General features: G+C 66.1%; 48 protein-coding genes and 1 rRNA gene (1 of these 49 running past the window's edge). 19 read left to right on the top strand and 30 right to left on the bottom strand.

The annotated features are described in order from the left end of the window. Nucleotides 1–449, top strand: partial view of a transcription termination factor Rho gene (gene rho / locus CPBF1521_RS17525; RefSeq protein WP_166765914.1) — the 3' end only. It extends 1,447 nt beyond the left edge of the window; only the last 449 of its 1,896 coding nucleotides appear in the window; its start codon lies beyond the left edge, outside the window; its stop codon occupies nt 447–449. A 117-nt stretch (nt 450–566) separates the two neighbouring features. On the opposite strand, the gene aceK is transcribed toward rho, so the two are convergent. The 6 genes from aceK to CPBF1521_RS17495 all read right to left on the bottom strand — a co-directional run bounded on the left by aceK (nt 567) and on the right by CPBF1521_RS17495 (nt 8,511). Further along, on the bottom strand, nt 567–2,306 hold the full coding sequence (aceK, locus tag CPBF1521_RS17520) for a bifunctional isocitrate dehydrogenase kinase/phosphatase (RefSeq protein ID WP_115677793.1): 1,740 nt from the start codon (nt 2,304–2,306) through the stop codon (nt 567–569). Between the two features lie 269 nt (nt 2,307–2,575). Then, entirely contained in the window at nt 2,576–4,807 is a 2,232-nt protein-coding gene (locus CPBF1521_RS17515) for an NADP-dependent isocitrate dehydrogenase (RefSeq protein WP_115677792.1), read from the bottom strand. A gap of 387 nt (nt 4,808–5,194) precedes the next feature. After that, nucleotides 5,195–5,752 (bottom strand): hypothetical protein, encoded by a 558-nt coding sequence (locus tag CPBF1521_RS17510; RefSeq protein ID WP_115677791.1) that lies wholly within the window; start codon nt 5,750–5,752, stop codon nt 5,195–5,197. 73 nt (nt 5,753–5,825) lie between these two features. Then, entirely contained in the window at nt 5,826–6,119 is a 294-nt protein-coding gene (locus tag CPBF1521_RS17505; RefSeq protein WP_104584101.1) for a LysM peptidoglycan-binding domain-containing protein, read from the bottom strand. 102 nt (nt 6,120–6,221) lie between these two features. Continuing rightward, a complete protein-coding gene (gene queF / locus CPBF1521_RS17500) occupies nt 6,222–7,037 on the bottom strand; it encodes an NADPH-dependent 7-cyano-7-deazaguanine reductase QueF (protein ID WP_115677790.1) in 816 nt (271 codons plus the stop codon). Between the two features lie 157 nt (nt 7,038–7,194). Further along, complete coding sequence (locus CPBF1521_RS17495; protein WP_104584103.1) at nt 7,195–8,511, bottom strand: M20 family metallopeptidase; 1,317 nt, start codon at nt 8,509–8,511, stop codon at nt 7,195–7,197. A 256-nt stretch (nt 8,512–8,767) separates the two neighbouring features. On the opposite strand from CPBF1521_RS17495, the gene CPBF1521_RS17490 reads away from it, so the two are divergent. The 3 genes from CPBF1521_RS17490 (at nt 8,768) to CPBF1521_RS17480 (ending at nt 16,637) form a co-directional block, all read left to right on the top strand. Then, entirely contained in the window at nt 8,768–10,009 is a 1,242-nt protein-coding gene (locus CPBF1521_RS17490) for an efflux RND transporter periplasmic adaptor subunit (protein WP_104650033.1), read from the top strand. 93 nt (nt 10,010–10,102) lie between these two features. Continuing rightward, entirely contained in the window at nt 10,103–13,351 is a 3,249-nt protein-coding gene (locus CPBF1521_RS17485) for an efflux RND transporter permease subunit (protein WP_115677789.1), read from the top strand. A 145-nt stretch (nt 13,352–13,496) separates the two neighbouring features. Further along, nucleotides 13,497–16,637 (top strand): efflux RND transporter permease subunit, encoded by a 3,141-nt coding sequence (locus CPBF1521_RS17480; RefSeq protein WP_115677788.1) that lies wholly within the window; start codon nt 13,497–13,499, stop codon nt 16,635–16,637. A gap of 782 nt (nt 16,638–17,419) precedes the next feature. Here CPBF1521_RS17480 and hglS read toward each other — a convergent pair. The 10 genes from hglS to CPBF1521_RS17425 all read right to left on the bottom strand — a co-directional run bounded on the left by hglS (nt 17,420) and on the right by CPBF1521_RS17425 (nt 24,960). Then, nucleotides 17,420–18,787, bottom strand: coding sequence for a 2-oxoadipate dioxygenase/decarboxylase HglS (gene hglS, locus CPBF1521_RS17470; RefSeq protein ID WP_115677787.1), 1,368 nt, complete (start codon nt 18,785–18,787; stop codon nt 17,420–17,422). 159 nt (nt 18,788–18,946) lie between these two features. After that, on the bottom strand, nt 18,947–19,564 hold the full coding sequence (locus CPBF1521_RS17465) for a hypothetical protein (RefSeq protein WP_104584108.1): 618 nt from the start codon (nt 19,562–19,564) through the stop codon (nt 18,947–18,949). Nucleotides 19,565–19,593: 29 nt separating this feature from the next. Then, a complete protein-coding gene (locus CPBF1521_RS17460; protein ID WP_104584109.1) occupies nt 19,594–20,169 on the bottom strand; it encodes a hypothetical protein in 576 nt (191 codons plus the stop codon). 258 nt (nt 20,170–20,427) lie between these two features. Continuing rightward, on the bottom strand, nt 20,428–21,186 hold the full coding sequence (locus tag CPBF1521_RS17455; protein ID WP_115677786.1) for an HAD family hydrolase: 759 nt from the start codon (nt 21,184–21,186) through the stop codon (nt 20,428–20,430). 37 nt (nt 21,187–21,223) lie between these two features. Next, nucleotides 21,224–21,631 carry an EF-hand domain-containing protein gene (locus tag CPBF1521_RS17450; protein ID WP_181116620.1) on the bottom strand — a complete coding sequence of 136 codons (408 nt, stop codon included), beginning with the start codon at nt 21,629–21,631 and terminating at the stop codon, nt 21,224–21,226. A gap of 300 nt (nt 21,632–21,931) precedes the next feature. Beyond that, nucleotides 21,932–22,294: an EF-hand domain-containing protein gene (locus tag CPBF1521_RS17445; RefSeq protein ID WP_104584111.1), complete on the bottom strand. Its 363-nt coding sequence runs from the start codon at nt 22,292–22,294 to the stop codon at nt 21,932–21,934. A 224-nt stretch (nt 22,295–22,518) separates the two neighbouring features. After that, complete coding sequence (locus tag CPBF1521_RS17440) at nt 22,519–22,896, bottom strand: hypothetical protein (RefSeq protein ID WP_104584112.1); 378 nt, start codon at nt 22,894–22,896, stop codon at nt 22,519–22,521. Nucleotides 22,897–23,033: 137 nt separating this feature from the next. Then, complete coding sequence (locus CPBF1521_RS17435; protein ID WP_104584113.1) at nt 23,034–23,231, bottom strand: CPXCG motif-containing cysteine-rich protein; 198 nt, start codon at nt 23,229–23,231, stop codon at nt 23,034–23,036. A gap of 77 nt (nt 23,232–23,308) precedes the next feature. Then, entirely contained in the window at nt 23,309–24,055 is a 747-nt protein-coding gene (locus CPBF1521_RS17430; protein ID WP_181901281.1) for a M15 family metallopeptidase, read from the bottom strand. A 98-nt stretch (nt 24,056–24,153) separates the two neighbouring features. Next, nucleotides 24,154–24,960: an N-acetylmuramoyl-L-alanine amidase gene (locus CPBF1521_RS17425; protein WP_115677951.1), complete on the bottom strand. Its 807-nt coding sequence runs from the start codon at nt 24,958–24,960 to the stop codon at nt 24,154–24,156. 311 nt (nt 24,961–25,271) lie between these two features. Between CPBF1521_RS17425 and CPBF1521_RS17420 the strand changes: the two genes are divergently transcribed. The 7 genes from CPBF1521_RS17420 to CPBF1521_RS17385 all read left to right on the top strand — a co-directional run bounded on the left by CPBF1521_RS17420 (nt 25,272) and on the right by CPBF1521_RS17385 (nt 32,890). Beyond that, nucleotides 25,272–26,684: an SH3 domain-containing protein gene (locus tag CPBF1521_RS17420; protein WP_115677785.1), complete on the top strand. Its 1,413-nt coding sequence runs from the start codon at nt 25,272–25,274 to the stop codon at nt 26,682–26,684. Next, complete coding sequence (locus tag CPBF1521_RS17415) at nt 26,681–27,778, top strand: dipeptide epimerase (protein WP_115677784.1); 1,098 nt, start codon at nt 26,681–26,683, stop codon at nt 27,776–27,778. Before CPBF1521_RS17420 ends, CPBF1521_RS17415 begins: the two co-directional genes overlap by 4 nt. Nucleotides 27,779–28,178: 400 nt before the next feature. Beyond that, a complete protein-coding gene (locus tag CPBF1521_RS17405) occupies nt 28,179–28,955 on the top strand; it encodes a L,D-transpeptidase family protein (protein ID WP_115677783.1) in 777 nt (258 codons plus the stop codon). Next, nucleotides 28,952–30,259 (top strand): APC family permease, encoded by a 1,308-nt coding sequence (locus CPBF1521_RS17400; protein ID WP_104650020.1) that lies wholly within the window; start codon nt 28,952–28,954, stop codon nt 30,257–30,259. The genes CPBF1521_RS17405 and CPBF1521_RS17400 overlap by 4 nt, the downstream gene beginning before the upstream one ends. Nucleotides 30,260–30,347: 88 nt before the next feature. Further along, nucleotides 30,348–30,845, top strand: a complete 498-nt coding sequence (locus tag CPBF1521_RS17395) for a hypothetical protein (protein WP_104584121.1) — start codon at nt 30,348–30,350, stop codon at nt 30,843–30,845. A gap of 187 nt (nt 30,846–31,032) precedes the next feature. Continuing rightward, nucleotides 31,033–31,365 carry a hypothetical protein gene (locus CPBF1521_RS17390; RefSeq protein ID WP_115677782.1) on the top strand — a complete coding sequence of 111 codons (333 nt, stop codon included), beginning with the start codon at nt 31,033–31,035 and terminating at the stop codon, nt 31,363–31,365. A 346-nt stretch (nt 31,366–31,711) separates the two neighbouring features. Next, on the top strand, nt 31,712–32,890 hold the full coding sequence (locus CPBF1521_RS17385; protein ID WP_115677781.1) for a PQQ-dependent sugar dehydrogenase: 1,179 nt from the start codon (nt 31,712–31,714) through the stop codon (nt 32,888–32,890). A 280-nt stretch (nt 32,891–33,170) separates the two neighbouring features. On the opposite strand, the gene CPBF1521_RS17380 is transcribed toward CPBF1521_RS17385, so the two are convergent. The 3 genes from CPBF1521_RS17380 to tsaD form a co-directional block, all read right to left on the bottom strand. Then, nucleotides 33,171–35,342, bottom strand: a complete 2,172-nt coding sequence (locus tag CPBF1521_RS17380) for a glycoside hydrolase family 3 N-terminal domain-containing protein (RefSeq protein ID WP_115677780.1) — start codon at nt 35,340–35,342, stop codon at nt 33,171–33,173. A 230-nt stretch (nt 35,343–35,572) separates the two neighbouring features. Beyond that, on the bottom strand, nt 35,573–35,929 hold the full coding sequence (gene folB / locus CPBF1521_RS17375) for a dihydroneopterin aldolase (protein ID WP_024938857.1): 357 nt from the start codon (nt 35,927–35,929) through the stop codon (nt 35,573–35,575). Between the two features lie 103 nt (nt 35,930–36,032). After that, the gene (tsaD, locus tag CPBF1521_RS17370) at nt 36,033–37,091 is read right to left on the bottom strand and encodes a tRNA (adenosine(37)-N6)-threonylcarbamoyltransferase complex transferase subunit TsaD (protein ID WP_115677779.1); all 1,059 of its coding nucleotides are present in this window, start codon (nt 37,089–37,091) and stop codon (nt 36,033–36,035) included. Nucleotides 37,092–37,370: 279 nt separating this feature from the next. On the opposite strand from tsaD, the gene rpsU reads away from it, so the two are divergent. From rpsU to CPBF1521_RS17340, 6 genes are all read left to right on the top strand, one after another. Next, nucleotides 37,371–37,586, top strand: coding sequence for a 30S ribosomal protein S21 (gene rpsU, locus CPBF1521_RS17365; protein WP_002808376.1), 216 nt, complete (start codon nt 37,371–37,373; stop codon nt 37,584–37,586). 250 nt (nt 37,587–37,836) lie between these two features. Beyond that, a complete protein-coding gene (locus CPBF1521_RS17360) occupies nt 37,837–38,283 on the top strand; it encodes a GatB/YqeY domain-containing protein (RefSeq protein ID WP_115677778.1) in 447 nt (148 codons plus the stop codon). Nucleotides 38,284–38,531: 248 nt separating this feature from the next. Further along, on the top strand, nt 38,532–39,482 hold the full coding sequence (locus CPBF1521_RS17355) for a YihY/virulence factor BrkB family protein (RefSeq protein ID WP_104584127.1): 951 nt from the start codon (nt 38,532–38,534) through the stop codon (nt 39,480–39,482). Between the two features lie 111 nt (nt 39,483–39,593). After that, nucleotides 39,594–41,342, top strand: coding sequence for a DNA primase (gene dnaG / locus CPBF1521_RS17350; RefSeq protein WP_104650013.1), 1,749 nt, complete (start codon nt 39,594–39,596; stop codon nt 41,340–41,342). Nucleotides 41,343–41,570: 228 nt separating this feature from the next. Then, the gene (locus CPBF1521_RS17345) at nt 41,571–42,575 is read left to right on the top strand and encodes a bile acid:sodium symporter family protein (protein WP_164739088.1); all 1,005 of its coding nucleotides are present in this window, start codon (nt 41,571–41,573) and stop codon (nt 42,573–42,575) included. A gap of 269 nt (nt 42,576–42,844) precedes the next feature. Beyond that, on the top strand, nt 42,845–44,425 hold the full coding sequence (locus CPBF1521_RS17340; RefSeq protein WP_115677777.1) for a thioredoxin family protein: 1,581 nt from the start codon (nt 42,845–42,847) through the stop codon (nt 44,423–44,425). A gap of 200 nt (nt 44,426–44,625) precedes the next feature. Here CPBF1521_RS17340 and cyoE read toward each other — a convergent pair whose 3' ends face one another. The 4 genes from cyoE to CPBF1521_RS17320 are packed head-to-tail and all read right to left on the bottom strand — an operon-like array spanning nt 44,626 to nt 48,027. After that, nucleotides 44,626–45,522, bottom strand: coding sequence for a heme o synthase (cyoE, locus tag CPBF1521_RS17335; protein WP_115677776.1), 897 nt, complete (start codon nt 45,520–45,522; stop codon nt 44,626–44,628). A gap of 2 nt (nt 45,523–45,524) precedes the next feature. Next, on the bottom strand, nt 45,525–46,688 hold the full coding sequence (locus CPBF1521_RS17330) for a COX15/CtaA family protein (protein WP_104584132.1): 1,164 nt from the start codon (nt 46,686–46,688) through the stop codon (nt 45,525–45,527). A 10-nt stretch (nt 46,689–46,698) separates the two neighbouring features. Next, the gene (locus CPBF1521_RS17325; protein WP_115677775.1) at nt 46,699–47,274 is read right to left on the bottom strand and encodes a hypothetical protein; all 576 of its coding nucleotides are present in this window, start codon (nt 47,272–47,274) and stop codon (nt 46,699–46,701) included. 27 nt (nt 47,275–47,301) lie between these two features. Then, nucleotides 47,302–48,027 carry an SURF1 family protein gene (locus CPBF1521_RS17320; protein ID WP_115677774.1) on the bottom strand — a complete coding sequence of 242 codons (726 nt, stop codon included), beginning with the start codon at nt 48,025–48,027 and terminating at the stop codon, nt 47,302–47,304. A 60-nt stretch (nt 48,028–48,087) separates the two neighbouring features. Here CPBF1521_RS17320 and CPBF1521_RS17315 point away from each other — a divergent pair, with 60 nt between their 5' ends. Beyond that, nucleotides 48,088–48,306: a twin transmembrane helix small protein gene (locus CPBF1521_RS17315; RefSeq protein WP_006449736.1), complete on the top strand. Its 219-nt coding sequence runs from the start codon at nt 48,088–48,090 to the stop codon at nt 48,304–48,306. Between the two features lie 83 nt (nt 48,307–48,389). On the opposite strand, the gene CPBF1521_RS17310 is transcribed toward CPBF1521_RS17315, so the two are convergent. Genes CPBF1521_RS17310 through CPBF1521_RS17285 form a run of 6 tightly spaced genes read right to left on the bottom strand, consistent with a single transcriptional unit; the run spans nt 48,390 to nt 53,130 of the window. Next, a complete protein-coding gene (locus tag CPBF1521_RS17310) occupies nt 48,390–49,265 on the bottom strand; it encodes a cytochrome c oxidase subunit 3 (protein ID WP_104535425.1) in 876 nt (291 codons plus the stop codon). A gap of 39 nt (nt 49,266–49,304) precedes the next feature. Beyond that, a complete protein-coding gene (locus CPBF1521_RS17305) occupies nt 49,305–49,901 on the bottom strand; it encodes a cytochrome c oxidase assembly protein (RefSeq protein WP_104584136.1) in 597 nt (198 codons plus the stop codon). Further along, nucleotides 49,898–50,068: a hypothetical protein gene (locus tag CPBF1521_RS17300; protein ID WP_104584137.1), complete on the bottom strand. Its 171-nt coding sequence runs from the start codon at nt 50,066–50,068 to the stop codon at nt 49,898–49,900. The genes CPBF1521_RS17305 and CPBF1521_RS17300 overlap by 4 nt, the downstream gene beginning before the upstream one ends. Then, nucleotides 50,049–51,653 carry a cytochrome c oxidase subunit I gene (gene ctaD, locus CPBF1521_RS17295; protein ID WP_065032999.1) on the bottom strand — a complete coding sequence of 535 codons (1,605 nt, stop codon included), beginning with the start codon at nt 51,651–51,653 and terminating at the stop codon, nt 50,049–50,051. Before ctaD ends, CPBF1521_RS17300 begins: the two co-directional genes overlap by 20 nt. A 39-nt stretch (nt 51,654–51,692) precedes the next feature. Continuing rightward, complete coding sequence (gene coxB, locus CPBF1521_RS17290; RefSeq protein WP_115677773.1) at nt 51,693–52,637, bottom strand: cytochrome c oxidase subunit II; 945 nt, start codon at nt 52,635–52,637, stop codon at nt 51,693–51,695. 16 nt (nt 52,638–52,653) lie between these two features. Next, entirely contained in the window at nt 52,654–53,130 is a 477-nt protein-coding gene (locus CPBF1521_RS17285; protein ID WP_115677772.1) for a DUF2244 domain-containing protein, read from the bottom strand. Nucleotides 53,131–53,419: 289 nt separating this feature from the next. Between CPBF1521_RS17285 and putA the strand changes: the two genes are divergently transcribed. After that, nucleotides 53,420–56,620, top strand: a complete 3,201-nt coding sequence (gene putA / locus CPBF1521_RS17280) for a bifunctional proline dehydrogenase/L-glutamate gamma-semialdehyde dehydrogenase PutA (RefSeq protein ID WP_115677771.1) — start codon at nt 53,420–53,422, stop codon at nt 56,618–56,620. An 826-nt stretch (nt 56,621–57,446) separates the two neighbouring features. On the opposite strand, the gene rrf is transcribed toward putA, so the two are convergent. Then, nucleotides 57,447–57,561 (bottom strand): 5S ribosomal RNA (gene rrf / locus CPBF1521_RS17275). Nucleotides 57,562–57,671 lie beyond the last annotated feature (110 nt).

The following is a 57,671-nucleotide window of genomic DNA, read 5'->3' as shown; positions in this document are numbered from 1 at the left end:
TGGCACGCGCCTACAACAACGTGGTGCCCAGCTCCGGCAAGGTGCTCACCGGTGGTGTGGACGCCAATGCCCTGCACCGTCCCAAGCGCTTCTTTGGTGCGGCCCGTAACGTCGAAGAAGGCGGCTCCCTGACCATCATCGCCACGGCGCTGGTGGAAACCGGCAGCAAGATGGACGAGGTGATCTACGAAGAGTTCAAGGGCACCGGCAACAGCGAAGTGCACCTGAACCGTCGCATCACCGAAAAGCGCGTGTACCCGGCGATCGACATCAACCGCTCGGGCACGCGTCGCGAAGATCTGCTGATCGAGCCGGAGCTGCTGCAGAAGATCTGGATCCTGCGCAAGCTGCTGCACCCGATGGACGAAATCGCGGCAATGGAATTCCTGCTGGACAAGATGAAGACCACCAAGTCCAACGACGAGTTCTTCAGTTCGATGAAGCGCTGATCCGGTCGGCGTTCTTGATACAAAAAAGCCCCGCACTGCGGGGCTTTTTTGTGGGTACGGGGTTTGTACGGGCAGGCACTTCGCATGGCCCATGCCATGCAGGTCGACATCGGGCGGCTACGCCAGACGACGCGAGTCCGCGTAGGGCGGCGTGTCCGGATAATCATCCTCGCGCAGCCGGGTTTGCAGGTCGCGCCACCATTGCGGGTCGAACAACTCCGGGTGCAGGTGCTTGACCGCTTCCAGCTGCGAGGGCGGCAGGCCCATGAACAGCGCGAAGCGCTCGGGAAACACGTCGCGCGGGCCGACATGGAACCAGGGCTCGGCGGCCATCTGTTCTTCGTAGGTGGTGGCGGTTGGCCAGTCGCGGAAGGTGCATTCGGTGATCAGGCACAGCTCGTCGTAGTCGTAGAACACCGCGCGCTGATGGCGGGTGATGCCGAAGTTCTTCAGCAGCATGTCGCCGGGAAAGATGTTGTTGCGCGCCATGTCCTTGATCGCCTGGCCGTAGTCCAGCGCGGCCGCATGCGCGGCTTCGGGCAGCTGTTCGCGCAGGTAGAGATTGAGCGGGCGCAGGCGGCGCTGCACGTAGCACAGCGCGATCAGCACGTCCTGGCCATCTTCGCTCAGGCTCGTCGCACAGCTGGTTTGCAGCTCGTCCAGCAACGCTGGCGAGAAACGTGATTTGGGAAACCGCAGGAAACGATACGGCTGCGCGTCCAGCAGGCGGCCGATGCGATCGAGCTGGAACACCAGCTCGTACTTGCCCTCCACCTGCGCGCGGCTCATGGTCTTGGGATAGGCGAAGCGGTCGCGAATCAGCTTGAACACCAGCGGATAGCTGGGCAGCGTAAACACCACCATGACCATGCCGGGCGTGCCGTCGGCATGCACCAGCTGCTCGGAGGGATGCGCCTGGAAATGGCTGAAAAACGTGCGATAGCGTTCGGTCTTGCCCTGCTTGGCGCGCCCGAGCATCGTGTACAGCTCGTCGACCGGCTTGTGGGTAAGCAGGCTGCGCAAGAACACCACCGCGTCGCCGACGGTGGCCAGATCGGCCTGGAAGTAACTGCGCGAGTTGCTGAACAATTGCGCGACGTCGCTGCGTTTGGTCAGCACCGCTTCGGCACGCAGGCCGGCGTCGTTGTTGACCAGGGCGATGACGCATGGCGAGAAGCGATGTTCGCCGAACACCCGGCCGACCAGGTAGGCGCGCCGCTCGCGATAGAACACCGTCTCCAGCAGCTCCACGCTGCGCACCGGGTGCTCGCCCCAATGCGCGAGATCGTCGAGCAGGCGCACCGCGATCGCCGCTGCACAGCGGGTGCGATGCGCATACGGAACGTCGAAGGAATAATCGCCGAGCACGCACACCAGCATGTCGGTCAGCCGGCCGGGCGAGACCGCATAGGTGTGCCGCGCAACCGGCACCGTGATCGCATCGGTCGGCTCGATATCCAGCGCGATGAATTCGATCTCCGCATCCACGCCGTGGGTGCCGAAGTAACGCCGGGTCAGGGTGTTGTAGAAGGTCTTGTACAACTCCTGGTCGATCAGCCCGCGCAGCAGCGCGGCGTAATGCACGCGTGCGCGCATCCACAGCGCGCGATCGTGCGCCTGCCCCAGCAGCACCGCACGCAAGCGCAGCATGCATTCGCTGATGTACTGGTCGTACAGCGCGATCCGCGCCACCGCGTCATCACGTGCGCCGCTCCAGTCGCGCGTTTCGAAGCGCTGTTTGGCGCGTGCGGTGATCTCGGCAAACCGGGCGTGGTAGTCCTCGAAGGCCTCGTACACGGCATGGGCGATCGCCAGCGCACGGCGCTCGGACTGCGGCGGTAACGGGAGCTGGCTCATGGCCGCAGTGTACCCAGCGCATGTTGCGGCGTGCAGCCGAGAGCAAGGATCAATCGAACAGGCGCACAGTGGGCCAAATGCCCAGGCCGCTCGCAACGAGGCGCAGGACCCCTCGCAGGCAAGGCATTGCTAGGTCGCGAGACCTGGCACGCAACGACCGCGTTCTCGCGGTTGCACGCAAACGCCGGAAACGGCAAGGCCCGCCTCTCATCGAGGCGGGCCCTGCCTGTCGCATCGCTGCACACACCGCCGACAGGCGGTGCGCCGGATCAGGCCTTCAGCGTGGCCAGCACGTCGTTGAAGGTTTTACTCGGGCGCATCGCCTCGCTGACCTTGGCCAGATCGGGGTGGTAGTAGCCGCCGATCTCGACCGGCTTGCCCTGGGCGCCGTTGAGCTCGGCCACGATGGTGGCTTCGTTCTCGGTCAGGGCCTTGGCCAGCGGTGCGAACTTGGCCTGCAGGGCGGTGTCCTCGGTCTGCGCAGCCAGGGCCTGCGCCCAGTACATCGCCAGATAGAAGTGGCTGCCGCGGTTGTCCAGTTCACCGACCTTGCGCGCTGGCGACTTGTTGTTGTCCAGGAACTGGCCGTTGGCCACGTCCAGCGCCTTGGCCAGCACCGTGGCCGACGGGTTGTCGTAACGGTTGCCCAGATGCTCCAGCGAGGCGGCCAGGGCCAGGAATTCGCCCAGCGAATCCCAGCGCAGGCTGTTCTGTTCGACGAACTGCTGCACGTGCTTGGGCGCCGAGCCACCGGCACCGGTCTCGAACAGGCCGCCACCGGCCATCAGCGGCACGATCGACAGCATCTTGGCGCTGGTGCCCAGCTCCAGGATCGGGAACAGGTCGGTGAGGTAATCGCGCAGCACGTTGCCGGTGACCGAGATGGTGTCCTGGCCCTTGCGGATGCGCTCCAGCGAGAAGGTGGTCGCTTCCACCGGCGGCAGGATGCGGATATCCAGGCCGTTGGTGTCGTGATCCTTCAGATAGGTTTCAACCTTGGCGATGACCTGCGCATCGTGCGCGCGGGCCTTGTCCAGCCAGAACACCGCAGGCGTCTCGCTCAGGCGCGCACGTTCGACGGCCAGCTTGACCCAGTCCTGGATCGGCGCGTCCTTGACCTGGCACATGCGCCACAGGTCGCCGGCTTCCACCGCATGTTCGAAGACAGTAGCGCCGGTGTCGTCGGTGACCTTGACGGTGCCGGCGGCGGCAAGCTGGAAGGTCTTGTCGTGCGAGCCGTATTCCTCGGCCTTCTGCGCCATCAGGCCGACGTTGGGCACCGAGCCCATGGTGGACGGATCGAATGCGCCATGCGCCTTGCAGTCATCGATCACCGCCTGGTAGACATCGGCGTAGCAGCGATCCGGGATCACCGCCTTGGTGTCCTGCAGCTTGCCTTCGGCATTCCACATCTGACCGGAGTCGCGAATCATTGCCGGCATGGATGCATCGACGATCACGTCGCTGGGCACATGCAGGTTGGTGATGCCCTTGTCGGAGTTGACCATCGCCAGGGCCGGACGCTGCGCGTATTCGGCCTGGATATCGGCCTTGATCTGCGCCTGCTGCGCTTCCGGCAGCGTGGCGATACGGGCATACAGATCGCCGATGCCGTTGTTGGGATCGAAGCCGACCGACGCGAGCGCATCGGCATGCTTGCTCAACGTGTCCTTGTAGAACTCGCCGACCACCACGCCGAACAGCACCGGGTCGGAGACCTTCATCATGGTGGCTTTCAGATGCACCGAGAACAGCACATCCTTGGCCTTGGCATCGGCGATCTGCGCGTCGATGAAGCTGGCCAGCGCGTGCTTGCTCAAGACGGCGGCATCGACGATCTCGCCGGCCTTGACCGCGACCTTGTCCTTCAACACGCTGCTGCTGCCGTCCTTACCGACGAACGCGATCTTCAACGCGCCGGCGGCCGCCACGGTGGTGGATTGCTCGCTGCCAAAGAAATCGCCGTCGTCCATATGGGCCACGTGCGACTTCGAATCGCTGCTCCACTTGCCCATGCGGTGCGGATGCTTGCGTGCGTAGTTCTTCACCGACAGCGGCGCGCGGCGATCGGAGTTGCCCTCGCGCAGCACTGGATTGACCGCGCTGCCCTTGACCTTGTCGTAGCGCGCCTTGATGTCCTTTTCGGCATCGTCCTTGGGCGTGTCCGGATACGCCGGCAGCGCATAGCCCTGGCCCTGCAGTTCGGCGATGGCGGCCTTGAGCTGCGGCACCGAGGCGCTGATGTTGGGCAGCTTGATGATGTTGGCTTCCGGCGTGGTGGCCAGCGCGCCCAGCTCACCGAGGTCGTCGGCGATCTTCTGCGCGTCGGTCAGGTGTTCGGGAAACAGCGACAGGATGCGGCCGGCCAGCGAGATATCCCGGGTTTCGACCACGATGCCGGCGGTATCGGTGTAGGCATCGATGATCGGCAGCAGCGACTGCGTGGCCAGATACGGTGCTTCGTCGGTGAGCGTGTAGATGATCTTCGGTGTCTTCGACATAAGGTGCGAGGGCTCGTGTGGTCGGAAGGAGCGCCATGTTCACGGCACCGCATTGGCGTGCGCGACGCAGGTCGCTGATGGCACGCCGATCGGCCTGCGCGTGGAACACGGCAATGGATCAGCATTGCATTGTCGCGTCTGAGCCGCGCCCGGGTAAAGCGACCACAGGCGGATGCTCCGTCCCGCCACCCGTCCAATGCAATGGATGCAGCTGTAACGAACAGGCCATCCATGCAAAAGGGCGCGACCTTGCGATCGCGCCCCGCTGCGTCATGTAGCGAGTCAAGCATGCTGCGCGACATCTCCCGCCTCATCAAACAGCCGCAAGAATTGCCTTGCGGGCCGTCGGCTGCCGGCGATGTGCCAGATGCCTGCCTGTCGGTGCGCTTACTTCACCGTAATGGTCTGCGGCGTACCGGCCGGCTTGCCATCCACCATCGCCTGCACGGTATAGGTGCCAGCCGGCCAGCCATCGGGCTTGCTGAAGCTCAGGTTGGTGGTCTCGGCTCCGCTGGTATTGAGCGTGGCGGTCTGTTCGCCGGCAACCTGGCCATCCTGGTAGGTCATCTTGGCCGACACCGGCACGTTGCTGGCGCTGCCGTCGGTCTTGATCGACACGATGATGGTGCTCTTGGCCCCGATGCTGGCCGACGGTGTCACGCTCTTGTCGGCAGCGGCCTCGGTACCGACCACCACGCTGGAGACCGCGACTGCCGATCCAGCCGTGGCGGCGCTGTCGGTGCTGGCGGCGCCGGTCGCCGTGCTCTGGCCGGCCTGGTCACTTGCCGGCGGTGTTGCGGCCGGGCCCGGCATCGCTTCAGTGGCGGCGCCGGAAGTCGGATCCTTGGACACGCTGTCGTCATCGGCCTTCTTGCTGCAGCCCGACAAGGCAAGCACGCCGGCCAGCGCGATGGCGAGGGTGCTGGAAACGAATTTGGTACGCATGGATCAATCTCCGGAAGATCAAGCTAAAAGTGGGTTTCGAAAAGTGGATTCGAGAAGTGGATGCGCGGAGCGCCTAGGCCTTCGGCGGCAATTGCAGGACCTGGCCAGGAAAGATCTTGTCCGGATCCTTGAGCGTTTCGCGGTTGGCCTCGAAAATACGCGGCCACAGGTTGCCGTCGCCGTAATGGCGCTTGGCAATGCTGGACAGGCTGTCGCCCGCCTGCACAGTGACCGATTCGCCAACCAGTTGCGCGGTGCTCTGCACGCTGGTGCGAACGTTGGAAAAATCCGCCGCAGGCGCAACCTCCGCGGTGCTGTCGACCGAGGAGGTCACGTTGGAGAAATCTGCTTTCTTGTCGACATTCATTGCCGCAATCCCTTTGCATCACGATGCCTGAAGGGTGCGCGGTGCGCTGTTAAGCGTGGATCGCGCCACCGTGAAGCTGGCGCGATCCTGCAATGGCGGCGATTACTGGCGCAGGTCGCGGAAGATCGACAGCGGTGTCGGCACGCTGGGTGAGCTGCGCAAGGGATTGATGTCCAGCCCGCCACGACGGGTGTAACGCGCTTCGACCACCAGCCACTCGGGCGCGCAGCGGAGCAGCACGTCATGGAAGATCCGCTCCACGCATTGCTCATGAAACTCGGCGTGGTCGCGGAAACTCACCAGATAGCGCAGCAGGCCTTCGCGGTCGATCGGCGCGCCGCGGTAGCGCAGCGTGACGCTGGCCCAATCCGGTTGACCGGTGACCGGGCAATTGGATTTGAGCAGGGCCGAGGTCAGCACTTCTTCGGCGACCGGTTGCGCGTGCGCCGACAGATACGCGGCATTGGGCGGGCCATAGTCGTCGATGCTGACGTCCAGCGTGTCGATCGATTCGCCCTCGCCGACCGCATCGATCGGCGGCAGGCCGAATTCCACCGCTACGTCGGCACCGGCGCGCGTGGACAGGTCGGTGGCGATGCGCGTGCGCACCGCTTCAGCGCTATTGAAGCGGGTGGCGTTGAGCGAATTGAGATACAGCTTGAGCGACTTGGATTCGATCAATGACGGCGAATCGCAGGGCACGTGCAAGGTGGCAGTGGCCACGCACGGCTTGCCCTGCGCATCGAGCCAGCTCAGTTCATAGGCATGCCAGCGGTCACGCCCGATGAAGGGCAAGGCCCCGCGCAGGCCGATCGCCTCGCGCCCGGCCGCGCGCGGAATCGGAAACAGCAGCGACGGATCGTAGCCGCTGGGGTAGGCAACCTCACGGCCGAGGGTGGAATCTTCTGGGGTATTCATCGTGCCATTTTAGGCCGGGCGGGCTGGCCGTGAGGTATATGGCAGACGCGGGAGCGCGCTGGCGACAGCAGCAGGCCGCTCCGAGCAGCCCGCCGCCCAATGGATCGCCACCGGTCAACGGGAACCGTGCAACTGCACACGATTCCCGATTCCCGATTCAGCCCGCCTGCCCCTGATGCAGGTAATCCAGCGACACCTGCAACAGCGCCCGCAAGCCCACATCCAGCGACGATTCGTCGAGCAGGAACTGCGGCGAATGGTTGCTGGGCGCGGTGGCCGGGTCGATGCCCTTGGCGGTGGAGCCGACGAAGAAGAACATCGACGGCACCTGCTGGGCGTAGAACGAGAAGTCTTCGGCGCCCATCTGCAACGGCGGCTCGTAGACATTGTCGGCGCCGACCACGGCCTGCAGGCTGGGCAGCATCTTCGCAGTCAGCGCCGGGTCGTTGACGGTGGCCGGATTGCCGGGCTGGTCCGGTACCTGCGCCTGGACGGTGGCACCGTGGGCGGCGGCGGTGTGCTCGGCCACCGTCTTGAGATCGGCGAAGATCTGCTGGCGCATGCCTTCGTCGAAGGTGCGGATGGTGCCGACCATGTCCACGTCGTCGGGGATGATGTTGTAGCGGATGCCGCCCTTGATCGCGCCAAAGCTCAGCACCGCCGGCTGCTTGGACAGGTTGGCGCGGCGGCTGACCACGGTCTGCGCAGCGCCGATCATGTCGGCACTGGCCACGATCGGGTCGATGCCGTTCCACGGCGCCGAGCCATGCGTCTGGCGGCCGATCATCTTGATCGCGAAGCGGTCCGAGGCCGCCATCAGCGGGCCACTGCGCACGGCGATCTTGCCGGCCTGCACGCTGGAGAACACATGCAGGCCGAACACCGCCTGTGGCTTGAAGTCGGCAAACAGGCCTTCCTTGAGCATCAGCGACGCGCCACCCTCCTCGTTGCCCGGCGCGCCTTCCTCGGAGGGCTGGAAGATCAGCATCACGTCGCCCGGCAGCTGCTCGCGCATGCCCACCAGCGCCTCGGCCACCCCGAGCAGGATCGCGGTGTGGGCGTCGTGGCCGCAGGCGTGCATCACCCCGACCTGCTCGCCGCGGTACTCGGCGGTGGCCTTGGAGGCGAACGGCAGGCCGGTCTGCTCCTTGACCGGCAAGGCATCCATGTCGGCGCGCAAGGCGATCTTCGGACCCGGCTTGCCGCCCTTGATGATGGCCACCACGCCGTGATGGGCGATGCCGGTGCGCGGCTTGAGGCCGAGCTTGCGCAGCTGCGCGGCCACGGTGGCGGCGGTGCGCTCCTCGCGGTTGGACAGTTCCGGGTGCTGATGGAAGTCGCGGCGCCACTGCACCAGCTTGGTCTGCAACGGCGCGGCGGCGGCCTGCACCTCGGGCCGGGGCGCAGCCTGGGCGGCGGCCAGGGTGGGCAGGGCCAGCAGCAAGGCGCTGGTCAGCAGGCGGGAGTGGCGCATCGGCAATCCTCTGAAGATGGTTGCTTAATGTAGTGCAGGCGCGTGCCCGGCGGGCGGCAGTGGGGCTCGATTCAGTCCTGCGGTCAACCGCATCGGCCCTGGCGCGTTGCCGCTGCACTGCATCCGTGAACGCTGCGGTCGTTTCGCCCGGCGAGCCGTTACTTCAGTAACGCTCAATTGCCTGACCGCAACGATATGCTGCGCACAGCCGCCCCACGGTCGCACCAGCGCCCGGCCCGCCATCAGGAGTTGTCGCATGTCGCGTTTTTGGAAGATCACACTGCTGGTCGTAGCGGTGCTCGTCGTGGTGTTCGTCGCCATGCGGATGTTCGGCGGGGGCAACCACGGCAAGCGGGCGGACGCGCCGGACGGCAATGGCACCGAGAACAGCGGCCCGGTGCCGGTCACGGTCGTGGCCGCCACCACCCAGGATGTGCCGGTCTACGCCAGCGCGCTGGGCACGGTGACCGCGCTCAATACGGTCACGGTCAGCCCGCAGGTCGGCGGCCAGCTGATGAGCCTCAACTTCAAGGAAGGCCAGGAAGTGAAGAAGGGCGAGCTGCTGGCGCAGATCGACCCGCGCACCCTGCAGGCCAGCTACGACCAGGCACTGGCGGCCAAGCGCCAGAACCAGGCGCTGCTGGCGACCTCGCGGGTGAACTACCAGCGCTCCAACGACCCGGCCTACAAGCAGTACGTCTCGCGCACAGACCTGGATACCCAGCGTAACCAGGTGGCGCAGTACGAGGCGGCGGTGGCGGCCAACGATGCGCAGATGCGCTCGGCGCAGGTGCAGTTGCAGTTCACCCGCGTGACCGCGCCGATCGACGGGATTGCCGGCATCCGCGGCGTGGACGTGGGCAATATCGTCAGCGCCAGCTCCACCATCGTCACCCTGACCCAGATCCGCCCGATCTACGTGTCCTTCAACCTGCCCGAGCGCGAGTTGCAGGCCGTGCGCAGCGGCCAGGCGGCTGCCCCGCTGGACGTGGCGGCGCTGGATCGCGGCGATGCGCACGTGATCAGCGGCGACGGCAAGCTGGAGGTGATCGACAACCGCATCGCCGCCGACAGCGGCACCTTCGGTGCGCGTGCGATCTTCGCCAACACCGACAACGCGTTGTGGCCGGGCCAGTTCGTCAACGTGCGCCTGCAGCTGCGCACCATCTCCGGCGGCACCGTGGTGCCGACCCAGGCCGTGCAGCGCGGCCCGGACGGCGATTACGTCTACGTGGTCGGCAGCGACAACACCGCGCAGATGCGCACCGTGGTGCAGGGCGTGGAAGTGGACGACAGCCATGTGCAGGTCACCAAGGGGCTCAAGCCGGGCGAGCGGGTAGTCACCGAAGGCCAGTTCCGGCTCAAGCCGGGCAGCAAGGTCAGTGCGCTCAAGCCCGGCGAAACCCCGCCGGAGCCGACCGAGGCCGAACTCAAGGCCGCGCAGGACAAGAGCCGTGGCGGCGCCGGTGGCCGACGCGGCGGCGGCGGTCCGCGCTAACTCGCGCGCACCGGCGACGGGACTTCCGTCGCCGGTGCGCATCGGCGCCATGCGCGCCGGCATCGATTGACGTCTTCAGCAAGGACACCCCCCGTGGGCTTTTCGACCATCTTCATCCGCCGTCCCATCGCCACCTCGTTGTTGATGGCGGGCATCCTGCTGCTGGGCATCCTGGGCTACCGGCAATTGCCGGTCTCGGCGCTGCCGGAAATCGATGCACCTAGCCTGGTGGTCACCACCCAGTATCCCGGCGCCAACGCGACCACCATGGCCTCGCTGGTGACCACGCCGCTGGAGCGCCAGTTCGGGCAGATCTCCGGGCTGCAGATGATGACCTCCGATTCGTCGGCAGGCCTGTCCACGATCATCCTGCAGTTCTCGATGGACCGCGACATCGACATCGCCGCGCAGGATGTGCAGGCGGCGATCCGTCAGGCCACCCTGCCCTCGTCATTGCCGTATCAACCGGTCTACAACCGGGTCAATCCGGCCGACGCGGCGATCCTGACCCTCAAGCTCACCTCCGACTCGCTGCCGCTGCGCGAGGTCAACCGCTATGCCGATGCGATCCTGGCCCAGCGCCTGTCGCAGGTGCCGGGCGTGGGGCTGGTGTCGATCGCCGGCAACGTGCGCCCGGCGGTGCGCATCCAGGTCAATCCGGCGCAGCTGTCGAACATGGGCCTGACCATGGAGTCGCTGCGCAGCGCGCTGACCCAGACCAATGTCAGCGCGCCGAAGGGGTCGCTCAACGGCAAGACCCAGTCCTACAGCATCGGCACCAACGACCAGCTCACCGACGCGGCGCAATACCGCGAAACCATCATCAGCTACAGCAACGGCCGCCCGGTGCGGCTGGCCGATGTGGCCAACGTGGTCGACGGCGTGGAGAACGACCAGCTCGCCGCCTGGGCCGACGGCAAGCCGGCGGTGCTGCTGGAAATCCGACGCCAGCCCGGCGCCAACATCGTGCAGACGGTGGAGCAGATCCGCGGCATCCTGCCGCAGCTGCAGTCGGTGCTGCCGGCCGACGTCCACCTGGAGGTGTTCTCCGACCGCACCGAAACCATCCGCGCCTCGGTGCACGAGGTGAAGTTCACCCTGGTGCTGACCATCGCGCTGGTGGTGGGGGTGATCTTCGTGTTCCTGCGCCGGCTGTGGGCCACCATCATCCCCTCGGTGGCGGTGCCGCTGTCGCTGGCCGGCACCTTCGGGGTGATGGCGTTTGCCGGCATGTCGCTGGACAACCTGTCGCTGATGGCGCTGGTGGTGGCGACCGGTTTCGTGGTCGACGATGCGATCGTGATGATCGAGAACATCGTGCGCTACATCGAACAGGGCAGGAGCGGGCGGGAAGCGGCCGAAGAAGGCGCCAGGCAGATCGGTTTCACCGTGCTGTCGCTGACCGTGTCGCTGGTGGCGGTGTTCCTGCCGCTGCTGCTGATGCCGGGCGTGACCGGGCGCCTGTTCCATGAGTTTGCGTGGGTGCTGTCGATTGCGGTGGTGATCTCGATGCTGGTGTCGCTGACGCTGACGCCGATGATGTGCGCCTACCTGCTGAAGCCCGACGCCCTGCCCGAAGGCGAGGACGCGCACGAACGCGCCGCCGCCGCCGGCAAGACCAACCTGTGGACGCGCACCGTGGGCGCCTACGAACGCAGCCTGGACTGGGTGCTGGCGCACCAGCCGCTGACCCTGGCGGTGGCGATCGGCGCAGTGGCGCTGACCGTGGTGTTGTACGTGGCGATCCCCAAGGGCCTGCTGCCCGAGCAGGACACCGGCCTGATCACCGGGGTGGTGCAGGCCGACCAGAACGTGGCGTTCCCGCAGATGGAGCAGCGCACCCAGGCGGTGGCCGCGGCGCTGCAGAAGGACCCGGCGGTGACCGGCGTGGCCGCCTTCATCGGCGCCGGCACCATGAACCCCACCATCAACCAGGGACAGCTGGCGATCGTGCTGAAGACGCGCGGCGACCGCGAGGGCCTGGACGAGGTGCTGCCGCGCCTGCAAAAGGCGGTGGCCGGCATTCCGGGCGTGGCGCTGTTCCTCAAGCCGGTGCAGGACGTCACCCTGGACACCCGCGTGGCCGCCACCGAATACCAGTATTCGATATCGGACGTGGACAGCAGCGAGCTGGCCACCTGGGCCGGGCGCATGACCGAGGCGATGCGCAAGCTGCCCGAGCTGGCCGACGTGGACAACAACCTGGCCAACCAGGGCCGTGCGCTGGAGCTGAGCATCGACCGCGACAAGGCCAGCATGCTCGGCGTACCGATGCAGACCATCGACGACACGCTGTACGACGCCTTCGGCCAACGCCAGATCTCCACCATCTTCACCGAGCTCAATCAGTACCGGGTGGTGCTGGAGGTGGCGCCGGAATTCCGCAGCAGCACCGCGTTGATGAACCAGCTGGCGGTGGCCAGCAACGGCAGCGGCGCGCTGACCGGCACCAATGCGACCAGCTTCGGCCAGCTGACCTCGTCCAATTCGTCCACCGCCACGGGCGTGGGCGCGCAGAACACCGGCATCGTGGTCGGTGCCGGCAGCATCATTCCGCTGGCCGCACTGGCCGAGGCCAAGGTCACCAACACGCCGCTGGTGGTCAGCCACCAGCAGCAGCTGCCGGCGGTCACCATCTCGTTCAATCTGGCACCGGGGCATTCGTTGTCGCAGGCAGTGGCGGCGATCGAGCAGGCGCGCCAGGACCTGAAGATCCCGACCCAGGTGCACGCGCAGTTCGTCGGCAAGGCGGCCGAATTCACCGGCAGCCAGACCGACATCGTCTGGCTGCTGCTGGCCTCGATCGTGGTGATCTACATCGTGCTGGGCGTGCTGTACGAGAGCTACATCCATCCGCTGACGATCATCTCCACGCTGCCGCCGGCCGGCGTCGGCGCGCTGCTGGCACTGATGCTGTGCGGGTTGAGCCTGTCGGTGGACGGCATCGTCGGCATCGTGCTGCTGATCGGCATCGTCAAGAAGAACGCGATCATGATGATCGACTTCGCCATCGACGCACGCCGCGAAGGCGCCAACGCGCACGAGGCGATCCGCCGCGCCTGCCTGCTGCGCTTCCGCCCGATCATGATGACCACCGCCGCGGCGATGCTGGGCGCGCTGCCGTTGGCCCTGGGCACCGGCATCGGCTCGGAACTGCGGCGTCCGCTCGGCATCGCCATCGTCGGTGGCCTGCTGCTGTCGCAGCTGGTGACGCTGTACACCACGCCGGTGATCTACCTGTACATGGAACGTGCCGGCGAGCGGCTGCGCGACTGGCGCGCGCGCCGCGCCGCACGTCATGGCGATGCAGCTGCGGCTCCAAGCCCGGAGCGCCCGGCATGAGGACCGGTAGCGGTATCGCTGACCGATCCGCTGGCCCGCGGCATCGCCCGCCCGCACGCACGCGTGGCAGTCGCTTTGGTTTCGGCTTTGGTTCTGGCCTTTCCCGATTCCCGATTCCCGAATCCCGACTCCCGGCACCACGGCCATGAACATCTCCGCGCCCTTCATCAAGCGCCCGATCGGCACCGCGCTGCTGGCGATCGGTTTGTTCGTGATCGGATTGATGTGCTACCTGCGGCTGGGCGTGGCGGCGTTGCCGAACATCCAGATTCCGGTGATCTTCGTGCACGCCACGCAGTCCGGCGCCGATGCCAGCACCATGGCCTCCACCGTCACCGCGCCCCTGGAACGCCACCTGGGCCAGTTGCCCGGCATCGACCGCATGCGCTCCTCCAGTTCGGAGAGCAGCAGCCTGGTGGTGCTGGTGTTCCAGAGCAATCGCAACATCGATTCGGCCGCGCAGGACGTGCAGACCGCGATCAACTCCTCGCAGTCGGACCTGCCGTCCGGGCTCGGCACGCCGATCTATTCGAAAGCCAATCCGAACGACGACCCGGTCATCGCCATCGCGCTGACCTCGGACACGCAATCGGCCGATGAGCTCTACAACGTTGCCGACTCGCTGCTGGCGCAACGGCTGCGCCAGATCACCGGCATCAGTTCGGTCGACATCGCAGGCGCCTCCACGCCGGCAGTACGCGTGGACGTGGACCTGCGTGCGCTCAATGCGCTGGGCCTGACCCCGGACGACCTGCGCAATGCGGTGCGCGCGGCCAACGTCACTTCGCCGACCGGGTTTCTGTCCGACGGCAACACCACCATGGCGATCGTGGCCAACGATTCGGTGTCCAAGGCCGCCGACTTCGCGCAGCTGGCAATCTCCACCCAGTCCAACGGGCGCATCGTGCGGCTGGGCGATGTGGCCACCGTCTACGACGGCCAGCAGGACGCCTACCAGGCGGCCTGGTTCGACGGCAAGCCGGCGGTGGTGATGTATGCCTTCACCCGCGCCGGCGCCAACATCGTCGAAACCGTGGACCAGGTAAAGGCGCAGATTCCCGAGCTGCGCGCCTACCTGCAGCCCGGCACCACGCTGACGCCCTACTTCGACCGCACCCCGACCATCCGCGCCTCGCTGCACGAGGTGCAGGCCACGCTGATGATCAGCCTGGTGATGGTGATCCTGACCATGGCACTGTTTCTGCGCCGCCTGGCCCCGACGCTGATCGCGGCGGTCACCGTGCCGCTGTCGCTGGCCGGCTCGGCGCTGGTGATGTACGTACTGGGCTTCACCTTGAACAACCTCAGCCTGCTGGCGCTGGTGATCGCCATTGGCTTTGTGGTCGACGATGCGATCGTGGTGATCGAAAACATCATGCGGCATCTGGACGAAGGCATGCCGCGCCTGGATGCCGCATTGGCCGGTGCGCGCGAGATCGGCTTCACCATCGTGTCGATCACTGCCTCGCTGGTGGCGGTGTTCATTCCGATGCTGTTTGCCAGCGGCATGATCGGCGCGTTCTTCCGCGAGTTCACCGTGACCCTGGTGGCGGCGATCGTGGTGTCGATGCTGGTGTCGCTGACCTTGACGCCGGCGTTGTGCAGCCGCTTTCTGTCCGCGCACACCGAACCGGAAAAACCTAGCCGTTTCGGCGCCTGGCTGGACCGCATGCACGAGCGCATGCTCGCGGTGTACACGGTGGCGCTGGATTTCTCGCTGCGGCACGCCTTGCTGCTGTCGCTGACGCCGCTGCTGCTGATCGCCGCCACCGTCTTCCTCGGCGGTGCGGTCAAGAAGGGCTCGTTCCCGGCGCAGGACACCGGCCTGATCTGGGGCCGCGCCAATTCCAGCGCGACGGTGTCGTTTGCCGACATGGTCAGCCGCCAGCGCCACATCACCGACATGTTGATGGCCGACCCGGCGGTGAAGACTGTCGGTGCACGGCTGGGTTCCGGTCGCCAGGGTTCCAGTGCGTCGTTCAACATCGAATTGAAGAAGCGCGACGAAGGCCGCCGCGAGACCACCGCGCAAGTGGTCGCGCGCCTGAGCGCCAAGGCCGACCGTTACCCGGATCTGGATCTGCGTCTGCGCGCGATCCAGGACCTGCCCAGCGACGGCGGTGGCGGCACCAGCCAGGGCGCGCAGTACCGTGTCTCGCTGCAAGGCAACGACCTGGCCCAGCTGCAGGAATGGTTGCCCAAACTGCAGGCCGCGTTGAAGAAGAATCCGCGCCTGCGCGATGTCGGCACCGACGTGGATACCTCGGGCCTGCGCCAGAACATCGTGATCGACCGCGCCAAGGCCGCGCGCCTGGGCATTTCGGTCGGTGCCATCGATGGCGCGCTGTATGGCGCGTTCGGCCAGCGCTCCATTTCCACCATCTATTCGGATCTCAACCAGTACAGCGTGGTGGTCAACGCACTGCCCTCGCAGACGGCAACGCCCAAGGCGCTGGATCAGGTGTTCGTGCCCAATCGCGCCGGCCTGATGGTGCCGATCACCTCCGTCGCCACCCAGGTGCCCGGGCTGGCGCCGCCGCAGATCGTTCACGAGAACCAGTACACTACGATGGATCTGAGCTACAACCTCGCACCGGGCGTGAGCACCGGCGAGGCGGACCTGATCATCAAGTCCACCGTGGAGGGCTTGCGCATGCCCGACGGCATCCGCCTCAGCGGCGACGACAGCTTCAACGTGCAACTCAGCCCCAACTCGATGGGCGTGTTGCTGCTGGCCGCGGTGCTCACCGTCTACATCGTGCTGGGCATGCTGTACGAGAGCCTGATCCACCCGGTGACCATCCTGTCCACGCTGCCGGCCGCCGGCGTCGGCGCGCTGCTGGCGTTGTTCCTCACCAACACGGAGTTGTCGGTGATCTCGATGATCGCGTTGGTGCTGCTGATCGGCATCGTCAAGAAGAACGCGATCATGATGATCGACTTCGCGCTGGTGGCGCAGCGCGTGCACGGCATGGATGCGCGCGCGGCTGCGCGCGAAGCCTCGATCGTGCGCTTCCGCCCGATCATGATGACCACGATGGTGGCGATCCTGGCCGCAGTCCCGCTGGCGGTAGGCCTGGGCGAAGGCTCGGAACTGCGCCGCCCGCTGGGCATCGCGATGATCGGCGGGCTGATCTTCTCGCAGGGCCTGACCCTGCTCAGCACCCCGGCGCTGTACGTGATCTTCTCCTGCCTGAGCGAACGCTGGAAGGCGCGGCGCGCACGCGCGCGTGCACGTCGGGCCGAGCGCGCGGCGGCACGGCGCCCGGCAACCTCGGCGCACTGAGCCTGCTCAAAAGACCGCACCCCGCCAGACGCGTGCGGTCTTTGTTTGGGTAACAGATCGGGCTGCTTTTTTTATTAGCTCACCGCCATATGGATGGCGCAGGCTTTCTGGTTCCCATCGGTACACGACCAACTTGGCAGGTGCGGTGCCCTCGCCGCTTGCGGGACCGTGTGGCGGCATGGATGCCGCCACCGCGCCTACATGGACGTGCTTGCGGCGTGTTCCGCAAGTGGTGAGGACACCTCGCCCTCGACGTGCTCGGCGTTGACTGAACTCAAACGATGCTAAGAGTCGAATTTTTGGATGTCTTGGTGTGATTGGGCAGTACTGATGGATCAGTCCTAGAGTGGCTGATCTGTGGGTTGGCTGCGGGGCCCTTGCCCGCCCACCATCGCAGGACACGCCGCAAGTACGTCCCTGTAGGCTCTTACGCGGCATCCATGCCGCGTAAGGTCCCGCGACGGTGAGCGGGCAAGGACCCATTGAGATGGTCGGTGCGCATGGTGCAAGCAATGCATGACGCGCATTGCTCGGTAACGGCGCGCCCACTCAGCCTCCCAAGACGGGCAGAGCAGACGCGAGGTTTCAACACGTCGACGGCGACCGTCTCGGCGTTCCCAAAGCAGGCGTAGCGATGGCTTTTTTTGACCCGACAACCGACCGACGTCCTGGTGCGTTGCCCTCGACCCACCGAGCTTTTGACCAATGCACCGCGCGATCACGCCACGCGCGACAGGGCCGGCGATCGCAGGCCTGCACACGCACGCGCCGCAGCGGGACCGCTACACCAGCAACGCCTGCAGCGACGCCCGTTCCAGCTGTGCGTACAACGCGCACTCATCGTGTACCTGCGCACCCAGCGCCTGTTCGAAGCTGCGCTTGCTCGAATGGGCGGCGTAGGCGCGTTGCTCGGCGCCGCCGAGATTGGACTGGAAGATGCCGGCCGCACTCACCGGCAGGAAGTCTTCATAGATGATCGGATCGGCGCTGAGCAGACCGAGCGCAATCGCGGTTTCTGCCGGCAGTGCCGCCACTTGCGCGGGGTCGGCACGTCCGGCCTCGGTCAGCGCGTAGCGGAAATAGCCCAGGCCTTCCTGACGCAGCACGGCTTCGTCGTCGGGAAACGCCACGAACGCGGTCTGCAGGCGCGTGGCGTAATCGGCGCCGGTGCTGCCCGCGCCATCGCTGTCGCGGGCCTGCGCCAAAAGCGCGTCGTACAGCGCGCGGCCCTTGGGGGTCAGTGCGAGTCCGCGCTGTTCGATCTCGCCGAAGCGTGCGGTATGCGTGCCGTGCTCGGCCTGCCCACTGTCGCCGACAAAGCGCACCGGCTCCTCCAGGGCCTTGAAGCTGGTCTGGCGCAGCAGGATCGGCACACGCCGACGCGGCGGCCCCTCGATCACCGCCTTGGCATCGATACCGGCGCGCTGCATCTGCGCCTGCGCCGCATCGATATCCAGCGTGCGCGGCGTCAGGTGATTGATATGCGGGCCGTGGAAACTCACCACGTCGGCGATCAGCTTGTGCGCCTGGCTCAACGCGCGGTAGGTCGGCAGCGAGACCGTGGCATCGCCATGCCAGCGGAAGGTTTCCAGCGCTTCGGCCACGAACTGCTGTGCCTGCGCCGCCTCCAGTCCACCGTGACGCTCATGCTGCTCGATCAGCTCCAGCGCGGCGGCAGTGAAGATCTGCCGCTGCTCCAGGATTTGCGCCGCCTGCGCACGCAGTGCGGCGTCTTCGATCAATTCCAGCCGCAGCAAGGAGGTAAACACGCGGAATGGATTGGCCGACAGCGCCGCCTCGTCGATCGGGCGAAACGCGGTGGAATGCACCGGCACGCCCGCTACCGACAAGTCGTAATACCCCACCGGATGCATGCCCATCACCGCAAACAGCCGCCGCAGCGTGGCCAGTTCCTGCGCCGTGCCGACCCGGATGGCGCCATGCCGTTCCAGATCCAGGCGTGCACGCTCGTCATTGCGCTGCAGGCGCGCGGCCAGGGCCGGATCGGCGTTCAGGGTGTCAGCATTGACCTGCGCCACCAGCGCCATCAGGTCGCCGTACAACGGCACCTCGGCGCGATACATGTCCGACATCGCCTGCGCGAACAGGCTGCGGATGTGATCGGGGGAGACAAACACGGTATCGCGCATGGGCTGGTCTTGGCAGTGCCGGCCAACGCCGGCGTTGCCGCATTCTCGCCGACCGCGCCCCACGGCGACCAGCTGCACGGCAGCATCGCGTCCGCGCGTTGCCGCGCAGACAGCCGCGGCCGTAGCACGCCCGACTCCAGCGAAGCGCCTTGCGCCGCGTTACAACCCCGCCTGCGCTGCGGCGTCGGCCGCCTCGCTGGCCTCGCGCGCAGCCTCCAGCCGCTGCGCATGATCGCCGAGCTGGCGACGTAGGATTGCGTCGAGGGTGATCGGCCGTTCCCAGCGGTCGTAGCTGGCGACGATGGCATGCCGCAGCGCGCGCAGATGCGCGTTATCCGGTGCCACCGACAGCCGCGTGATCACACCCTCCCAGCCGTCATGATGGTCGCGCGTGTAGGCGCGCACGCTTTCGCGGCACGACAGCTGCACCGTGTGCGCCCACGCGCAGGCGAAGTAGATGTCGCCGGCATGCCAGCCATGCACCTGCAACAGCGCCTGCACATAGCCGCGCGGGGTCTCGGTATAGCGGGCAACCTCATCGATGAAACTGTCGGGATAGCGCTGCGCATAGCTGCCCATATCGGCAAGATGCTGGTCCACCCACGCATCGCCGGTGCCGGGCATCACCGCCGGCGCAGCCTCCTGCGCCGGGATGCCGGCAGCCGGCGCCGGTACGCCCTGTGCCATTGCCAGCGCCGGAGCCAGAAGGGCAGCCAGCAGTGGCAGCGATCGCAACCGAGGGGAGCGGAAGGCAGGCATGCCCCGATGATGCCGCATGCACGCGCCGGTGTCAGGCCACACGCGTGTCAGCGCAGATCGTAAAAGCCGATGGAATGCACCTCGCGGCAGCCGCTCAGGTCGCAGGAGCCCACGTAACCGGGACCGATGTAACGCTGACGCGCATCGCGGTTGTGCGGGCTGCTGTACGGGTCCGGCCCGTACAGGCCGTTGCCGTAGTAGATCTGCCCATACGGACGGTTGCGCGATGCACCAAACCGTAGCTCACGGCCATAGCCATAACCGCTATAGGCACCGCCATCGCGGGCATCGGAATATCGATCGGCCGAAAACGCGGAAGCGCGATCGCCCGCAGTCGGGCGGGACTGCAATGTCGCGATGCTCTGGCCGTGCGCATCCACATAGCCTTGCTCTCGGTCGAAGCGGACGGTGCGGAAATACACGGTCTCCCCACCCACCTTGCGCGTGCGAAGACGCACATAGTCGCCCGCATCGTCGTAGTACGGCTGCCCGTCGCGAAAGATCACCTCGCTCGGATTGATGATTTCTTCTTCCAGCTCGGCCGCCGCAAGCGGCGTGGCGCCCACAAGCAGCCCCAGCGCAACGGCCAGCACTGCATGATGGATGACGGACAACATGTTCATGGGCAATCCCTCCAAGGTCGGCCACGCACGCCTGGTGGCCGGAACGTCCTGTTGGCGGGCACTGCGATACGCCCGCATGTTGATTCATAGCATCTGCAAACCGGCGCCTCGGTCACGCCCGCCCCCTGGCTCCTGCAGCCGACGTGGAAAATCCAGCCACTACCACGGCGGTGCGACGACCTAAGGCGAGTCGATACGGAGCAGGCATCCCAAGCGGCCGCGGCCGCTCCCCATACCCGCAGACGCGTGCCGCGGTGCTCAGCTTAGCGCGTGCTGCCTGGCCAGTGCATCCAGGCCATGCACTGCCGCCGGCCAGCCGGCGGCGTCGGGCACTTCGCGCATGCGCGGTTCGTCGGCGGCCACCCCGTGCTCCTGCTCGTGCGCCCAGGTGACCGCGTACGGGGTGTAGATCCCCCAGCCACCGATGGCCAGCACCGGCTCCACGTCCGAGCGCAGGGAATTGCCGATCATCACAAAGCGCTGCGCCGGCAGGTCGAACTCGCCCAGCACGCGCGCATAGGTGTGGGGATCCTTTTCGGACACCACCTCCACGCGCGGAAACAGATCGGCCAGACCGGACTGCTCGATCTTCTGCTCCTGATGGAACAGGTCGCCCTTGGTGATCAGCACCACCGCATAGTCGGCGGCGATCGCGCTGACCGCCTCGCGCACGCCGGCAATCACCTCCACCGGGTGCTGCAGCGTGGCCCGGCCGATTTCGACGATGCGCTGGATGTCGCGTGCGTTGATGCGCGCCTGCGTCAGTTCGATCGCTGTCTCGATCATCGACAGCGTCATGCCCTTGGCGCCGTAGCCGAACACCTTGAGATTGCGCCGTTCCACCGCCAGCAGATGCTGCTGCATGCGGCTGTCGCCCAGATCCAGATACGCGGCCAGGATCGCTTCGAAATCCGCCTCGGCAGTGCGGTAATAGTCCTCGCTTTTCCAGAGGGTATCGTCGCCGTCGAAGCCGACCAGTTGGATCGCCTGGCCGTCGCGCTGTGCAAGAGAGCTCATCGCGACAGTTTAGCAGCGCACTGGAGCGCTGCTGCGATCAATCCCCTGCGGCATCGCCCGGGCCGGGCTGGTAGCTGGCAAATTCGTCGCGCGACAGGCGCCCATCGCCATTGCTGTCGAAGCCGGCGAAATTCTCGCGCAGGACGGGGTCGGCGCCTGCTTCGGCCGGGGTCAATGCACCATCGGCATCGCTGTCCAGGCTGCGGAAGGTGCGTGGCGCCAGCGTGCCGGCTTGTGGCACCAGCGCGGCCTCTGCCCCACCCTTGGCAGCCGATGGCGCGGCAGCGTCGGCCGGTAGCAAGGGCGTGGTGGCAGGCGACGGTGGGTCGATCGGCAACGGCGCCATTACCGGTGCTGTCGGTCCTGCGCTGGAAGACCCCGCACGCGGCGGGTTGGCGGGCGGCAACTCTGGCGGCGCCGCCAGGGCCCACAATGGGTTCGACAGGCCGATTAACACGGCAATGCGCGGCAGCATGGGCATGTGCCAAGGAGACGGGCCGGCGAATGTAGCGCGGCGCACGTAAAGAAAACGGGAGCGACCCTGGCAGATCGCTCCCGCGTGTCCATCCTGTTACCTGGTCATGCTGCTATTTGCTCAAGTACATGCTCAAGCCGGGCATCTGACAGCAATGCTGCGGATCGAACCGTTGTTCAAACAACTGCGACTGCGGAAGCTGCCTCCTGATATCGAAAGAACTGTCAGCAAACGAACTCACTGCGTTGCGTACTCCTCCCTCAGTTGCCCTCAGTTGCCTTGCGACCCGCTTGCCGCGGCGCCGCCCTGCTGCTTGACGACAAAGGCCTTGTATTCATCCGGGGTCAGTTTGCCGTTCTTGTCCGAATCGGCGTCATTGAAGATCTGCGCAAGCCCGGCGTTGACCTGGGCCTCTTGCGTACTGATGGCGCCGTCGCTGTCGGTGTCGACACTCGCCCAGGTCTGGCCGCCGCCGGATTGCGCAGGCTGCGCTGCAGTGGTGGCAGAACTTCCCGACTGGGCCGACGTCGCGGCGGCATCCTGCTGCGTACTCTGCGCCATGGCCGGCAGCGCCAGGGCGGCGGCAAGAGCGGCGGTGGCGGCGAGCAGCGAGGTGCGGTTGCGATTCTTCATTGGGTGGTCTCCTTGGCTTGGGAATGCGCGGTGTCGCCGCACATGGCCCCACCTTACCCAGCCCGAATGAACGTAAAACCCGCCGCAATTTCCTGCAAAACATCCTCTTAACCACCCGCCGAATGTTTGCGTCTAGCCGTCTGTTAGACATCGGTGAGCCAAACAGAAGCACCGCATTCAATGCATGGAAATATGCGAACCACGCCGCATTTCAGCGCGTGGTTTTACGTAGTCGGCGCCTCGTCGTCCCAGCTGCCGGAGCTGAACAGTTTCCAACCCACCACGACGCCCGCGATCGCCCCGGCCACTTCCAGCACCACGCGCGATCCCAATTCATTCGGATCGTGGATCCTGGCCAGTGCCAGACGCGCGTAGAGCGGCGACTCCAGCCGCACGATGCTGGTATAGACGAGATTCCAGATGTCGTAGCCGCCGCCGATGGCGACCGCGAGCAGACAGGCAATGCCCAGCGTGTGCCCGTGGCTGAAGTGCAGACGCCGGCCGAGGTGCTCGACCGCTGCGAAGACCAGCACGCCCAGCACCAACGCGATCAGGCCAGCCTCCAGTGAACCGAGCAGACCGAAGTGCAGGGGCAGATTCATCGTGACCATCCAGGCAGCAGGCGCATCAGTCTAGCGGTTGCGGTGGATGGATCCCGGCCAAAGCCGCAGGCGCGAGCGGTGATGCGAACGAGGCTGGGCCGGGTGATCCAGCTGCCCGATCCCGCGACACGCCGTGCTCACGCATCGTCCTGCCCGCGCGCACGCACCTGCGCTTCGCCTTCTTCATCCCATTGCACGCTGACCGAGATCGGCTTGCAGCACACCTGGCAATCTTCGATGTAATGCTGGTCGCCGCCGGTCAGATCCAGCGTCAGGGTGATCCACTCCCCGCAATACGGGCAGGCGATATCGACAAAGCGTTCCGGGTCGGACATGGCAATTCCTTGCAGCGGCTTGGAGTGATGGACAACAGGGATAGTGCGGTGCCGCGTCACCGCCTGCGGCGCGTCATTCAGTTGACCGGCACATCGAACGCGGTCTCCGGCATCGGCTCGGGGCGGAACGTGAAGTGCCACCACTCCATCGGATAATTGGCAAATCCCTCCGCCGCCATCGCATGCAACAACTGCTGGCGGTGGGCACGCTGTACCGGGCTGATGTCGCGCGCATCGGTATGCGCACGCGCATCGAAGAAATCGAACTCGGTGCCCATCTCCACCGGCTGGCATGGGCCGTGCCGGCAGTCCAGCAGCCCCAGGTCCAGCGTTGCGCCGCGGCTATGCCCGGAGGTCTCGGCGATGTAGTCCCCCAGCAGCGCGCGTTTGTCCACGCGCGGGTAGTGCTGCGCCTTGGTCGACTGGTCTTGCAGATCCGCAGCCCAGGCCACGAATGCCTGCACCGCCCGCACCGGCCGGTAGCAATCGAACACCTGCAGTCGATAGCCCTGGGGCTTGAGCGACCGCGCCACCCGCGCCAGGGCCTCCGCGGCCGGACGCAGCAAATAGCAGGTGGGCGCCAGATACCCCGGCACCACGCGCCCGGTGAAGTTGTTGCTGCCCGCATAACGCATGTCCACCGCGATTTCCGGCGCGAGGTCCTGCACATTGACCAGACCGGCTTGTGCGGCGGTCGTTGCTGAAGAGATGTGCACCTGGGCGGCTGTGGCAACGCACGGCACCAACGCAATCGACAGCAGGGCGCAACAGACCTTGCCCCGAAACCGAGAAGATAATGTCCGTGCCGACTTGATGTGCCTCATCGTTTCTCCTTTGCAACCATATGGAAACACTGCGCCGGAAGTATCGCGTCCGTATCGGCTCGCCAAGAAGACGCATGGCGGCTGCGACCACGATGCACCTATGAACCGTCGCTCTCAAGCCGTTCTGCCGCAGCCGGCAGGCCGGGTAGTCGCAGCGGCCCGGTCAACGCATGCAGGATGCGCGCATCCTCGGCATCCAGCGTGCGGGCGTCGCTGCTGCGGTAGTGATGATGAAACGCCTGCAGGGTGGCGGCGGGATCGTCGAGGCTGTAGCCGAGCAAGGCGAGCGCCTGCCAGGGATCGAAACCTGCCGGCGCGGCGGGGGCATCGGCGGCAGGCCAGCGGCCGAAGCCGGCGTCGGCCAGGCGCTTCCACGGAAACAGCGGGCCGGGGTCGTTCTTGCGGGTCGGGGCCACGTCTTCGTGGCCGACGACCTGGGTGCGCGGGATGCGCAGGCGGGTGCACAGGTCGTCCAGCAGCACCAGCAGGCTGTCGATCTGGGCGGGCGCGAACGGCTCGCTGCCGTCGTTGTCCAGCTCGATGCCGATCGAGGCGGAGTTGATGTCGGTGATGGTGCCCCAGCGCCCGGCACCGCCGTGCCAGGCGCGCTGGTCGTCGCTGACCAGTTGATAGCGTGTGCCATCTTCGCCAATCAGATAGTGCGCACTGACCCGACCGCCGCTATTGCGCCCGCGCAGCGTGCCCAGGCTCTGCGGCACCGACTGCTGGTCGGTGAAGTGCAGCACGATCAGGATCGGCCGCCGTGCGTCGTAATTGGGCGAAGGCACCCACCGGGCCAGCGGATTGCGCTGCGGCGTGTGCGCACACGCGCCCAATGACAGCACCACCAGACACAGCGCGGCGCGTAGCCACGACGATGGCGATGGCGTGGAAGCAGATGACATCGGATTCTCCTGGCGAAACGACAAGGGCCTGCGCTGTACCTGCGCCCCGATGGGCCGCGCATGCGAGGCGGCCATTATCTGCTGTGCGGGGCGATGGCGTGCAGCACGCGGCTGCGGCCGGTGGCAGGCAGACTGCACGTGCGCAGAGACCGACAGACCTTACGGCACCGCTGCGCCATGCGACACGCACCGGGGATACTTGCGCATGCGTACACTACAAGCCGGCGTGGTCGGCGCAGGTCCGCGCGCCTGCGGTCGTGATTCCCTGTAAAAAGCCTTGCCAGTCGCTGCACCCCTCAAGAGTCTTCTTCATGCCATTGTCGCGCTGCCTGCTGACGTTGTTGCTGCTGGTCATCGGCCTGCCCTGCGGTGCCGTTGCGGCAAACCCTGCCACCCCAACGCCGCACACCGCGCCATTTGCGGCCAGCGATGCGCAGTTGGCGGCCGACTACTGGATCCAGCGCAGTCGCAACGCGCAGACGCTGCGCATGACGGCCGCGCAGATTGCCGGCCTCAATGCACGCTTGCTGCGCGACGATGGCTCCATGCACGACCTGTCGCAGCTGGCCGAGGTACTACCCGCGGCCGAGGTGCGCGCGCGCATCGAAGCACGGTCGGCCACACCGACGCGTGCGCTCTACGACAGCGATGGGCGCAGCATCGATGCCTCGCGCCTTGCGACGCTGCGCCAGGCCCTGGCACTGGATGCACTGCCCGCACAGGTCACGCCCCGGTTTGCGCTGGTGGTGCAGCGTGCGGCACTGCGCACCTTCCCCACCGCGCAGCGCGTGTTCAGCACCACCGACGACCACGATATCGACCGCTTCCAGGAATCGGCGCTCTACCCCGGCACGCCGGTGGCGGTGCTGCATACCAGCGCCGATGGTGCATGGCACTTCGTGCTGGCGGCCAACTATGCGGCCTGGATTGCTGCCGACCGGATTGCCCTGGGCACGCGTCGCGAGGTGCTGGACTACGCACGCCGCCGCCCACGGCTGGTGGTCGCCGGCGCACGCGTGCAGAGCGCCTACACCCCGGACGTGCCGGCCGTCTCCGCACTGACGCTGGACATGGGCACCAGCGTGCCGCTGCTCGGCGACTGGCCGCCGCAACAGCCGGTCAACGGGCAGCTGCCGCAGGCTGCCTACGTCGTGCAGTTGCCGCTGCGCGGCAGCGACGGGCGTTTGCAGCTGGTGCCGGCGCTGATTCCGCGCGGCGCCGACGTGCGCCTTGGCCCGCTGCCGGCCACGCCTGCGGCATTGCTGCAGCAGGCGTTCAAGTTCCTCGGCGAACGCTATGGCTGGGGCAACGACTACGATGCGCGCGACTGCAGTGGGTTCGTGCTGGACGTGTATCGCAGCCTGGGCATCGCATTGCCACGCAATACCGGCGACCAGGCACGCAGTCCGGCACTGCTCGGCGTTCCGTTCCAGACGCAGGCGCCATTGCCGCAGCGCCTGCAGCAACTTGCACGGCTGCAGGTCGGCGATCTGATCTATATCCCCGGTCATGTGATGCTGGTGATCGGACACGAGCACGGTGCACCATGGGTGATCCATGATGTGGCCGGTGCCCATTACCGCGACGTGGCCGGCGACGTGCAGCGCGCGCGCTTGAACGGTGTGTCGGTGACCCCGCTGCTGCCCCTGCTCGCCAGCGACGGCACGCCGTTCGTCGATCACATCACCCGCATCCAACGCATCGCACCGATTGGCTCCCCATGAAGATCACCGGCTTTCGCCTCGGCATGCTGCGCGTGCCATTGAAGACCCCGTTCAAGACTGCGATACGCACCGTGCAGGCGATCGAGGACGTGGTGGTGCTGCTGCAGACCGATAGCGGCCATATCGGCTATGGCGCCGCGCCGGCCACCGCGCCGATCACCGGCGATACGCACGGCGCCATCATCGCCGCCATCAGCCATTGCATCGGCCCGGCGTTGATCGGCCAGGACGTGGCCGATCTCAACCGGCTATGCGTGCTGGTGCAACACGCGCTGGAGCGCAACACCAGCGCCAAGGCGGCGGTGGAGATCGCGCTCTACGACCTATGGGCGCAGGGCTTCGGCACCCCGCTCTACCAGGCGCTTGGCGGCGGCACGCCGCGCATCACCACCGACATCACCATCAGCGTCGATAGCATCGAGGTGATGGTGGCGCAGGCGCACTCGGCGCTCGCACGCGGCTATCGGTCGCTGAAGATCAAGGTCGGCAAGGACAGCGACTCGGACGTCGAACGGATCATGGCGATGCATGCCGCGGTCGCTGGTCGCGCATCGCTGCGCCTGGATGCCAACCAGGGCTGGACGCCCAAACAGGCGGTGCGCACCATGCGCACGCTGGAACACGCCGGCATCGTGATGGAACTGGTGGAACAGCCGGTCAGGGCCGCGGACATCGACGGGCTGGCGTTTGTCAGCGCACGGATCGACACGCCGGTGATGGCCGACGAAAGCGTGTTCTCGCCGGTCCAGGTGATCGACCTCATCCAGCGCCGCGCCGCCGATATCGTCAACATCAAGCTGATGAAGACCGGCGGGCTATCCAATGCGATCCGCATTGCCGATATCGCGGCCGTGTACGGCGTGCCGTGCATGATCGGCTGCATGATCGAATCCAGCATCAGCGTGGCCGCGGCAGTGCATCTGGCGGTGGCCAAGGCCGACAGCATCACCCTGGCAGATCTGGATGCGCCTGCACTCGGGCAGTTCGATCCCACCGAGGGCGGCGTGCATTTCGACGATGCCCGGATCCATATCGACGACTCCCCAGGCCTGGGCATCCGCCGCATCCGCGTGCTGGAGCTGTTGCCGGGCTAACGCGCCATTGGATATTTCCAAGCCGCGTCGGTCGGTCTGTCGAGCGCGCGGTGCCCTCGCCGCTCGCAGGACACGCCGTGAATCCGTCCGTGGAGGCTCGTTGGCGGCATCCAGGCCGCCACACGGCCCCGCAAACGGCCAGGGCACCGCACCAGAGAGTTCGTCGGTTGCCCTACTGAAACCATGCATACCCGCACTCTCCAATGGTCTCAGCCGCTCCAAGGCCCGCCAAGCACGCACACGAACATCGCGCACGCATGCACTACACAGCTGCGTTGCTGGGTACAGTAGCGATAAGGTGTTGGTCAGCAATGCAGTGTCGAGGCACCGCACTGTCGCCGCCAACAGCCGATCGACTCAACGCAGCTCACCCTGCCAGACCCATTCCCCCGGAGCCTGCATGCGCCTTGCCACCGTGTTTCGATCCGTTGCGCTGCTGGCGCTGGCAAGCTGCAGCAGCCTTGCCGTCGCTGCCGGCCCAATCGACGCCTTGAATCAGGCGCGCGCACTGGTCGTGGTGACCACGCCGGATTGGGACAGCACCCAGGCACGCCTGCAGACATTCGCCCGTGTAGGCGGCCACTGGCAACCGGCCGCACCGGGCTTCGCAGTCGCGCTCGGGCGGCATGGCAGTGCCTGGGGCGATGGCCTGCATCCCAAGCAGACGCAAGGCCCGCAGAAGCGCGAAGGCGACGGCCGCAGCCCGGCCGGTGTATTCGCGATCGGCCCGGCCTTCGGTTACGCCCAACAGATCGACAGCGCCATGCCGTACCAGGCGATGAGCGCCACCCACTACTGCATGGATGTGCCGAGCTCGCCGCTGTACAACCGTATCGTCGACGCCGCGCAGGTCGGGGAGGCCGCAGTGGCCGGGTCGAGCGAACGGATGCGCCTGGACCTGCAACATCCCGGCGATGCGCGCTACAGCGAGGGCTTTGTGATCGCGCACAATCCCGATGCGGTGCCCGGGCACGGCAGCTGCATCTTCGCGCATCTGTGGCGCACGCCGGGCCAGTTCACCGCCGGCTGCACTGCGATGGCGCCGGCCGATATGCAACGCCTGCTGGCCTGGTTGAAGCCCGACGACACACCACTGTTCGTGCTGTTGCCGCGTGCCGAATACGCACGCCTGCAGGCCCAGTGGCAGTTGCCCGAGTTGAAGGAGGTGGGCCGATGAGCAGCGCGGCTCCCGCACCCGACCCCACTGGCCTGGTCCGCGTGGTCAGCCGCTGGCAGATCGTCGGCTTGTCCATCAACGATGTCATCGGCAGCGGCATCTACCTGCTGCCGGCGGCCACCGCTGCGCTGCTCGGGCCGATGAGCCTGTGGGCAGTGCTGCTGGCCGGTCTGGCAGTGGCACTGCTGGTGTTGTGCTACGCGCAGGCGGCGAGCTATTTCGACACCCCGGGCGGCAGTTATCTGTACACGCGTGAGGCGTTCGGCCCGTTTGTCGGCTTTCAGATCGGCTGGATGATCTGGCTCACCCGCATCAGTTCGGCAGCGGCATTGAGCAACGGCCTGGCCGACGCGGTCGCGCGGTTCTGGCCGACCGTGGCAACCGATCACTGGGCGCGCCTGCTGGTGGTCGTCGGTTCTTTGGGTGTGCTCACCGCCATCAACGTGATCGGGGTGAAATCGGCTGCGCGTACCGGCATTGCGCTGGTGATCGGCAAGCTGGTGCCGTTGCTGCTGTTCGTGGCAATTGGCGTGTTCTACGTGGACTGGTCGTGGGCCTTTGCCGGCACCACGCCGGACCTGCGCGACCTGGGCAATCTCGGCGAAGCGGCCTTGCTGCTGCTGTTCGCCTATGCCGGCTTCGAAAACATCCCTGCGGCCGCTGGCGAATACCGCAACCCGCGTCGCGACGTGCCATTTGCGCTGATCACCATGATCGTTACCGTCACCTTGATCTATGCGGCGGTCCAGGTCGTGGCACAAGGCACGCTGCCCAATCTTGCCGCCTCGCCCACGCCCCTGGCCGATGCCGCAAGCCGTTTCGGCGGCGAAGCGCTGGCACTGATCCTCACTGTCGGTGCCACCATTTCCATCCTCGGCACCACCAGCAACACGGTCATGCTCGGGCCGCGCTTTCTGTTCGCGCTGGCGCAAGACGGCTACGGCCCGGCATTTCTGGCACGTGTGCATCCACGTTTCCACACCCCGGCAGCGGCGGTGCTGACCCAGGGCGTGCTGTCGCTGGCGCTGGCGGTGTCGGGCTCGTTCACGCAGCTGGCATTGCTGTCAATGGTCACCCGGCTGTTTGCCTATATCGGCACGGCCGCGGCAGTGATCGTGCTGGCGCGTCGCTACCGGCAACGCACCGACACCTTGCGCCTGCCCGGCGGGCCGGCCATTCCCATCGCCGCGCTGCTGCTGTCGCTGGGCCTGCTCGCCAGCGCCAGCTGGCAGAACCTGGCGGCCGCCGGTGTGGCGCTGCTGGTGGGCTGGGTGATCTACCTGTTCCCGCGCAAGCCTGCATAACCACTTTCGCAGGACGCTCGCGCAACGCTCACGTACGACTAACCGCGCGCGTCCAACGCTGCAGCCCTGACCTGCATGGGAGCTTGCAATGAAACTGCGCCGTGTCTACAGCACGCCCGATATCGAGAGTGCGCAACGCGTCATGCAGGCCGCACGCAGCGCCGGCATCGACAACGATGCGCTGTCATTGATCGCCCGTTCGGATATCGAACTCGAAGGCATTCCCGACGAGCGCAAGGATGCCAAGACGGATTTTCTCCCCGCCGCAGCGCGCGGCGCCGCGACCGGTGGCGCTGCGGGCCTGGTGGCCGGGCTGGTCGCGATCGCCGTGCCTCCGATCGGGCTCACCATTGCCGGGGCAGGTGTCATGGCGCTGGCAGGGGCTCTGGTCGGCACCTGGTCATCTGCGTTGATCGGCGCCACCGTGCCCGACCCGGTACGCCGCCAATTCGAGGACGAAATCCAGGCAGGGCGCGTGCTGGTGATCATCGATGCCGACGAGCCATCGCTGCAGCACGCAGAGGCCAGCCTGAATGCCGCCGGCGCCACGCCGCTGCCATATGAGGCCGCATCGGCTGCGACGTGATGCGTGCGCATGCACTGGCAGCCTCGCATGCGTCGCGTCCGGCATCGACGACGCGGCGCGCCACACAGCGCGGCCGGCAAGCGGTTGCCAGACGCCGACATGTCTTGATGCCCTCCTCACCCGCCCTGGCAACGGATTTAACACCCGCCCGCCTAGGTTAGGGCGCACATTCACCATGGAGACGAGCATGAACGTGCCGTATCAGATTCCAGGCCGTGCGCCGGACGAAGACCGCAGTCAGAATGTATCCAACTATTGGCGCGAACGCTTCACCGAAGAATCGTATTACACCGAAGGGGACCGCTACGAGGATTACGAGGGCGCCTACCTTGCCGGACACGAGGCGCGTATCCGCGAAAACGCGCGCGCCTATGACCAGGTGGAAGCGGAGTTGCACCGCGACTGGGAAGCCAACCGCGGCACCAATGGTCTGAGTTGGAGCAAGGCGCGTCACGCAGTCAAGCGCGCCTGGGAAAATGCGGCAGACTTCGTCGCCGGCGACAACAAGTCCAAGCCCTGAACACAACAACGCCACCGTCGAGGTGGCGTTGTTGTATCACCAGCTCGCGCAGCAGTGGCGACGGATGTGTATTCACTGTTGGCAACACGATGCATCACGCATCGTCAGCCTCACCACATCGGGCGTGTCCTTTCGCACGCGATCGCACCGGACGGGCTGCCCTAGTGCGATGCAGCTACCGAAACTCGCTTCATGGTGAAACAACGATTCGGGATAAGCGCGTTCCGCAGAGAGTGATCTACGACAAGGGCGGCCCCGACGGCGTCGTGTAAGGTGTTGAAAACCCAACGCAGGACACGTTGCGGGAGGGCTGCAACGTCACTGCGCCCATCCCCTGGAGGACCTCATGTCTGTCCGACGTCTGCTTGCCCTGGCCTGCTCGGCCAGCTTGTTCACCACCACCGCCGCATGTGCTGCGCCTGCCGTCGCGCCGGCTGCCGCCATTCCCAAGGCGCAGTGGCCGTTCCAGGCCACCACCGTTGCCGATTTTGACGAGCCCTGGGCGATGACCTTCCTGCCCGACGGCAGCCTGCTGGTCAGCGAAAAACGCGGTGCGTTGATGCGGCTTGACCTCAAGACCAAACGCAAGAGCGCCATTACCGGCATTCCGGCAGTGGCCTACGGCGGCCAGGGCGGCTTCGGCGATGTACTGGCGCATCCGCGCTTTGCCAAGAATGGCCTGGTCTATGTCAGCTACGCCGAACCCGGGCAGGGCGATACGCGCGGCGCTGCGGTGGCAAGGGCCAAGCTCACGCTGGATGGCACTGGCGGCGGCACGCTGTCGGATTTACAGGTGATCTGGCGCCAGGATCCCAAGGTCACCGGCAACGGTCACTTCGGGCATCGGCTGGCCTTCGGCCCGGATGGCAAGCTGTGGATCAGCTCCAGCGAGCGCCAGAAGTTCACCCCGGCCCAGGACATGCAAGCCAATCTCGGCAAGCTGATCCGTCTCAATGATGACGGCAGCGTGCCGGCCGACAACCCGTTCGCTGCACAGGGCGGCGTTGCCGCGCAGGTGTGGTCGCTGGGTCACCGCAATATTCTCGGCCTGGCCTTCGACGGCAAGGGGCGCCTGTGGGAACACGAAATGGGTCCGCTTGGCGGCGATGAGCTGAACCTGATCCAGCGCGGCGCCAACTACGGTTACCCGGTCGTCTCCAACGGAGACAACTACGACGGCACCCCGATCCCGGACCACAATACCCGCCCGGAATTTGCCGCGCCCAAGATCAGCTGGACTCCGGTGATCTCGCCGGCCGGCTTTGTGATCTACAGCGGCAAGCAGTTTCCTGCATGGCGCGGCAACGGCTTCATCGGCGGCTTGTCGTCGATGGCGCTGGTGCAGGTGTCCCTTGGCGATCAGCCGCGTGAGCTGGCCCGCTACGACATGGGCGCGCGCATTCGTGAAGTGGAACAGGGTCCGGACGGCGCGCTGTGGTTGCTGGAAGACGAAGCCAGCGGCAGCACCGGGCGCCTGCTCAAGCTGACGCCCAAGAGCAAGGCGGCGGTCGAGAACGACGCGTAATTGCGCGGAAATGCGTCCAGGGGATCGTGCCACCGCCACACGTCAACCGCGTGCTGGCGGTGGCCACGATTTTCGCGGCCGGCCACGTTCGAGCCGGTACGGTGCATGTCGCGGCGCACGCAGAATCCACGCACCCGTGGCAACACCGATCGGTCACGCGCCTGCGTCACCCGTGACCCGATGACGGTGCGCCCTTCGGCCACGTCCGTCATCGTTTATCTGGTGCAATAGCCGCACGCGCTGCTTACTACGCAAGCGCGCGCACCACGCCCGGGTGTGCTCAGGCGTCCAGCAACTCGAACGTCACTGCCTCGCCACTCTTGGCCGATGCGCACACCCATACATCGAACACCCCCGGCTCGGCACCAAACACGTTCCTGTGATTGGTGAAGGCCAGCGCGTCGCGCGCCAGGGTGAAGGTCACGTCCGCGCTTTCGCCAGGCTGCAACAACACCTTGCGGAAGCCCTTGAGTTCGCGCACCGGGCGCACCCGGCTGGCCACCCGATCGTGCACATACAGCTGCACCACTTCCTCGCCGGCCACGCGGCCGGTGTTGGTGACGCGCGTGGTGATGGTCAGCGTCTGGTCCCAGCCAAGCTGCGCGCTGCTCAATTGCGGCTGCGCATAGGCAAAGGTGGTGTAACTCAGGCCATGGCCAAACGGATACAGCGGCTCGTTGGGCATCTCGCGCCAGCGCGCCTTGTACTCGGACAGCGTCGGCAGTTCCGGGCGACCGGTGCGCAGATGGTTGTAGAAATACGGCTGTTGCCCGGTCACCTGCGGAAAGCTGATCGGCAGACGCGCGGACGGGTTGTAGTCGCCGAACAACACATCGGCCACGCCGGTACCGGTCTGCGTGCCCAGGTACCAGGTCACTGCAATCGCATCGGCATCGCGCACTGCACCGCTCAGGGCCAGCGCGCGGCCATTGCGCAGCAACACCACCATCGGCGTGCCGGTGGCGGCGATGGCTTCGGCCAATGCCTGCTGCGCCGGCGGCAACACGATCTCGGTGCGCGACTGCGCCTCGCCACTGAACCGCTGCGGCTCGCCCAGCGCCAGCACCACCACGTCGGCGGCCTGCGCCGCATCGATGGCGGCGGAAATACCACCCGGCAGCGCCTCTTCCAGGCCGCAGCCCGGCACCACCGTCAAATGCTCGCTGCCGACCACCGCACGCACGCCCTGCTCCAGGGTCACATAGCGGTCCTTGTCGCCGAACAGCGTCCAGCAACCCTCGATGTTCTCGCGGTCCTGCACGAACGGCCCGATCAGCGCGATGCGCTGGCCGCTTTTCTTCAGCGGCAACAGGTCGCCGTCGTTCTTCAGCAACACGATCGAACGCCGCGCCGCATCGCGCGACAGCGCATCGTGCGCGGGCAGATGCGTGGTATCGGCTTCGCGTGCCGGATCCAGCGAGCGGTACGGGTTGTCGAACAGCCCGATCGCTTCCTTCAGCTGCAGCATGCGGCGGACGCTGGCATCCAGCGTGGCCATCGGCACCTCGCCACTTTCCACCAGCGACGGCAGGTGCGCGGCATAGAAACCGCTCTGCATGCTCAGATCCAGGCCGGCCAGGAACGCCTTCTTGGTCGCATCGCGCTCATCGGCCGCATAGCCGTGCGCAATCAGTTCCATGTCGGCGGTGTAATCGGAAATCACCACGCCGGGGAACTGCCATTCACCGCGCAGGATCTCGGTCAGCAATTCGTGGTTGGCGCTGGCCGGCACGCCGTTGATGTCGTTGAACGAGGACATCACGGTCAATGCGCCGGCATCGAAGGCGGACTTGAACGGCGGCAGGTGCACATCGCGCAGGGTCTGCGGCGCGATGTCCACGGTGTTGTATTCCATGCCCGCCGCCACCGCACCGTAGGCGGCGAAGTGCTTGGGCGTGGCCAGCAGGCAGTCGTCGGCCTTCAGATCGCCACCCTGGAAGCCGCGCACGCGGGCGGCGGCAAACGCCGCGCCCAGCACCACGTCTTCGCCGGCGCCTTCCGCGCCACGGCCCCAGCGCTGGTCGCGCGCGATGTCCACGGCCGGTGCGTAGGTCCAGTGCAGGCCGGCGGCGGTCGCTTCGATCGCGGTGGCGCGCGCGGTGCGCTCGGCCAGTTCGGGTTCGAAGCTGGCCGCTTCGCCCAGCGGAATCGGGAACACCGTGCGCATGCCGTGGATCACATCCGCCGCCAGGATCACCGGGATGCCCAGGCGGCTTTCTTCCACCGCCACCTTCTGGATCTGTGCGCCCAGCGCAGCGCCGACGCCGTTGAACAGCGAGCCGACCCGACCCGCGCGCACCTGCTGCAGCACCTCGTCGGCGTTGAGCACGTTGGCTTCGGGATTCACGTCCGGTGCGAACGGCCGCACCATGTCGGCGAACACACCCAACTGTCCGACCTTCTCTTCGACGGTCATCTGGGCAATCAGGGTTTCGATACGATCAGCAGCCATGAGATCCTTGAGAAAACGTTTACATGGCCGTCAATTCTAGCCTGACGCGACCGCGAGGGGGCAAGTGTCGGGATTTGGAATGCGGGATCCGGGATTTGCAGGGGCCGGTTGAACCACGCGTTGGCGCGGTGGATCGGTCGCGTGGTCGTGGACCGCTGGTCCGGTGCCGGGTGGATCTCCGGGGCTCGGCATGGCCCGAAGGCGCCGCCCGATGCAGCACTCGGTGGCCGTCAGCGGGCCCGCTCGCGCTCGATGATCACCCCCACCGCCTGCGCGCCGCGCACCGCACCGGGCTTGCTCAGCTTCAACCGCAGCCAGTGCACGCCGAATTCGTCCAGCACGATCGCCGCGCAGCGCTCGGCCAGGGTCTCGACCAGCCCGAAGTCCGATGCCTGCACGAATTCGATCAGCCGCTTGCTCACCGCCTTGTAGTTCAAGGTATCGGCGATATCGTCGCTGGCGGCCGGAATGCGGTTGTCGAAGCCCATTTCCAGATCGAAACGCAGCGTCTGGCGGATGCGCCGCTCCCAGTCGTAGATGCCGATCAGCGCATCGATTTCCAGGCCTTCGATAAAAACTTTGTCCATAGGTGGGGAATCGGGAATCGGGAATCGGGAATGGGGATTAGGGAATGGTGAGAAGCACAAGCAACAACAAGGCAGCGCGAACGGAATCGAAATAGCGCTCTTACTATTCCCGATTCCCGATTCCCGATTCCCCCGCCGCCAGCGGCGGCAAGCCAGCCATATCCCAACGCGGCGTCACATGCACCGCCGCGTCGGCGCGCTCGCCGGCCTCCAGCCGCAGCGCGCCGGCGAAGGCGATCATCGCGCCGTTATCGGTGCACAGGGCCGGCCGCGGGAAGCACACCCGGCCGCCGCGCCGCTGCGCCGCGTCCTGCAGGCGTGCGCGCAGGCGCTTGTTGGCGCCGACGCCGCCGGCCACCACCAGGGTGTTGCAATCGGCCGCATCCAGCGCGCGCAGGCATTTGATCGCCAGCGTCTCCACCACCGCATCCTCGAACCCGCGTGCGATATCCGCCCGCGTGGTGTCGGACTGGTCGCTGCCGCGCCAGGCCAGCAGCACCTGGGTCTTGAGCCCGCTGAAACTGAAATCCAGCCCGGGCCGGTCGGTCATCGGCCGGGCGAATTTGTAGCGCCCCGGGGTGCCGGTTTCGGCCAGGGCGGCCAGCTGCGGGCCACCCGGATACGGCAGGCCCATCATCTTGGCAGTCTTGTCGAACGCCTCGCCGGCCGCATCGTCCAGCGTCTCGCCAAGCACGGCGTACTCGCCCAGCGCCTTCACCGACACCAGCTGGGTGTGGCCGCCGGAGACCAGCAGCGCCACGAACGGCGGCTGCGGCGGGTCGTCTTCCATCAATGGCGCCAGCAGATGGCCTTCCATGTGATGCACGCCGATCGCCGGCACATCCAGCGCCCAGGCCAGCGATCGCGCCACGCCCGCACCGACAAGGAGTGCGCCGACCAGGCCCGGGCCGGCGGTATAGGCCACCCCATCGAGTTCGTCGATCCCCAGTCCGGCCTCGTCCAGGGTCTGGCGGATCAGCGGCAGCAGCTTGCGCACATGGTCGCGGCTGGCCAGCTCCGGCACCACCCCGCCGTATTCGGCATGCAGCGCGATCTGGCTGTAGACCGCGTGGGCGCGCAGCGCCGGCACCCCGGACAGCGCGGTGTCGTAGACCGCCACACCGGTCTCATCGCATGATGATTCGATCCCAAGAACTTTCACGGCAACTCGGCAGGCAGGCACATGTGGCCTATTTTCGCAGCTTTTGCCCTGCGCAGATCGGCCATGGGCGATCTGCTGCGCAGCCGGGCGATCGCCACCGATCCCGCGCCAGCGCAGGGTTTAGCAGGCCTGCACGCGCACATGCTGCCGGGGGCTTGCAGGCCGCCTGCAAGTCGTTATAATGCGCGGCTCGCCGGGGCAACCCGGAAATTCCGTCACGCGAGTCCGCTCGCACCCGCCCGGGGCTCCCGGACGGAAATCCCATTATCTGGAGAACCCATGCCCAGCGTTAAAGTCCGCGAGAACGAGCCCTTCGAATTTGCGCTCCGCCGTTTCAAGCGCACCTGCGAAAAGGCCGGCGTGCTGGCCGAAACCCGCAAGCGCGAGTTCTATGAAAAGCCGACCCAGGAGCGCAAGCGCAAGGCTGCCGCTGCTGTGAAGCGTCAGTTGCGTCGTTCCTCGCGCGACGTCACCAAGCGCCAGCGCTTGTACTGATCGAACGCGGTTCCCTGCCGAGGGGCATGCGCTGAAGGCGCGGCCCACCGGGTGGAACCCAAGAGCCGGCACGCGCAAGCGTCGCCGGCTTTTTGTATTGGTCCTATGCCAGGCGAGCGCTTCGCAGCTGTCAAGGCGACCGGCAGTGCCCGCGGTCGTCCGCGCCGCTCAGGCCCCACTTCCTGCCGATGCACTGCGCCCGTCATGGCGCATCGGCACATCTGTCACACGCCCTCCCAGGAGTTACACCATGCCCCTCAAGCAACAGCTCACCGATGACATGAAAGCCGCCATGAAGTCCGGCGACAAGCACAGCCTGGGCGTGATCCGGCTGATCAATGCCGCGATCAAGCAGAAGGAAGTGGATGAGCGCATCGAGATGGACGATGCCGCCGTGATCGCGGTGCTCGACAAGATGGTCAAGCAGCGCAAGGACTCGGTCACCCAGTACGAAGCCGCCGCACGCGAAGACCTGGCGCAGATCGAGCGCGAGGAGATCGCGGTGATCGAGCGCTACCTGCCGGCCAAGATGGGCGAAGCCGAGATCGTCGCTGCCATCCAGGCAGCCATCGCGCAGACCGGTGCCAGCAGCCCGGCCGATATCGGCAAGTTGATGGGCGCGCTCAAGCCCAAGCTGGCCGGTCAGGCCGACATGGGCCTGGTCTCCACGCTGGTCAAGCAGCATCTGGCAGGCTGAGTCTTCGCCTGCGCAGCGCCCTGTGCCCGATGGCCAGGGCACCGCAACCAGCCGCCTGCGTGCGGCTGGCTGCAGCGCAGTTTCAACGGCAGCACACGCGCAACATCCAGCGCCCGCTTTCACCAGATCTTTGAACGGCCCCTGTTAGAACACCTTCGCCAGCACAGGTCCGGGTGAAGCATTCCGCATGCCGGCTTCGCCTCACGACGCCTGCGCACATAACGGTATGCCCAAGGATTCCCCCGCCGGTGACGAAGCTCTCAACCGAACACCTGCAAAAGCACCTGAGCCGCCTGCAGCGCAGCCTGCCGATGGCACTGCTCAATCGCTTTCTCGAGATCGACGTGATGACGCAGGCCGCGTCGCTGTCGTTCTACGCCTTGCTGTCGCTGGCACCGCTGCTGGTGCTGCTGCTGTGGCTGACCGCCTCGCTGTATCCGCCTGCACAGGAAGCGCTGGTGCAGCAGATCGCGCAACTGGCTGGCGGCAGCGCGGCGGAGGTGGCCGATACGGTGATCCGCAACGCCACCGATCAACCCGGCGTGGGTTCGCTGGCCGGACTGTGGAGCACGCTGCTGCTGTTCATCGGTGCCACTGCGGTGTTCGCGCAGTTGCAGAACGCGCTGAACCTGATCTTCCGCACCGACAAGCAGCGCCTGGAAGGGCTGATGGCGTGGCTGAAGAAGCGCGTGTTCTCCTTCGGCGTGATCCTGGCACTGGGCTTTTTGTTGATCGTGTCGATGATTGCCACCACCGCGTTGCAGGTGGTGTTCGCACGCTTGCCGTCGGTGCTGCCGGCGATCGGCTACATCACCACCCTGGCGCTGTATTCGCTCGCCTTCGCCTTCCTGTATCGCTATCTGCCCGACCGCACCGTCAACTGGCGGCAGGCCTTTGTCGGCGGTGTGATCACCGCGCTGCTGTTTGCCTTGGGTCGCTACGGCATCGGCCTGTACATCGCCAGGGCCGCCCCTGGCAGCGCATACGGATCGATGGGCACCCTGGTGATCCTGCTGGTGTGGATGTACTACGCCTCGGTGGTGTTCTTTGTCGGCGCCCTGCTGACCGCGGTGATCGACGAGCGCGTGCGCTCGCATCGCAAGCTGCGCGAGGCCGGCGTGGATACGGACAACCTGCCGCCGGTCGCTGCCGACCCAGGCGCCACGCCGCAGCCGCCGGCTGCCCCGACGCGCAGTTGATGGCGCCTGCAAAGCCTGCTGCCGCGTATACGCAGGCAGCAGGCTCCGCTTCGCTGAGGCCCGTCGCTCACTGACACCGGCGCGCGCCGGCGGCTGGGATATCCTAGCGGGATGGCCCGCATCCCCGACGCGTTCATCGACGAACTGCTTGCCCGCACCGACATCGTCGAGGTGGTGGGCGGCCGGGTGCCGCTCAAGCGTCAGGGCAAGGAATATTCGGCGCGCTGCCCGTTCCACGACGAGCGCTCGGCCTCGTTCACGGTCTCGCCGACCAAGCAGTTCTATCACTGCTTCGGCTGCGGCGCGCATGGCACCGCGATCAGCTTTCTGATGAATTACGACCGCCTCGAATTCCTCGACGCGGTCGACGAGCTGGCCAAGCGCGCCGGCATGGACATCCCGCGCGAGACCCAGCAACGCAGCCCGCAGCAGCAGGACGACAGCCGCGAGCTGTATTCGGCACTGGAAGCGGCGACCAAGTTCTTCCAGCGCCAGCTCGAGGGCAGCGAACGCGCGCGCGACTATCTTGACGGCCGCGGCGTGGATGCCGACAACCGCGCGCGCTTCCAGATCGGTTACGCCCCCGATGGCTACAGCGCGTTGAAGGACACGCTGGGCACCGATGCGCGCCGCATGAGCGTGCTCGAACGCGCCGGGCTGTTTTCCAAGAACGATCGCGGCCATGTCTACGACAAGTTCCGCGACCGGGTGATGTTCCCGATCTTCGACCGCCGCGGCCGCGTGATCGCCTTCGGCGGCCGCATCATGGGCGCGCCGGCCGACGGCCGCGACCCGGGGCCGAAGTACCTCAATTCGCCGGAAACCGCGCTGTTCCACAAGGGCCGCGAGTTGTACGGCCTGTGGCAGGTGCGCCAGGCCAATCAGAAGATCGAGCGGCTGATCGTGGTGGAAGGCTATATGGACGTGGTCTCGCTGTTCCAGTTCGGCGTCACCCAGGCGGTGGCCACGCTGGGCACCGCGACCACGCCCGAACATGCCGAACTGCTGTTCCGCAACGCGCCGGATGTGTATTTCTGCTTCGACGGCGACAACGCCGGCCGCAAGGCGGGCTGGCGTGCGCTGGAATCGGTGCTGCCGCGCATGAAGGACGGCCGCCAGGCGTTCTTCCTGTTCCTGCCCGACGGCGAGGACCCGGACACCATCGTGCGCAAGGAAGGCGCGCAGGCCTTCGACCAGCGCCTGAAGCAGGCCACGCCGCTGTCGCAGTTCTTCTTCGACGAGATGTCGCGCGAGATCAATCTGCACACGCTCGATGGCAAGGCGCGGCTGGCCGAACGCGCCAAGCCGATGCTGGCACAGATTCCCGAAGGTGCGTTCGGCGATCTGATGAAGCAGGAACTGTCGCGCCTGACCGGCGTGGGCGCCACCAGCGCGACACAGGCGTCCGCACCGCAAGGACGGCCACCTGCACGCATGGGCGCGCCCACGCAAAAACGCAGCCTGGTACGCGCCTCGATCGCGATCCTGCTGCAGCGGCCGTCGCTGGCGATGAGCCTGGAGGGCGACCACGATTTTTCCGGCCTGCGCCTGCCCGGCATCGACCTGTTGATGGAGCTGCTGGCGCTGGTGCGGCAACGCCCGGAAATCAGCACCGGCGCGCTGCTGGAGCACTTCGCCGAACGCGAAGAACTGGTGGCCCTGCAGAAACTGGCCGCCCAGGCACTGCCCGGCGACGAACACAGCTGGGCGATGGAGCTGCATGACGTGGTCGCGCAACTGGACAAGCAATTGCTGCGGCAGCGCCTGGACGAACTGCAGGACAAGCAGCGCGCGCAGGGCCTGGACGACACCGACAAGTACGAGTTGCGCGAACTGTTCAAGGCGCTCGCCGCGTTGTAGCGCGTGGGGGCAATCGGAGCAGACCACCTGTTGCCGACGTAGCCGGTCAGCCATGCAGGCACGCGCTCATGGCTGCCTGAACAAGATCCTGGCCATCGGGCCGAGCGCCGCGCTGACTGCTTCACTCCTGTCCCGGGTGTCGGCCGATGCCGGCGCGACCGACTCGCAGGCAGCCCACGGGCCTCTACAATGGCACTCTGCAGACAGCTCCCCCCCTCAATACGCACGATGATCAAACACTGGCTGGCGCGGCTGCGCATCGATCCATTCACCCTCGCGCTGCTGTGCACGGTCACGCTCGCCTCGTTCCTGCCGGTCTCGGGCACCGCCGCCGCGATCATGGACGATGTCACCGACGTGGCGATTGCTGCGCTGTTCTTCCTGCACGGCGCGCGCCTGTCGCGCGAGGCGGTCAAGGCCGGCGCGCTGCACTGGCGCCTGCATCTGCTGATCCTGGCCTGCACCTTCGTGCTGTTCCCGCTGCTCGGGCTGTTGTTCAAACCGCTCGCGCATCTTGCACTGACACCGGAGCTGTATATCGGCGTGCTGTTTCTGTGCGCGCTGCCGTCCACGGTGCAATCGTCGATCGCCTTCACCTCGATGGCGCGCGGCAACGTGCCGGCGGCTGTCTGCGCCGCCTCGCTTTCCAGCCTGCTGGGGGTGTTCTTCACACCGTTGCTGATGGGCGCCCTGGTCGGCAGTCAGGGCGCGATGGCGCACCCGGCTGAGGCGATCGGCAAGATCCTGCTGCAGTTGCTGGTGCCGTTCCTGGCTGGCCATTTCATGCGCCCGTGGATCGGCGGCTGGGTCGAACGGCATCGCGCCGTGCTGCGTTACACCGACCAGGGCACCATCCTGCTGGTGGTCTACACCGCCTTCAGCGCATCGGTGAACGAAGGCCTGTGGCAGAAGACGCCGTTGCCGGCCTTGCTCGCGGTGCTCGGTGCGGCCGCGCTGCTGCTGGCGGTGGCGATGCTCTCGATCACCTTCATCGCGCGGCGCCTGCGCTTCAACCGCGCCGACGAGATCGCGATCGTCTTCTGCGGTTCGAAGAAGAGCCTGGCCACCGGCGTGCCGATGGCCAAGGTGATGTTTGCCGGCGGTGGCCTGGGCGCGATCGTGTTGCCGATCATGCTGTATCACCAGCTGCAGCTGATTGTCTGCGCCTTCGTGGCCGCGCGTTATGCACGCACCGCACCGGGCGAGACGCCGGCCGATGCCGGCGGGCATTGAACCTGACAACCACGGCACGACGGTGGCCTGATCGATGACACCCGGCGCCTCCCGCGCTGCGTGTCCTGCCAAGGAAGGCTGCTTGCCACCGGTGGGTTGCCTGCGCCGGATTCGCCAGGCCGCTACGCCCGGCGCGACACCGGTTCGGGCTGCGTGTCGTTGCGGGTTGTAAGCAGATATACAACGGTCATGACGCACTCCGCCGCTGGCACGGTGCCGCTCGCTAGAGTGTTCGATCCACCTGCCTGCCACGCCCATCGGTGATTGCCATGACGCTGCCGTTCCGACGCCTTGCCCCGCCCCTGATCGCGCTGCTGGCGGTACTGGCCACGCTCACCGCCTGCAACAAGCCCGCCACGCCGGCCGCCCCCGCGCAGACCGGGGCAGCGACCACGCCGGCGCCCGCGTCCAGCATTGCCTGGCGCGAGGGCGATGTCGACGATGCCTTCGCCGAGGCCAGGGAAAGCGGCAAGCCGATCCTGTTGTACTGGGGTGCGGCCTGGTGCCCGCCCTGCAATCGCCTGAAAGCCACCTTGTTCAAGGACCCTACCTTCATCGCCCGCACCCAGCAATTCGTGGCGGTGCATCTGGATGGCGATTCGGAGGGCGCGCAGGCCTGGGGCGAGCGCTTCGGCATCAAGGGCTATCCGACCATCATCGTGCTGCGTCCGGATCGCAGCGAGATCACCCGCCTGGCCGGCGATGCCGACAACGCGCGTCTGGCCGATGTCTTGCGCGTGGCCGCCAAGAGCACCAGCACCGTCAGGCAACTGCTCGACACCGCATTGCAGCGCCCGCAGCAACTCAGCGCGGACGACTGGGCCGTGCTCGGCAACTACGCCTGGGGCACCGACGACCGGCTGGTCAAGCCGGAGCAGGCCGTCGATGTGCTCACGCGCCTGTCCAGGTCGGCGCCGCAACCGGCCCTGCAACGCAGCTTCGCCCTGGCAGCGATTACTGCAGCCAAGCACCCACCGGCCGCCAGCGCGGCGTCGCGCAGCTTGCTGGAAGCGGTGCTGGCCGACCCGGCAGAGGTGCGTTCCAATCTCGGCACGCTGAGCTACATGCCCGCACGGCTGGTCGCCGCTGCCAGCAGCGATGCCGGCGAGCGCACCACCTTGTCCAACGCGCTGAATCTGGCGCTGGACAAGATCTATGCCGACCCCGCATTGCCGATCGCCGACCGGCTCGGCACCGCGTACGCACGGATCCAGCTGGCCCGCCTGGCGCAAGGTCAGCCCACCGAGACCGAGGCCAAGGGCGCGCAACCGCCGCTGCCCAAGACCGTGGTCGACACCGTGCAGCAACGCGTGCAATGGGCCACCGACACCGCCAGGACCGATGAGGAACGCCAGTCCACCATCAGCACCGCCGCAGCGTTGCTCGGCGAGGTGGGCGACCGCAGCGGCGCCGAACAGTTGCTGCTGGCCGAGTTGACGCGCAGCAAGACGCCTTACTACTACATGCCCGAACTGGCCGACCTGGCCGAACAACGCGGCGATAAGAAGACCGCGCTGTCCTGGCTCAGGAAGGCGTACGAAAGCGCGCAAGGGCCGGCCACCCGCGTGCAGTGGGGCGTGATGTACGTGGATGGGCTGATCCGGCTCAGCCCGGACGACACCGCCGGCATCGAAGCCGCTGCCACGCAGGTGATCGGCGAACTGGCCGGGCAACCCGATGGCTACCGCCAACGTACCCGGCAGCGCTTTGCCACGCTGGGCGCTGCCTTGAAGACCTGGAGCAAGCAGCATCACCAGGACGGCAATGCGGTGCTGGCGCGCCTGCAGCAGAAGATGCAGAGCAGCTGTGACAGCAAGAACACCAGCGAGTGCGCCAGCTGGTTGAGCTGAGCCGGCGTGAGCGAGCAGCCAGCACGCCACGAATTTGAGTGCGCTAAGTAGCGATTGCGCGCCGGATGCCCAGCCGCGCGCACAACTGACGTGTAAGAGCGAGATGGGCCGGTTCCAGCCACCGGCCGCATCCGCCTGACGGCTGCCTCGGCCGCAGCCCTATCGATCGCCTTGATGGCAGCAGCGGGCGTTCGCTGCCGCTAGCGCACCCACGGCAACAGCAGGTGGTCCACCATCAGAAACGCGAACAGCGCCATCAGGTAGACGATGGAGTAACCGAACATCTTCATCGAGAACAGCTCGTCCGGCGGGTCGAGCATGCGCCAGGCGTACCAGAGGAACACCACGTTGAGCACCACCGCGCCGCCCAGGTAGAACAGCCCGCTCATGCCCACCACCACCGGCAACAGGGTCACGATCGCCAGCAGCACCGTGTACACCAGGATCTGCTTGCGCGTATGCGGCACGCCATGGGTGACCGGCAGCATCGGGATCGCCGCCTTGGCGTAATCGGCACGCCGGAAGATCGCCAGCGCCCAGAAATGCGGCGGCGTCCAGATGAAGATGATCAGCACCAGCAGCGAGGCGTTGATCCAGTCGGCGCTGGTCGGCAAGCCGGTCACTGCGGCCCAGCCCAGCATCGGCGGCGTGGCACCGGCCAGGCCGCCGATCACGATGTTCTGCGAGGTCGCACGCTTCAGGTACACGGTGTAGATCACCGCGTAACCGATCAGCGACGCAAACGTCAGCACCGCGGTGATCACGTTCACCCAGACCACCAGGATGGTCATGGAGATCACGATCAGCACGCTGGCAAACAGCAGCACCTGCCACGGCCGCACCTTGCCCACCACCAGCGGCCGCCATGAGGTGCGTGCCATCTGCGCGTCGATCTTGGCATCCAGCAACTGGTTGATCGCCGCCGCAGCCGATGCCGCCAGCCAGATGCCCAGAAAGCCCAATGCACCGGTGCGCACCTGCAGCCACGTCGGGACATCCGGGATGGCCAGGAACATGCCCACCAAGGCGGTGAACACGATCAGTGCCACCACCTTGGGTTTGGTCAGATCCCAGTAGTCGCGTGCGCTGACGGCCATGCTCACTCCGGCGCGCGCAGCCGCGCCAGCAGCGAGACCAGCACGAACAGGAGCGCAACTGCGCCGCCGTTATGCAGCACCGACACTTCCAGCGGCAGGGCCAACTTGACGTTGAGCATGCCCAGCGTCACCTGCACCGCCACCAGCACCGCCAGCGCACCGGCCCACACGCGCATGCCCGGCGAGCGCGACAGACGCCAGGCCAGCCACCACAGATACAGCGCCGTCGCAATGGCCCACAACCGGTGCGCCATCTGGATGGCGATACGCGCTGCGCCATCGAGCACACCGCCTTCGTAATCCACTCCGATCCCGCGCCACAGCGTGAAGCCTTCGCGGAAGTCGTGCGGCGGCCACCACTGGCTGACGCAACGCGGGAAATTGTCGGCCGACCAGCTGCCGCCGCCACAGGCCAGCGCCGCGTAATTGGCACTGACCCAGCCGCCAAGCGCGATCTGCAGGCCCAGCACCGCCACGCCCGCGCGCAACAGCCAGGTGAGCCGCGATGCGTCCGCCAGCGTGATCGGCAAGTGGGTTGCGCGCCAGGCCATCCACACCAGCAGCGAGAACATCAGCATGCCGCCGAGCAGATGGCCCATCACCACGATGGGCTTGAGCAGCAACGTCACCGTCCACATGCCCAGCAGCGCCTGGAAGATCACCACTGCCAGCGTCAGCACCGCCGCACGTGCCAGATCGATATTGCTCCAGCGCAGCGCCGCCAGCAGCAGGATGGCCTCGCCCGCGATCGCCACGCCGAACGCCAGCGTGTGCCAGCCGGACATGTACAGCGGAATGGACAACGCCACCAGCACCGCGGCAGCGACCACCTGGGCGATGCCCATGCGGCGGCGGCGCACCGCCAACAACGACAACACCAGCACCTCCACCCCGAGCGCGCCGGCCAGGAAGCGGTGCACCTGCTCGCGCCAGGCCTTGTGCGATTCCAGCGGCCGGATCTTGCTGGCCACATGCGCGTTGGCTTCGTCGCTGGTCTGTGGCCAGGTGACACGGCCGTAGCAGGTGGGCCAGTCCGGGCAGCTCATGCCGGCATCGGACAGCCGCACGAACGACCCGAACAGGATCGTGCTCGCAGTGAACAGCGCAGCCAGCCAGGCCATGCGATGGAAGTGGCGGAACAATGCCGGTGGCGCAAACAGATTCATCGAAACGGGCTCACATCAGTTTCAGCAGCTTGACCAGATCGGCACGCAGGCCGGCCGGGTCGAACCCCGGGGCATAGCGCAGGATCACGAAGCCGTTGGGGTCGATCACATACACCGGCACGCCGGCGGCATCGTCGGCACGCGGCAGGCCCTGCCGCAGCCGCGCGTCGTCGCGCAGCACACGCAGGGCCGGCATCGGCGGCAACCCGGCCGGCGGGGTGCCGATCCACAACACCTCCACCTTGTCGGCGCGATGCCCGAGCAGTTGCCACACCTTGTCCAGTTCGGCCGCCAGCGTCACGCATTGCTGCGTACAACGGGCCGGCGGCGCGAGCGCAATCCGCCACACGCGTTCGGCAGGCGTCCAGGCATACGGCTGCCCGTCCGCGCGCACCGGCACCAACCCGCGCAGGTCGGCGGGCGGCTGGAGCAACTCGCCGTGATTGCGCATCGATGCCGGCTGCCATCCGGAGAAGCGCAGCACGCCGGCCAGCAACATCGAGCCGAAGAACAGCACCGCCAGGGCAATCAGCATCCTGCGGCCGCGTTTGACCGAATGCGGCGTGGCCGATGTGGAGGAGGTCATGCCGGCGATTTTCTCATGCCGCAGGCGTCAGTGCCCGCGTCGACGGCGGCGACGCGCACGCCACGTCAGCAGCGTCGCGGTGACCAGCACGGCTGCGGCCAGACCGAACCATTGCACCGCATAACCCAAGTGCCGCGCGGGCGGAAGCGTATTCGGCAGCATCTCCAGGTCGCGTGCGTAACCAACCGGCAGGGCCGGATCCAGGCGCAGGACCTGCGACGAAATGTCGCGCCTGCCAAGCGCGCTGCGCAGGGCGGTGGTCTCCAGACGCGTAGCCAGCCAGGTCTGCGGCGCATCGGCAGCCGACAACGCCGGCCCCATCGCAAGCCCGGCCGAGGGCGGCGCACCCAGCAACCCCTGCAGCGTATGGGTCCCTTGCAGCGGCGTGATCCTCGGCAATTGCCGATTGGCCGGCAACGGCAGCCAGCCCAGATCGACCAGCAGCGTGACGGGGCTGCCCTGCGGGGCGGCAAGCTGATAGATCCGCACACCGGCGCGCCCGGCATGCAGCTGGTTGTCCAGCAGCACCTGCTGCGGCAGAAACCGCACCTGTCCGCTCACCCAGGCCAGCGCATGCGGCGTGGCCAGGGCCTGCACCAGGGTCAACGGCGTCTGCCGCACCTGCGCCGCGCGTTCCAGCAACGCCTGTTTGTCGTGCATGCGCTGCAGCTGCCACTGTCCAAGCGCCACAAAACCCGCGCTGACCAGCACGGCCAGGCACCATCCCAGCACCGCCGTGTGCTTGCGCATCATGACAAGCGACGCAAAAAGGCGTGCAATGCCGCTACCACGCCGACGACCACCGGGGCTGTTGTGAACGATTCGCTCAAGACGTTGCTGATTGTCGCCTTCCTGATCGTGATCCTGTGGAACCTGGGCGCAGGCCTGTACTACCTGCTCACCGACCGTGGCGAAACCAAGCGTACCGTCAACGCACTGACCTGGCGCATCGGCCTCTCAGTCGCACTGATCGCCGTGGTGATCCTGGGCATCTATACCGGCTGGATCAAGCCGCATGGGCTCGGCCGCTGATGCGGCTGGGAATGGGGAATCGTAAAAGCAAGAAAGGGGCTCGCTCTTGCGATTCCCGATTCCCGATTCCCGATTCCCGATTCTCAAAGTACATACACGAACAGGAATAGCGCCAGCCACACCACGTCGACGAAGTGCCAGTACCAGGCGGCCGCTTCGAAGGCGAAGTGGTTGTCGCGGGTGAAGTGCCCGCGCGCGACACGCAGCCACATCACCGCCAGCATGATCGTGCCCAGCAGCACGTGCATGCCGTGGAAGCCGGTGAGCATGAAGAAGGTCGAGCCGTAGATGCCAGATCCCAGCGTCAGATTGAGCTCGGTGTAGGCGTGGATGTATTCCTCCGCCTGCAGGAACAGGAACACGCAGCCCAGCAGCACGGTCAGGCCCAGCCACAGCAATAGCGCGCCGCGACGGCCGCCCTTGAGCGCGTGGTGCGCAATGGTCAAGGTCACGCCGGAGCTGAGCAGGATCAGCGTATTGATCAGCGGCAGGCCCCAGGCGGGAATGGTCTGGAACTGCCCACCGATCGTGCCGGGACCATTGGTCGGCCATGCAGCGGAATAGCCGTTCCACAGCAGTTCGTTGGTCATCACGCCATCGCCTTCGCCGCCCAGCCAGGGCAGCGTCAGCACGCGCGTGTAGAACAGCGCACCGAAGAAGGCGCCGAAGAACATCACCTCGGAAAAGATGAACCACACCATCCCCATGCGGAAGGAGCCGTCCACCTGGCGGTTGTAGTGCCCGGCATTGGATTCGCGGATGACATCGCCAAACCACATGAACAAGGTCGCCAGCAGCATCGCCATGCCGACGAAGAACGTCCAGCGTCCCCATGCCGCATCGTTGAGCCAGCTGGCCACGCCGATCATCATCACGAACATCGCAATCGACCCGACAAAGGGCCACTTGCTCTGGCTCGGGACGAAATACGCATCGGCGTTGGGACTGTGGTCGGCCATGGCGTTGCTTCCGTGTCGGTGCTGCGTGTGGATGAGGAATTACGGCGCGGCGCGCGGCGCGCTGGATGCGCCACCGCCCTGCAGCTCCGAGGTCAGGGTGTCGTTGCGATAGAACGTGTAGGACAGGGTGATCGTGGTGACTTCCGGCGGCAGCGCAGGGTCGACGATGAAACGCAGCGGCATGTCGCGCGTTTCGCCGGCCTGCAAGGTCTGCGCGGTAAAACAGAAACATTCGGTCTTGTTGAAGTATCCGGACGCGCGCGCCGGTGCGACCGATGGCACCGCACTGCCGACCACCGCACGCGCGCTGTCGTTGCGCGCAAAATACAGCGCCTCGTTGAGTTCGCCCGGCACCACATCCATCGTCATCTGCTCGGGATGGAAGGTCCACGGCAGCTTGGAATTGACCCCGGCATCGAACTCCACCCGCACCGTGCGTTTGCCAGGCCCTGCAATCGCCGCGCCATTGGCACGCGTGCTGCCCGGTGCGCGCTCCATGCGGATGCCGAAGACTTTTTCGCATGCGATGCGATACAGCGGCACCAGCGAAAAGGTCAGCACGAACACGCCCAGCACCACGCCCAGCAGCTTGAACAAGCCGGCCGTCGGTGCAGGTGCGGGCGCCCGCGCATTCACCGCCCGATGACTCCCGACGCGATGAAACCCGCGTAGATCAGCAGCGCGATGATGCCGACGGTGATCGCCGTGCGGCGCACCGCGCGACGCTGTTGCGCCTGCCGTTCGGCAGCCGAGAGCAGGCGCGCCACCGCTGCCGGCGCCGACTCAGTGACCGATGTCTTCATGCGCAAGATCTCCAGGCTTGATCACCGGTGGCACGGTGAAGGTATGCGCCGGTGCCGGCGACGGCACCGTCCACTCCAGTCCCCTGGCGCCTTCCCAGGCCCGTGCGTCGGCCTTGGCGCCACTGCGTAACGAGGCGAGCAGGATGCCGGCCATCAGGAACGGCGTGGCGAACATGCCGAACGCGCCGATCGAGCTGATCAGGTTCCAGTCGGCGAACACCACGTTGTAGTCGGGAATCCGCCGCGGCATGCCGGCCAGGCCGAGGAAGTGCTGCGGGAAGAACAGCAGGTTGACGAACACCATCGTCCACCAGAAATGGAACTTGGCCCAGGTTTCGTTGTACATCCGCCCGGTCCATTTCGGCCACCAGTAGTAGACCGCCGCGATCAACGCGAACACCGCTCCGGTGACCAGCACGTAATGGAAATGCGCGACCACAAAATACGTGTCGTGGTACTGGAAATCCGCCGGCACGATCGCCAGCATCAGGCCCGAGAATCCACCGATGCTGAAAAGGATCACGAAGGCCACTGCCCACAGCATCGGCGATTCGAACGTCAGCGAGCCCTTCCACATCGTGCTGACCCAGTTGAACACCTTCACCCCGGTCGGGATGGAGATCAGCATCGTGGCGAACATGAAGTAGATTTCGCCACCGAGCGGCATGCCCACGGTGAACATGTGGTGCGCCCACACGATGAAGCTCAGGAACGCGATCGCCGCGATCGCATACACCATCGCCTGATACCCGAACAGCGGCTTGCGGCTGAAGGTCGGGATGATCTCGCTGACCACGCCGAACGCCGGCAGGATCATGATGTAGACCTCCGGGTGCCCGAAGAACCAGAAGATGTGCTGGTACATCACCGGGTCGCCGCCGCCGGCCGCGTTGAAGAAGCTGGTGCCGAAGAACTTGTCGGTCAGCAGCATGGTCACTGCACCGGCCAGCACCGGCATCACCGCGATCAGCAGGAAGGCGGTGATCAGCCAGGCCCAGCAGAAGATCGGCATCTTCAACAGATCGATGCCGGGCGCGCGCATGTTGAGCACGGTGGCGATGATGTTGATCGCGCCCATGATCGAACTGACGCCGGCCACGTGAATTGCAAACACGCTGAAGGCCACGTTGTAGCCGCCCTGCAGCGACAGCGGCGGATACAGCGTCCAGCCGCCGGCCGGCGCACCGCCGGGCAGGAACAACGTCAGCAGCAGCAGGGTGAAGGCCACCGGCAGCAACCAGAAGGACCAGTTGTTCATGCGCGGCAACGCCATGTCCGGCGCGCCGATCTGCAGCGGAATCATCCAGTTGGCCAGGCCGACGAAGGCCGGCATCACGCCGCCGAAGATCATCACCAGTGCATGCACGGTGGTCATCTGGTTGAAGAATTCGGGTTTGACGAACTGCAGCCCGGGCTGCATGAGTTCGGCGCGGATCACCACGCTCATCGCCGCGCCGATGATGAACATCACGAAGGAAAACAGCAGGTACAGCGTGCCGATGTCCTTGTGATTGGTCGAGAAGAACCAGCGCTCGACGAAACCGGGCTGGTGGTGTCCGTGGTGATCGACTGCGGTATGCGCCATGACGGAACGACCTCTACGAAGCGATGCGGTTGCGGGCGATTAAAGAGCGGCAGTCGGCGCGGCGGCCGGAGCAGGCGCAGCCTCGCCGGCAGGCGTTGCTGCAGGGGTGGACGCCGGCGCCGGTGCGGGGGCGCCCGCCGGTGCAGCAGGCGATGCATTGGCACTGCGACGCGCGGCCAGCCAGCGCTGGAATTCAGCCTTGGGCAGCGCCTCCACCACGATCGGCATGAAGCCATGGTCCTTGCCGCACAATTCGGCGCACTGGCCCCGATACACGCCCGGCTGCTCGATGTTGGTCCATGCCTCGTTGACGATGCCGGGGATGGCGTCCTGCTTCCAGCCCAGGGCCGGCACCCACCACGCATGGATCACGTCGTCGGCGGTGATCACGAAACGGATCTTGGTCCCGACCGGCAGCACCAGGCGGTTGTCCACATCCAGCAGGTAATGCGGTTGCGAGGCAGCGGTCGGACGCTCACCACTCTGGCGGATGCGGTCGGACTCGCGCGCCAGCCGGCTGGTGAATTCCACGCCCTGGCCCAGATACTCGTATTTCCACATCCACTGGTAGCCGGTGACCTTGACGGTCATTTCCGACTCGCGGGTGTCGTACATCGCGATCAGCTTGGCCGTTGCCGGCCAGGCCATCGCAATCAGCACCAGCACCGGAATCACCGTCCACAACACCTCGGCCGTGGTGTTGTGACTGAACTGCGCAGCCACAGCGCCCTTGGACTTGCGGAACTTGAAGATCGCATAGCCCATGGCACCGAACACCAGCGCGCCGATCACCACGCAGACCCACAGCGCCACCATGTGCGCCTCGTAGGCCATGCGCGCGGTCTGGGTGACCCCGCGGCCCATGTTGAGCTGCCATTCCTTCGGATCGGCCGATTGCGCCCAGGCAGCCGGTGCGCCCAGCAGCGCCGCCATCGCCAAAGCCATCTTCGAATACGTCGCCTTCCAGCTGCTGCGTTGCGTCATTGCCTAGACCCTTACGTCATCGGTGACGGCCATTGGCGGCCGCGAGCAAGCGTTTCAGCGTAGTTGCCAGTTCCACACGTTCGGCCGGCCCGAGAAAACTTCCGATCTCGATCTGCTTGCCGCTGCTGACCAGCACCACCCTGTCGTCGCGTTCCATGCATAACCGCACCCAATGCGGATGTGCCTGAAACGCTGGTGGCGCATTCCCGGACGCAAACACCTCGACGACGGTGTCTCCCACCCGGATCGCTTCTTCGCGCTCGCCACTTCGCCACAACTGCCGTAGCGCCAGCGCCACCACACCACTGTGCAACAGGGCGAACACCGGCGCGAATGCATTGCCGGTCCACCACCCCAGGCCCGCAAATACCCACATCGTTCCCGCCAATACTGCGAACAACTGCAAGAACTGCCTGGCCGACAATGCCCGCGGAGGCCGCAACCGCAACTGCGTCCCGACCCCTTCGGACATCAACGGCAGTACTTCGATCATTGGCAACACGCAGCGCGCTGCGGGAACAGCCCGATGGTAGACCCGCGCGAACGCAGGCGGCAAGCGTTTCCGGCAATCATCGAATTGCTGCAGTGCAGCTAAAAACACGCGTAAATCAATCACTTCCCGATGCCGGCAGCGATCCCCGTGCCCGTGGCCGGCAACGATCGAGCCCGCTTGGGCCTGCGCTGGCCACGTGCACAAAACGGCGGAAAAGCTGCCGCTTCCACACAAGTGCGCGGAGCCCGCGGCTCTCTAGAATGAGCACGGATTCCCAGGCGCCCTACGCATGAACGCTCAGCTCGACCCGCTTGCCTCTCCCTCAGTTGCGCGCCCGCTGTTGGCGCCCGAGCTGCCTGCCGCACCCGGCGCATTGCGTGCGGCGATCACCGCCGCATGGCTCAAGGACGAAACCGAGCACGTACGCGAACTGCTCGACCAGGCGCGGCTGCCCGCCGCCGAGCAGGCCAAGGTGCAGGCGCTTGCCGCCGACCTGGTCACCCGCGTCCGCGCACGTGCGCAGGACCAGGGCGCGATCGAGGCCTTCATGCGCCAGTACGACCTGGGCAGCGAAGAAGGCGTATTGCTGATGTGCGTGGCCGAGGCGCTGTTGCGCATTCCCGACCAGGACACCGCAGACAAGCTGATCCGCGACAAGCTCGGCGATGCGGACTGGAAGAAGCACGTCGGCGGCAGCGACTCGGTGCTGGTCAACGCATCGACCTGGGGCCTGATGCTCACCGGCAAGCTGGTGCAGCTCAACGACCTCACCCGCGCCGACGTGCCGGGCGCGTTCAAGCGCCTGATCGGCCGCGTCGGCGAGCCGGTGATTCGCCTGGCCGTGCGCCAGGCGATGAAGATCATGGGCCACCAGTTCGTCATGGGCCGCACCATCGGTGAAGCCCTCTCGCGCTCGCGCAAGGGCGACAACGCCGATTACCGCTATTCGTTCGACATGCTCGGCGAAGGCGCATTGACCATGAAGGATGCGCAGCGCTACTTGCAGGCATACCGCGATGCCATCCACGCGATCGGCCGCAGCGGCAGTTTCGTCGGCACCGATGTATTCGCAGCGCCCAGCATCTCGATCAAATTGTCCGCACTGTATCCGCGCTACGAACATGCCAAGCGTGCGCGCGTGATGGCCGAGCTGGTCCCGGGCGTGCTCGAGCTGGCGCAACTGGCCAAGTCCTACGGCATCGGCTACACCGTCGATGCCGAAGAAGCCGACCGCCTGGAACTGTCGCTGGACATCATCGAGGCCACGTTCTCCGACCCGTCGCTGGATGGATGGGAGGGCTATGGCCTGGCAGTGCAGGCCTACCAGAAGCGCACGCCGTACACGATCGATTTCCTGGCCGACCTGGCACGCCGCGTCGGCCGTCGGATTCCGGTGCGTCTGGTCAAGGGCGCGTACTGGGACGCGGAGATCAAGCGCGCACAGATCGAAGGTCACCCCGGCTATCCGGTATTTACCCGCAAGCAGAATACCGACGTGTCGTACCTGGCCTGCGCACGTCGCATGTTCGCGCACAGCGATGCGCTGTACCCGATGTTCGCCACGCACAACGCGCAGACCATCGCGGCGGTCCGCGCGATCTCCGGCGGCAAGGTGTACGAACACCAGAAACTGCACGGCATGGGCGATGACCTGTATGCCGAAGTGATTCCGGCCGATCGCCTGGGGCTGCCCTGCCGCGTGTACGCACCGGTCGGCTCGCACGAGGATCTGCTGCCGTACCTTGTGCGACGCCTGCTCGAAAACGGCGCCAATTCCAGCTTCGTCAATCGCATCACCGACGAGGACGTCGCCATCGAAGAGCTGATCCGTGATCCGGTCGAAGCAGTGTCCTCGTTCGGCTCCATTCCGCATCCCAAGATTCCGCTGCCGACCGATCTGCTGCGCAGCCAGAACCAACACAGGAAAAATTCCATGGGCGCCAATCTCGCCAACGACAACGATCTGCGGCAGCTGGCCGAGCAACTCAATGCCGCCATCAAGCCGTGGAAGGCCCGCCCGCTGGTGCCCGGCGCGGTGATCAGCACGCCCAGCCAGGCCGTGCTCAACCCGGCAGACCGCCGCGACACGGTCGGGCAGTGGCAGCCAGCCGATCCTGCCACCGTACAGACGGCGTTGGCGACCGCGGCTGCCGCGCAGCCGGCCTGGAACCGCACACCTGCCGCCAGCCGCGCCACCATCCTGGAGCATGCGGCCGACCTGCTCGAAGCGCGCATGCCCGAGTTCATGGCCATCTGCGTCAAGGAGGCCGGCAAGACCCTGCCCGACGCCGTGGCCGAGGTGCGCGAGGCGGTCGACTTCCTGCGTTATTACGCCAGCCAGGCACGCGCCCAGTTCGGTGCGCCCGAACGCCTGCCCGGGCCGACCGGTGAATCCAACGAACTGCAGCTGCATGGCCGCGGCGTATTCGTCTGCATCAGTCCCTGGAACTTCCCGCTCGCCATCTTCCTGGGCCAGGTCGCCGCCGCATTGGCCGCCGGCAACAGCGTCATCGCCAAGCCCGCAGAGCAGACCAACCTGATCGGCTACGCCGCAGTGAAGCTACTGCACGAAGCAGGCATCCCCGAGGCGGTCGTGCAGTTCCTGCCGGGCGACGGCGCCACCGTCGGCGCGGCGCTGACCAATGACCCGCGCGTGGCGGGCGTTGCCTTCACTGGCTCCACCGAGACCGCACGCGTCATCAACCGCACCCTGGCTGCGCGCGACGCCGCAATCGGTGTGCTGATTGCCGAAACCGGTGGCCAGAACGCCTTCATCGCCGACTCGTCCTCGTTGCCGGAAGCCGTCGTCAAGGACGCGATCTCCAGCGCCTTCATGTCCGCCGGCCAACGCTGCTCGGCGGCCCGTGTGCTGTTCGTGCAGGACGACATCGCCGACAAGGTCATGACCATGCTGGCCGGCGCCATGGGGGAATTGAAGATCGGCAATCCTGCGCTCCTGTCCACCGACGTTGGTCCCGTCATCGATGCAGATGCACTCAAGATCCTCGATGATCATGCAGCGCGCATGGATCGCGAAGCCCGCCTGATCGGCTCCACCACCCTGGATCCGGCCGCCGCTAACGGGAGTTTTTTCGCACTACGTGCGTACGAGCTGACCTCGCTGGCGCAGCTGCAGCGCGAGGTTTTCGGACCTGTGCTGCACGTCATTCGTTGGAAGGCCGACCAGCTCGACGCCGTCATCGACCAGATCAACGCCACTGGCTATGGCCTGACCCTGGGCGTGCATTCGCGCATCGACGAGACCATCGATCGCATCACCGCACGCGTTGCGGTGGGCAATGTCTACGTCAACCGTAACCAGATCGGCGCGGTCGTCGGCGTACAACCCTTCGGCGGCCAGGGCCTGTCAGGCACCGGCCCGAAAGCCGGGGGTCCACATTACCTGCTGCGCTTCGCTACCGAGAAGGTCGTCACCGTCAACACGACCGCCGCCGGTGGCAATGCCTCCCTGCTGACCTTGGGCGACTGATCCTCGCCTCGATGCAGGCGTCATAGTGCAGTCGATTGGACCAAAAAACCCCGCTCACGCGGGGTTTTTTGTTGGCTTGTGCCCTGCTAATGCCTCATGCGACGGCGATAAGTGATGTGGCCAAGCACATGCGTATCGGATGCAGTCTCGGTGAGCAGCATGGCGGCCAAGAATAGGCCAGTCGCCCAGTCACTTCGATCTTGATGAATTGCATGGCCCCGATAGTCCCACGGCCCCTGATAGTCCCCAGGGTTCCTGATGGTCCCAGGAGCCTGGCGCCTTTAGAGTGCAACCAGGCCCCACTTGCCCGCACTGGCCGGCGACCGGTGCTCCTTGTGCCGATCTGTAAGCGGGAAGCCAGCACCATCACAGGTACTTTTAAGTACTTTTAGGTACTTTCAGGTGCTTTCAGGTGCTTTCACTGGCGACGCACTGACTGGTCGGTTCTTTGACCATATGCCAATCGATCGATAAACAGATGTCTTTGCGGTCATCAGGGCAAGGTGGATGGCGCTGCAGTACCAGGAAGTGGGCCCCCAGCGTCAAGCGCGTGTCCTGGTATCGGTGCCCTGCTCCGATTGCGGCTTGCCGGTCCGAGTTCTGCAGTGACATTCAGACCTTTCGGCCTTGCTAGCGCGTCCTGCTTCAACGCAAGCGCCAGGCGCGAGCCCTGGCACCAGTGCCTGGCTCAGCCTGAGCGTCGAGCCTGCGGATGCGGATCCGCTGGTCCGCGTGCGTCCTCGCGCGGTGTTTTTGGCGGTTACGTTGCGGATTTTGGACAAAAAGAAACCCTCAGTCCTGTTGGACTGAGGGTTTCGGGTAAAGCCCCTGGCGATGACCTACTCTCGCATGGCTTGAGCCACACTACCATCGGCGCAGCTGCGTTTCACTTCCGAGTTCGGGATGGGATCGGGTGGTTCCACAGCGCTAATTTCACCAGGGAGACGGTTGGAGCGTCGCCATCCAAGAAACGGATTAAGGCGCCCAGTCTCGCATAGTTAACTTGTGACGTAGCTTGCGTTTGATGATCTACCAACGTTCGTTGGGACCA

The organism is Xanthomonas euroxanthea, from assembly GCF_900476395.1.
Classification (GTDB): Bacteria; Pseudomonadota; Gammaproteobacteria; order Xanthomonadales; family Xanthomonadaceae; genus Xanthomonas; species Xanthomonas euroxanthea.
The sequence above is the reverse complement of the archived record's forward strand: the minus strand, read 5'-3'. Positions and strand labels throughout refer to the sequence as shown.

What these genes read in the sequence shown, in the direction of transcription:
- CPBF1521_RS17330 (WP_104584132.1), bottom strand. Translation starts at nt 46,688, where the DNA reads ATGAATCTGTTTGCGCCACCGGCATTGTTCCGCCACTTCCATCGCATG.
- CPBF1521_RS17320 (WP_115677774.1), bottom strand. Translation starts at nt 48,027, where the DNA reads ATGATGCGCAAGCACACGGCGGTGCTGGGATGGTGCCTGGCCGTGCTG.
- CPBF1521_RS17495 (WP_104584103.1), bottom strand. Translation starts at nt 8,511, where the DNA reads ATGCGCCACTCCCGCCTGCTGACCAGCGCCTTGCTGCTGGCCCTGCCC.
- queF (WP_115677790.1), bottom strand. Translation starts at nt 7,037, where the DNA reads ATGAATACCCCAGAAGATTCCACCCTCGGCCGTGAGGTTGCCTACCCC.
- CPBF1521_RS17300 (WP_104584137.1), bottom strand. Translation starts at nt 50,068, where the DNA reads ATGAAGACATCGGTCACTGAGTCGGCGCCGGCAGCGGTGGCGCGCCTG.
- CPBF1521_RS17400 (WP_104650020.1), top strand. Translation starts at nt 28,952, where the DNA reads ATGAGCAGCGCGGCTCCCGCACCCGACCCCACTGGCCTGGTCCGCGTG.
- CPBF1521_RS17465 (WP_104584108.1), bottom strand. Translation starts at nt 19,564, where the DNA reads ATGCGGCATCATCGGGGCATGCCTGCCTTCCGCTCCCCTCGGTTGCGA.
- CPBF1521_RS17360 (WP_115677778.1), top strand. Translation starts at nt 37,837, where the DNA reads ATGCCCCTCAAGCAACAGCTCACCGATGACATGAAAGCCGCCATGAAG.
- CPBF1521_RS17455 (WP_115677786.1), bottom strand. Translation starts at nt 21,186, where the DNA reads ATGAGCTCTCTTGCACAGCGCGACGGCCAGGCGATCCAACTGGTCGGC.
- coxB (WP_115677773.1), bottom strand. Translation starts at nt 52,637, where the DNA reads ATGACGCAACGCAGCAGCTGGAAGGCGACGTATTCGAAGATGGCTTTG.
- CPBF1521_RS17345 (WP_164739088.1), top strand. Translation starts at nt 41,571, where the DNA reads ATGATCAAACACTGGCTGGCGCGGCTGCGCATCGATCCATTCACCCTC.
- CPBF1521_RS17435 (WP_104584113.1), bottom strand. Translation starts at nt 23,231, where the DNA reads ATGTCCGACCCGGAACGCTTTGTCGATATCGCCTGCCCGTATTGCGGG.
- CPBF1521_RS17415 (WP_115677784.1), top strand. Translation starts at nt 26,681, where the DNA reads ATGAAGATCACCGGCTTTCGCCTCGGCATGCTGCGCGTGCCATTGAAG.
- folB (WP_024938857.1), bottom strand. Translation starts at nt 35,929, where the DNA reads ATGGACAAAGTTTTTATCGAAGGCCTGGAAATCGATGCGCTGATCGGC.
- CPBF1521_RS17505 (WP_104584101.1), bottom strand. Translation starts at nt 6,119, where the DNA reads ATGAATGTCGACAAGAAAGCAGATTTCTCCAACGTGACCTCCTCGGTC.
- CPBF1521_RS17490 (WP_104650033.1), top strand. Translation starts at nt 8,768, where the DNA reads ATGTCGCGTTTTTGGAAGATCACACTGCTGGTCGTAGCGGTGCTCGTC.
- hglS (WP_115677787.1), bottom strand. Translation starts at nt 18,787, where the DNA reads ATGCGCGATACCGTGTTTGTCTCCCCCGATCACATCCGCAGCCTGTTC.
- dnaG (WP_104650013.1), top strand. Translation starts at nt 39,594, where the DNA reads ATGGCCCGCATCCCCGACGCGTTCATCGACGAACTGCTTGCCCGCACC.
- CPBF1521_RS17440 (WP_104584112.1), bottom strand. Translation starts at nt 22,896, where the DNA reads ATGAATCTGCCCCTGCACTTCGGTCTGCTCGGTTCACTGGAGGCTGGC.
- rpsU (WP_002808376.1), top strand. Translation starts at nt 37,371, where the DNA reads ATGCCCAGCGTTAAAGTCCGCGAGAACGAGCCCTTCGAATTTGCGCTC.
- CPBF1521_RS17430 (WP_181901281.1), bottom strand. Translation starts at nt 24,055, where the DNA reads ATGAGGCACATCAAGTCGGCACGGACATTATCTTCTCGGTTTCGGGGC.
- CPBF1521_RS17445 (WP_104584111.1), bottom strand. Translation starts at nt 22,294, where the DNA reads ATGAAGAATCGCAACCGCACCTCGCTGCTCGCCGCCACCGCCGCTCTT.
- CPBF1521_RS17285 (WP_115677772.1), bottom strand. Translation starts at nt 53,130, where the DNA reads ATGATCGAAGTACTGCCGTTGATGTCCGAAGGGGTCGGGACGCAGTTG.
- CPBF1521_RS17390 (WP_115677782.1), top strand. Translation starts at nt 31,033, where the DNA reads ATGAACGTGCCGTATCAGATTCCAGGCCGTGCGCCGGACGAAGACCGC.
- CPBF1521_RS17395 (WP_104584121.1), top strand. Translation starts at nt 30,348, where the DNA reads ATGAAACTGCGCCGTGTCTACAGCACGCCCGATATCGAGAGTGCGCAA.
- cyoE (WP_115677776.1), bottom strand. Translation starts at nt 45,522, where the DNA reads ATGGCCGTCAGCGCACGCGACTACTGGGATCTGACCAAACCCAAGGTG.
- CPBF1521_RS17420 (WP_115677785.1), top strand. Translation starts at nt 25,272, where the DNA reads ATGCCATTGTCGCGCTGCCTGCTGACGTTGTTGCTGCTGGTCATCGGC.
- CPBF1521_RS17380 (WP_115677780.1), bottom strand. Translation starts at nt 35,342, where the DNA reads ATGGCTGCTGATCGTATCGAAACCCTGATTGCCCAGATGACCGTCGAA.
- CPBF1521_RS17325 (WP_115677775.1), bottom strand. Translation starts at nt 47,274, where the DNA reads ATGACCTCCTCCACATCGGCCACGCCGCATTCGGTCAAACGCGGCCGC.
- putA (WP_115677771.1), top strand. Translation starts at nt 53,420, where the DNA reads ATGAACGCTCAGCTCGACCCGCTTGCCTCTCCCTCAGTTGCGCGCCCG.
- CPBF1521_RS17425 (WP_115677951.1), bottom strand. Translation starts at nt 24,960, where the DNA reads ATGTCATCTGCTTCCACGCCATCGCCATCGTCGTGGCTACGCGCCGCG.
- CPBF1521_RS17480 (WP_115677788.1), top strand. Translation starts at nt 13,497, where the DNA reads ATGAACATCTCCGCGCCCTTCATCAAGCGCCCGATCGGCACCGCGCTG.
- aceK (WP_115677793.1), bottom strand. Translation starts at nt 2,306, where the DNA reads ATGAGCCAGCTCCCGTTACCGCCGCAGTCCGAGCGCCGTGCGCTGGCG.
- CPBF1521_RS17340 (WP_115677777.1), top strand. Translation starts at nt 42,845, where the DNA reads ATGACGCTGCCGTTCCGACGCCTTGCCCCGCCCCTGATCGCGCTGCTG.
- CPBF1521_RS17515 (WP_115677792.1), bottom strand. Translation starts at nt 4,807, where the DNA reads ATGTCGAAGACACCGAAGATCATCTACACGCTCACCGACGAAGCACCG.
- CPBF1521_RS17405 (WP_115677783.1), top strand. Translation starts at nt 28,179, where the DNA reads ATGCGCCTTGCCACCGTGTTTCGATCCGTTGCGCTGCTGGCGCTGGCA.
- CPBF1521_RS17510 (WP_115677791.1), bottom strand. Translation starts at nt 5,752, where the DNA reads ATGCGTACCAAATTCGTTTCCAGCACCCTCGCCATCGCGCTGGCCGGC.
- CPBF1521_RS17460 (WP_104584109.1), bottom strand. Translation starts at nt 20,169, where the DNA reads ATGAACATGTTGTCCGTCATCCATCATGCAGTGCTGGCCGTTGCGCTG.
- CPBF1521_RS17385 (WP_115677781.1), top strand. Translation starts at nt 31,712, where the DNA reads ATGTCTGTCCGACGTCTGCTTGCCCTGGCCTGCTCGGCCAGCTTGTTC.
- ctaD (WP_065032999.1), bottom strand. Translation starts at nt 51,653, where the DNA reads ATGGCGCATACCGCAGTCGATCACCACGGACACCACCAGCCCGGTTTC.
- CPBF1521_RS17310 (WP_104535425.1), bottom strand. Translation starts at nt 49,265, where the DNA reads ATGGCCGACCACAGTCCCAACGCCGATGCGTATTTCGTCCCGAGCCAG.